Origin of the sequence: Snodgrassella sp. M0110, from assembly GCF_016101465.1 — a bacterium.
Taxonomy (GTDB): domain Bacteria; phylum Pseudomonadota; class Gammaproteobacteria; order Burkholderiales; family Neisseriaceae; genus Snodgrassella; species Snodgrassella alvi.
The window spans coordinates 1-46,976 of record NZ_JACFQM010000012.1 but is presented as its reverse complement, the minus strand read 5'-3'; the positions used below and the strand labels follow the sequence as shown (position 1 = coordinate 46,976).

Annotated in this window: 51 protein-coding genes and 1 pseudogene; 36 read left to right on the top strand and 16 right to left on the bottom strand. The window is 39.1% G+C overall.

What is annotated here, in order from left to right; genetic code table 11:
* From H3T84_RS11245 to H3T84_RS11220, 6 genes are all read left to right on the top strand, one after another.
* A partial coding sequence (locus H3T84_RS11245; RefSeq protein ID WP_198219158.1) for an RHS repeat-associated core domain-containing protein occupies nucleotides 1-385 on the top strand: 385 nt, incomplete at its 5' end.
* Nucleotides 386-518: 133 nt separating this feature from the next.
* Nucleotides 519-857 carry a hypothetical protein gene (locus H3T84_RS11240; RefSeq protein WP_143421275.1) on the top strand — a complete coding sequence of 113 codons (339 nt, stop codon included), beginning with the start codon at nucleotides 519-521 and terminating at the stop codon, nucleotides 855-857.
* Between the two features lie 73 nt (nucleotides 858-930).
* A complete protein-coding gene (locus tag H3T84_RS11235; RefSeq protein WP_198219156.1) occupies nucleotides 931-1,563 on the top strand; it encodes an RHS repeat-associated core domain-containing protein in 633 nt (210 codons plus the stop codon).
* Complete coding sequence (locus H3T84_RS11230) at nucleotides 1,563-2,066, top strand: hypothetical protein (protein ID WP_174833549.1); 504 nt, start codon at nucleotides 1,563-1,565, stop codon at nucleotides 2,064-2,066. The genes H3T84_RS11235 and H3T84_RS11230 overlap by 1 nt, the downstream gene beginning before the upstream one ends.
* A 44-nt stretch (nucleotides 2,067-2,110) precedes the next feature.
* Nucleotides 2,111-2,950: an RHS repeat-associated core domain-containing protein gene (locus H3T84_RS11225; protein ID WP_370524140.1), complete on the top strand. Its 840-nt coding sequence runs from the start codon at nucleotides 2,111-2,113 to the stop codon at nucleotides 2,948-2,950.
* 17 nt (nucleotides 2,951-2,967) lie between these two features.
* Nucleotides 2,968-3,282: a hypothetical protein gene (locus tag H3T84_RS11220; RefSeq protein ID WP_025315283.1), complete on the top strand. Its 315-nt coding sequence runs from the start codon at nucleotides 2,968-2,970 to the stop codon at nucleotides 3,280-3,282.
* Between the two features lie 65 nt (nucleotides 3,283-3,347).
* Here the strand turns inward: H3T84_RS11220 and H3T84_RS11215 are convergent, their stop codons facing one another.
* Nucleotides 3,348-3,533, bottom strand: a complete 186-nt coding sequence (locus H3T84_RS11215; protein ID WP_198219155.1) for a hypothetical protein — start codon at nucleotides 3,531-3,533, stop codon at nucleotides 3,348-3,350.
* Between the two features lie 123 nt (nucleotides 3,534-3,656).
* Between H3T84_RS11215 and H3T84_RS11210 the strand changes: the two genes are divergently transcribed.
* The 7 genes and pseudogenes from H3T84_RS11210 to H3T84_RS11180 all read left to right on the top strand — a co-directional run bounded on the left by H3T84_RS11210 (nucleotide 3,657) and on the right by H3T84_RS11180 (nucleotide 8,385).
* Nucleotides 3,657-4,427 carry an RHS repeat domain-containing protein gene (locus H3T84_RS11210; protein WP_198219154.1) on the top strand — a complete coding sequence of 257 codons (771 nt, stop codon included), beginning with the start codon at nucleotides 3,657-3,659 and terminating at the stop codon, nucleotides 4,425-4,427.
* Nucleotides 4,428-4,438: 11 nt separating this feature from the next.
* Nucleotides 4,439-4,819, top strand: coding sequence for a hypothetical protein (locus H3T84_RS11205; RefSeq protein ID WP_037473648.1), 381 nt, complete (start codon nucleotides 4,439-4,441; stop codon nucleotides 4,817-4,819).
* A gap of 173 nt (nucleotides 4,820-4,992) precedes the next feature.
* A pseudogene (locus tag H3T84_RS12550) lies at nucleotides 4,993-5,151 on the top strand (RHS repeat protein); the annotation flags it as partial.
* Nucleotides 5,152-5,193: 42 nt separating this feature from the next.
* Nucleotides 5,194-6,690, top strand: coding sequence for an RHS repeat-associated core domain-containing protein (locus tag H3T84_RS12545; protein ID WP_198219153.1), 1,497 nt, complete (start codon nucleotides 5,194-5,196; stop codon nucleotides 6,688-6,690).
* Between the two features lie 14 nt (nucleotides 6,691-6,704).
* Nucleotides 6,705-7,013, top strand: coding sequence for a hypothetical protein (locus H3T84_RS11190; protein WP_198219152.1), 309 nt, complete (start codon nucleotides 6,705-6,707; stop codon nucleotides 7,011-7,013).
* Between the two features lie 218 nt (nucleotides 7,014-7,231).
* Nucleotides 7,232-7,639, top strand: a complete 408-nt coding sequence (locus H3T84_RS11185) for an HNH endonuclease (RefSeq protein WP_198219151.1) — start codon at nucleotides 7,232-7,234, stop codon at nucleotides 7,637-7,639.
* Between the two features lie 17 nt (nucleotides 7,640-7,656).
* Nucleotides 7,657-8,385 (top strand): SMI1/KNR4 family protein, encoded by a 729-nt coding sequence (locus H3T84_RS11180; protein ID WP_198219150.1) that lies wholly within the window; start codon nucleotides 7,657-7,659, stop codon nucleotides 8,383-8,385.
* Nucleotides 8,386-8,400: 15 nt separating this feature from the next.
* On the opposite strand, the gene H3T84_RS11175 is transcribed toward H3T84_RS11180, so the two are convergent.
* Entirely contained in the window at nucleotides 8,401-8,676 is a 276-nt protein-coding gene (locus H3T84_RS11175; RefSeq protein ID WP_198219149.1) for a hypothetical protein, read from the bottom strand.
* 60 nt (nucleotides 8,677-8,736) lie between these two features.
* On the opposite strand from H3T84_RS11175, the gene H3T84_RS11170 reads away from it, so the two are divergent.
* From H3T84_RS11170 to H3T84_RS11145, 6 genes are all read left to right on the top strand, one after another.
* Nucleotides 8,737-9,096: an RHS repeat domain-containing protein gene (locus H3T84_RS11170; RefSeq protein WP_198219148.1), complete on the top strand. Its 360-nt coding sequence runs from the start codon at nucleotides 8,737-8,739 to the stop codon at nucleotides 9,094-9,096.
* Between the two features lie 420 nt (nucleotides 9,097-9,516).
* Nucleotides 9,517-9,873 carry a hypothetical protein gene (locus H3T84_RS11165; RefSeq protein WP_198219147.1) on the top strand — a complete coding sequence of 119 codons (357 nt, stop codon included), beginning with the start codon at nucleotides 9,517-9,519 and terminating at the stop codon, nucleotides 9,871-9,873.
* Between the two features lie 148 nt (nucleotides 9,874-10,021).
* Complete coding sequence (locus tag H3T84_RS12540; protein ID WP_370524139.1) at nucleotides 10,022-10,426, top strand: RHS repeat domain-containing protein; 405 nt, start codon at nucleotides 10,022-10,024, stop codon at nucleotides 10,424-10,426.
* 256 nt (nucleotides 10,427-10,682) lie between these two features.
* Nucleotides 10,683-11,084, top strand: a complete 402-nt coding sequence (locus H3T84_RS11155) for a hypothetical protein (protein ID WP_198219145.1) — start codon at nucleotides 10,683-10,685, stop codon at nucleotides 11,082-11,084.
* Nucleotides 11,085-11,762: 678 nt separating this feature from the next.
* Nucleotides 11,763-12,266, top strand: coding sequence for a hypothetical protein (locus H3T84_RS11150; RefSeq protein ID WP_198219144.1), 504 nt, complete (start codon nucleotides 11,763-11,765; stop codon nucleotides 12,264-12,266).
* 208 nt (nucleotides 12,267-12,474) lie between these two features.
* Nucleotides 12,475-12,732 (top strand): hypothetical protein, encoded by a 258-nt coding sequence (locus tag H3T84_RS11145; protein ID WP_198219143.1) that lies wholly within the window; start codon nucleotides 12,475-12,477, stop codon nucleotides 12,730-12,732.
* Nucleotides 12,733-12,876: 144 nt separating this feature from the next.
* Here H3T84_RS11145 and H3T84_RS11140 read toward each other — a convergent pair whose 3' ends face one another.
* The gene (locus H3T84_RS11140; protein ID WP_198219142.1) at nucleotides 12,877-13,089 is read right to left on the bottom strand and encodes a hypothetical protein; all 213 of its coding nucleotides are present in this window, start codon (nucleotides 13,087-13,089) and stop codon (nucleotides 12,877-12,879) included.
* 357 nt (nucleotides 13,090-13,446) lie between these two features.
* Here H3T84_RS11140 and H3T84_RS11135 point away from each other — a divergent pair, with 357 nt between their 5' ends.
* The 5 genes from H3T84_RS11135 to H3T84_RS11115 all read left to right on the top strand — a co-directional run bounded on the left by H3T84_RS11135 (nucleotide 13,447) and on the right by H3T84_RS11115 (nucleotide 19,892).
* Nucleotides 13,447-13,914 (top strand): hypothetical protein, encoded by a 468-nt coding sequence (locus H3T84_RS11135; RefSeq protein ID WP_198219141.1) that lies wholly within the window; start codon nucleotides 13,447-13,449, stop codon nucleotides 13,912-13,914.
* A gap of 692 nt (nucleotides 13,915-14,606) precedes the next feature.
* Nucleotides 14,607-15,086 carry a toxin-activating lysine-acyltransferase gene (locus H3T84_RS11130; RefSeq protein ID WP_198219140.1) on the top strand — a complete coding sequence of 160 codons (480 nt, stop codon included), beginning with the start codon at nucleotides 14,607-14,609 and terminating at the stop codon, nucleotides 15,084-15,086.
* 101 nt (nucleotides 15,087-15,187) lie between these two features.
* Nucleotides 15,188-18,412: an autotransporter outer membrane beta-barrel domain-containing protein gene (locus tag H3T84_RS11125; protein ID WP_198219160.1), complete on the top strand. Its 3,225-nt coding sequence runs from the start codon at nucleotides 15,188-15,190 to the stop codon at nucleotides 18,410-18,412.
* A 1,015-nt stretch (nucleotides 18,413-19,427) separates the two neighbouring features.
* On the top strand, nucleotides 19,428-19,568 hold the full coding sequence (locus H3T84_RS11120) for a hypothetical protein (RefSeq protein ID WP_198219139.1): 141 nt from the start codon (nucleotides 19,428-19,430) through the stop codon (nucleotides 19,566-19,568).
* 78 nt (nucleotides 19,569-19,646) lie between these two features.
* Nucleotides 19,647-19,892 (top strand): hypothetical protein, encoded by a 246-nt coding sequence (locus H3T84_RS11115; RefSeq protein ID WP_198219138.1) that lies wholly within the window; start codon nucleotides 19,647-19,649, stop codon nucleotides 19,890-19,892.
* A gap of 193 nt (nucleotides 19,893-20,085) precedes the next feature.
* Here H3T84_RS11115 and pgl read toward each other — a convergent pair whose 3' ends face one another.
* Nucleotides 20,086-20,784 (bottom strand): 6-phosphogluconolactonase, encoded by a 699-nt coding sequence (gene pgl / locus H3T84_RS11110; RefSeq protein ID WP_037473810.1) that lies wholly within the window; start codon nucleotides 20,782-20,784, stop codon nucleotides 20,086-20,088.
* Nucleotides 20,785-21,426: 642 nt separating this feature from the next.
* Here pgl and lysS point away from each other — a divergent pair.
* Nucleotides 21,427-22,950 carry a lysine--tRNA ligase gene (gene lysS / locus H3T84_RS11105; RefSeq protein WP_174832805.1) on the top strand — a complete coding sequence of 508 codons (1,524 nt, stop codon included), beginning with the start codon at nucleotides 21,427-21,429 and terminating at the stop codon, nucleotides 22,948-22,950.
* A gap of 64 nt (nucleotides 22,951-23,014) precedes the next feature.
* On the opposite strand, the gene H3T84_RS11100 is transcribed toward lysS, so the two are convergent.
* Nucleotides 23,015-23,473: an FxsA family protein gene (locus H3T84_RS11100; RefSeq protein WP_037475210.1), complete on the bottom strand. Its 459-nt coding sequence runs from the start codon at nucleotides 23,471-23,473 to the stop codon at nucleotides 23,015-23,017.
* Nucleotides 23,474-23,655: 182 nt separating this feature from the next.
* Here H3T84_RS11100 and H3T84_RS11095 point away from each other — a divergent pair, with 182 nt between their 5' ends.
* From H3T84_RS11095 to H3T84_RS11085, 3 genes are all read left to right on the top strand, one after another.
* Entirely contained in the window at nucleotides 23,656-24,402 is a 747-nt protein-coding gene (locus H3T84_RS11095) for a peptidoglycan DD-metalloendopeptidase family protein (protein WP_232346187.1), read from the top strand.
* 97 nt (nucleotides 24,403-24,499) lie between these two features.
* Nucleotides 24,500-25,285, top strand: a complete 786-nt coding sequence (rsmA, locus tag H3T84_RS11090) for a 16S rRNA (adenine(1518)-N(6)/adenine(1519)-N(6))-dimethyltransferase RsmA (protein WP_174832809.1) — start codon at nucleotides 24,500-24,502, stop codon at nucleotides 25,283-25,285.
* 37 nt (nucleotides 25,286-25,322) lie between these two features.
* Nucleotides 25,323-26,051 carry an amino acid ABC transporter ATP-binding protein gene (locus tag H3T84_RS11085; protein WP_100116523.1) on the top strand — a complete coding sequence of 243 codons (729 nt, stop codon included), beginning with the start codon at nucleotides 25,323-25,325 and terminating at the stop codon, nucleotides 26,049-26,051.
* Between the two features lie 145 nt (nucleotides 26,052-26,196).
* On the opposite strand, the gene metF is transcribed toward H3T84_RS11085, so the two are convergent.
* The 7 genes from metF to def all read right to left on the bottom strand — a co-directional run bounded on the left by metF (nucleotide 26,197) and on the right by def (nucleotide 33,881).
* A complete protein-coding gene (gene metF / locus H3T84_RS11080; RefSeq protein ID WP_037475201.1) occupies nucleotides 26,197-27,030 on the bottom strand; it encodes a methylenetetrahydrofolate reductase [NAD(P)H] in 834 nt (277 codons plus the stop codon).
* 150 nt (nucleotides 27,031-27,180) lie between these two features.
* Nucleotides 27,181-28,452, bottom strand: coding sequence for a sigma-54 dependent transcriptional regulator (locus H3T84_RS11075; RefSeq protein WP_037475198.1), 1,272 nt, complete (start codon nucleotides 28,450-28,452; stop codon nucleotides 27,181-27,183).
* The gene (locus H3T84_RS11070; protein WP_037475195.1) at nucleotides 28,439-30,541 is read right to left on the bottom strand and encodes an ATP-binding protein; all 2,103 of its coding nucleotides are present in this window, start codon (nucleotides 30,539-30,541) and stop codon (nucleotides 28,439-28,441) included. The genes H3T84_RS11075 and H3T84_RS11070 overlap by 14 nt, the downstream gene beginning before the upstream one ends.
* 5 nt (nucleotides 30,542-30,546) lie before the next feature.
* Nucleotides 30,547-31,143: a DUF4390 domain-containing protein gene (locus H3T84_RS11065; protein WP_037475193.1), complete on the bottom strand. Its 597-nt coding sequence runs from the start codon at nucleotides 31,141-31,143 to the stop codon at nucleotides 30,547-30,549.
* Complete coding sequence (gene rsmB / locus H3T84_RS11060) at nucleotides 31,109-32,362, bottom strand: 16S rRNA (cytosine(967)-C(5))-methyltransferase RsmB (RefSeq protein ID WP_198219137.1); 1,254 nt, start codon at nucleotides 32,360-32,362, stop codon at nucleotides 31,109-31,111. Before rsmB ends, H3T84_RS11065 begins: the two co-directional genes overlap by 35 nt.
* Entirely contained in the window at nucleotides 32,359-33,300 is a 942-nt protein-coding gene (gene fmt / locus H3T84_RS11055) for a methionyl-tRNA formyltransferase (protein WP_037475190.1), read from the bottom strand. The genes rsmB and fmt overlap by 4 nt, the downstream gene beginning before the upstream one ends.
* A gap of 77 nt (nucleotides 33,301-33,377) precedes the next feature.
* Entirely contained in the window at nucleotides 33,378-33,881 is a 504-nt protein-coding gene (def, locus tag H3T84_RS11050) for a peptide deformylase (protein ID WP_037475188.1), read from the bottom strand.
* Between the two features lie 160 nt (nucleotides 33,882-34,041).
* Here def and H3T84_RS11045 point away from each other — a divergent pair, with 160 nt between their 5' ends.
* The 6 genes from H3T84_RS11045 (at nucleotide 34,042) to H3T84_RS11020 (ending at nucleotide 39,697) form a co-directional block, all read left to right on the top strand.
* A complete protein-coding gene (locus tag H3T84_RS11045; protein ID WP_174832815.1) occupies nucleotides 34,042-35,259 on the top strand; it encodes a LysM peptidoglycan-binding domain-containing protein in 1,218 nt (405 codons plus the stop codon).
* A gap of 826 nt (nucleotides 35,260-36,085) precedes the next feature.
* Nucleotides 36,086-36,832, top strand: a complete 747-nt coding sequence (locus H3T84_RS11040) for an MtnX-like HAD-IB family phosphatase (RefSeq protein WP_037475182.1) — start codon at nucleotides 36,086-36,088, stop codon at nucleotides 36,830-36,832.
* Between the two features lie 24 nt (nucleotides 36,833-36,856).
* Entirely contained in the window at nucleotides 36,857-37,678 is an 822-nt protein-coding gene (locus H3T84_RS11035; protein ID WP_198219136.1) for a carboxylesterase, read from the top strand.
* A gap of 34 nt (nucleotides 37,679-37,712) precedes the next feature.
* Nucleotides 37,713-38,069, top strand: a complete 357-nt coding sequence (locus H3T84_RS11030; protein ID WP_037475176.1) for an EamA family transporter — start codon at nucleotides 37,713-37,715, stop codon at nucleotides 38,067-38,069.
* Nucleotides 38,069-38,479: a multidrug efflux SMR transporter gene (locus H3T84_RS11025; protein ID WP_025329809.1), complete on the top strand. Its 411-nt coding sequence runs from the start codon at nucleotides 38,069-38,071 to the stop codon at nucleotides 38,477-38,479. Before H3T84_RS11030 ends, H3T84_RS11025 begins: the two co-directional genes overlap by 1 nt.
* A gap of 30 nt (nucleotides 38,480-38,509) precedes the next feature.
* Nucleotides 38,510-39,697, top strand: coding sequence for a DegT/DnrJ/EryC1/StrS family aminotransferase (locus tag H3T84_RS11020; protein ID WP_198219135.1), 1,188 nt, complete (start codon nucleotides 38,510-38,512; stop codon nucleotides 39,695-39,697).
* Here the strand turns inward: H3T84_RS11020 and H3T84_RS11015 are convergent.
* Genes H3T84_RS11015 through H3T84_RS11005 form a run of 3 tightly spaced genes read right to left on the bottom strand, consistent with a single transcriptional unit; the run spans nucleotide 39,679 to nucleotide 43,119 of the window.
* Complete coding sequence (locus tag H3T84_RS11015) at nucleotides 39,679-40,569, bottom strand: arginase family protein (protein WP_025329811.1); 891 nt, start codon at nucleotides 40,567-40,569, stop codon at nucleotides 39,679-39,681. The genes H3T84_RS11020 and H3T84_RS11015 overlap by 19 nt on opposite strands.
* On the bottom strand, nucleotides 40,562-41,650 hold the full coding sequence (locus tag H3T84_RS11010) for a GNAT family N-acetyltransferase (RefSeq protein WP_198219134.1): 1,089 nt from the start codon (nucleotides 41,648-41,650) through the stop codon (nucleotides 40,562-40,564). Before H3T84_RS11010 ends, H3T84_RS11015 begins: the two co-directional genes overlap by 8 nt.
* Before the next feature lie 53 nt (nucleotides 41,651-41,703).
* Complete coding sequence (locus tag H3T84_RS11005; RefSeq protein WP_025329813.1) at nucleotides 41,704-43,119, bottom strand: aspartate aminotransferase family protein; 1,416 nt, start codon at nucleotides 43,117-43,119, stop codon at nucleotides 41,704-41,706.
* 393 nt (nucleotides 43,120-43,512) lie between these two features.
* On the opposite strand from H3T84_RS11005, the gene H3T84_RS11000 reads away from it, so the two are divergent.
* Nucleotides 43,513-44,706, top strand: a complete 1,194-nt coding sequence (locus H3T84_RS11000) for an MFS transporter (RefSeq protein ID WP_025329814.1) — start codon at nucleotides 43,513-43,515, stop codon at nucleotides 44,704-44,706.
* A 139-nt stretch (nucleotides 44,707-44,845) separates the two neighbouring features.
* Nucleotides 44,846-45,739 (top strand): polyphosphate kinase 2, encoded by an 894-nt coding sequence (ppk2, locus tag H3T84_RS10995; RefSeq protein WP_198219133.1) that lies wholly within the window; start codon nucleotides 44,846-44,848, stop codon nucleotides 45,737-45,739.
* A gap of 65 nt (nucleotides 45,740-45,804) precedes the next feature.
* Here ppk2 and H3T84_RS10990 read toward each other — a convergent pair whose 3' ends face one another.
* Nucleotides 45,805-46,530: a 16S rRNA (uracil(1498)-N(3))-methyltransferase gene (locus H3T84_RS10990; protein WP_025329816.1), complete on the bottom strand. Its 726-nt coding sequence runs from the start codon at nucleotides 46,528-46,530 to the stop codon at nucleotides 45,805-45,807.
* Nucleotides 46,531-46,976: the final 446 nt, after the last annotated feature.

Genomic DNA, 46,976 nt, shown 5'->3' with positions numbered 1-46,976 from the left:
CAGGTATTATGATCCGGATATAGGTAGATTTACCCAGCCAGACCCGATTGGGCTGCTGGGTGGCTTGAATCTGTATCAGTATGCGCCTAATGGGTTGACTTGGGTCGATCCGTGGGGATTGACTGACACCCTTCTAGAAAAGGGCTTACCACTTTCTGATGCTACTAAAATTTATAGGATTAGTACTAATGGTCATTATGGATTTGATTTCAATCCTCGAGAAATAGAAGCTATTAATAAAGGAAAATTAGCTCCACCAGGTGTTTCTGTTATTAGGGCTAATAGTGTCGATGAAGCCACTAAAATATGGAATGGAGCTTTTCCTAATAGGCCTACGACAAGTGTGGGTGAAGCAAAAGTCGTAGATCTTAGAAAATTGGATTAGATGTTATTCATGATCCATCTAAAGGTAAGTTGGGAGTAAACCATGCAAGATTAATTCACTCAGAAGGTATTAATGGTTTTAATACTAATAAAAGTAAACTATTTGGCATTTTCAAAGGATGTAAAGGGTAATGATGAAAGACTATATTGTTTCATTTAGAGATAAACAGAGATATGCTCTTATAGAATATAAAAAAATTGAAAAGTTTGATCATTATTATGAAGGAGTGATTATTGAATCTAATTTTCCGAAAGAAGTAATTTTTTTTATTAATGAATGTAATTCGATTATTAATGATATGGCGATATCTCTTTTGGATGAGATTGAAGAAAAATTATATTCTTATGATATTGGTTTGGAAAAAAATTGTTCTAGAATTTTTGATATTGAATTTATTGATAAAAATAAAATTTCTTTTTTTACAAAATACCCATCAAGTCAAGGTTATTTAGATAAATATCCGAATAGTTAATTAATATAAAAATCGTAATATTTATGAGTCACTGGCGCGGATAGATAAACGAGGTAATGAGCCCGAAAGGGTAATGTACTTCCACACTGACCTGAATGGTTGCCCGGAAGAGCTTACCGATACAAACGGCGAATTACTCTGGGAATGCAGCTTTCAGTTATGGGGGAAACGGATTCATGAAATCGAACATGAATCAGTAGAGCAAAACCTCAGATATCAGGGACAATATTTAGACAGAGAAACTGGCTTACATTACAATACGTTCAGGTATTATGATCCGGATATAGGTAGATTTACCCAGCCAGACCCGATTGGGCTGCTGGGTGGGTTTAATCTGTATCAGTATGCGCCTAATGGGTTGACTTGGATTGCCCCGTTTGGTTTGATGTGTAGTAATACAAGTTTCAAAGCAGCCTTTAGAGAAGCAAAACGGAGATTAAGAATTCCTCGTAATACAAATACTCCAAAACCAGTAAAGGTTTATGATAATAAGTATGAAAACAGAACGGTTTGGGAGTATAAAGTTGATGGAAATAAGAAATACATTATTTTACACGAGGAAGATAAATTTGGTCGCGGCCCTCATTTTCATACTGCTGATGATTTGCACGGTGATCCTCTCCAACCAAAAGTAAGATATAATCAACATGGTGGACATATTCCTGAAAATATGACAGGAATTACAAACGCTAAAGGCAGAAAATAATGTCATTATCTTTAAAAGAAAAATTGAAATTATCAGTTATTAAAAAAGAAAAAAAAGCAATTCTTCAAAATATCTCAAATAAATTACGGATTGATAATAACAGCAACTCGATAACGTTTGAGTCGCATGATTATAATGTCTTTTTGTCAAAATTTATTGATAATATTGAATATCAGCCAGTAGATTTATCAGTAAATGAAAATTTATTATTTAACCGATTTTGTGATTTTTTGAGTAGTATTGATAATAATGATTTAGTAGTTTTCCAAATTATCACTTGTAATACATATTATTATTTAAAATTGCATATTAATAACATTAAGCAAAATCCAATATTATTTTGGAATATTAAAGTAAAGAATAGTAACAAGACGCTAGAGTGTTTGCTAGTTGCCATAAGTAACTCTTTTGGGTTTTCAATTTTACCAACAGAGAATTTTTATGAATTAAGAATATGGAATAGTAATAATTACGCTATAGAAAATCGTAAATATCTAAAGTAATAATGGAAATTATAAAGCTTAAGTAGTAGGTACTATATGGCTTAATTAATTTCTTTATCCTCACCGCCACAGATAGCAATCAACCACGGTTTCGCATAGAAGCAAGCGGCAACCAAGAACAACATATCCGCTACTTCCACACCGACCTGAATGGCTGTCCGGAAGAACTTACCGATGCAAACGGTAAAATACTGTGGGAATGTAGCTTTCAGTTATGGGGAAAGCGGATTCATGAAATCGAACACGAACCCATAGAGCAAAACCTCAGATATCAGGGACAATATTTAGACAGAGAAACCGGCTTACATTACAATACTTTCAGGTATTATGATCCGGATATAGGTAGATTTACTCAGCCAGACCCGATTGGGTTGCTGGGTGGCTTGAATCTGTATCAGTATGCGCCTAATGGGTTTACTTGGATTGATCCACTTGGTTTGAGCTGTAGTTTTGATAGTAAGTCGAATCGTTGGCGTAATAATGAAACAGGACGTTTTAACAAACGTCCGACTGATCCGTCAGAATTAGTTCATAATGGTCAGATTAAATATAATGACGTTACTAAATGGGCTAACCAAGGTGGTATTTCTAATCAGTGGATGTCTTCATCACAATTCCCATCAGGAGGTTTTAAATATCAAACAAACTCCAATGGAATTACATATTCAGTACATGGACATGGTACAAACCCTAATGCTGTAGCTAGATATCCGAGTTCAAATGCTGCAAAAGGCCCCACAGCTTCAATTACGACACGTCCTACTGGTGGGGCTCATTCGGCACAAACCAATACATTATCTAATGGAACAAAAGTGAATAGTAGAGGAAGAGATGATGTGCAAATGAACCAGTCACATATTCCATTAATAAATTCTCCATTTTAATTTTTAGGTAAATAGTAATGATTCGAAAAATATTAAATGACATAAAAAATGGCCCAACCATTTTAACACTATCTCAAATAATAGATATAATAAAGTCTCTTCAATTACTTAAAGTTGAGGAAATATTAAAAAATGACAAAGATTTTTTGGAAATATTAGATTTATTAGTTGAGTCTTATTCTGATTCTGCAATATTTGAAGTTAATAATAATAATAAATTTTTTTTAGAAAAATTTAGTGATTGGCTACTTAAATTAGGAAAAAAATATCCAATTGGTAGAAATAAAGATGATTTAAGCTCATATTCAGATATTTTTTTAAAAGAAATGTAAAATAAAAGCAGAAGTGATACTAAAAATCTTCTTGATATTTTTAAATTTATTTTTTTACATATTTTCTAGACCGAAGAGGGACAGAAGAATACAACTACAACCTGATTCGCTGTAACCAGCTCCTGCATTTCAGGGGACACCATTACCGCTACGACGAGCACGGCAGAACTGCCAGCAAACAGACCATCGGCACAACCCAGCACTACCACTACGATGCTGAACACCGCCTGAGCGAAGTACGCATCGAACAAACAGGCCGCAGTCAGCGTTACGGCTACGTCTACGACGCCCTTGGCCGGCGTATCGAAAAACATCAGATAGACCGCGAAGGCCAACCCTACAACCGTACCCGCTTCCTGTGGGACGGCTTAAGAATGATTCAGGAAACCGGCTCGAATCACCCCACCAGCCTATATATCTATACAGATCAGAACAGCTACGAACCACTGGCGCGGATAGACACAGACGGCAACCAAGAACAACATATCCGCTACTTCCACACCGACCTGAATGGCTGCCCGGAAGAGTTAACTGATGCAAACGGCGAATTACTGTGGGAATGTAGCTATCAACTTTGGGGAAAGCGGATTCATGAAATCGAACACGAACCCATAGAGCAAAACCTCAGATATCAGGGACAATATTTAGACAGAGAAACCGGCTTACATTACAATACTTTCAGGTACTATGATCCGGATATAGGACGCTTTACCCAGCCAGACCCGATTGGGCTGCTGGGTGGGTTTAATCTGTATCAGTATGCGCCTAATGGGTTGACTTGGATTGATCCGTGGGGGTGGAGTTGTGGAAATTTTAAATGGGGCAACCCAAAAAGTAAACCAACCTATGGTCATACTTTTTCAGATCATGGACAAAAGGTAAAATCTAATCAATTAAAAGATCGTGCAAGAAGTAAAGGGCATCAAATAGGTCAATATGATGACGATAAATTAGCCGCTGAATTTATTGCTAATGTCGCTAAAAAAGGATCTGGTGTACATGATGTACCGTTACCCCAAAATATAAAGGGTCGGGGTTATTTACCAGATGGGACAGAAATATTTCCTGATATGGCAAGGGTAGTTGTAAAACCCGATGGTTCGGTACGAACATCATTTCCATTTAATTCATCGTATCCAAATTAATAGGGATGAATATGCAAAAAAATAAAAGACTATGTGATGATCTTGGTTTACCACTTGGTGATCGATTTACTCAGGATTGGGCTTATGAATTACCCGATGAATATCGAACGAAAGAATGGCTAAATAAATATATTTCTGCTTATTTACAAAATAAATATTCATCGGAAGAAAAAAAAGAATTAATGATTTTATCTCTTGATGTCATTAACGATTTATTGTCTTTTGGATTAAGTCCAAGTGATGAAATTATTACCAAGGCATTAAATATTCTTTTCGATAATTATAAAGAATATATAGATTTGATAAGCTACTGGTCATTAGATGGAGAACCAATAGAGGATTGTTTTGCATTGACACCTGAAATTAGGAAGTTGAAAAAAAGAATAGAATAGTTCAAATGTATATATATTTTTCCATTTGATAATTGTAAATATCCCATACTTAGTACAAAAATCATATAGAAAATTATGCTATATATTCCATATTATTTAACAGTTCCGGCCAGCTACTGACCTATACCGACCCTGCCGGCCACAGCACCCACTACTAGCGCGACCCGCGCGGACTGGTACACACCCGCATCGATGCTGCCGGCCGTCAGCTCGGCTTCAGCTACGATGCTTACGGACGCCTTACCGCTCTGACCAACGAAAACGGCGAACAGTACCGGTTTCAGTATGATGCCGGCGACCGCCTGACCGAACAGACCGATCTGGACGGGCGCAGACAGCAGCTGAGCTACGACCTGCTCGACAACGTCAGCAGCGTGCGTTTTGCAGCCGGCAGCCCGCATCAGATCGAACACCGCTTCAAACGCGATGCCGTCGGGCGCACCATCAACAAACTGTATTATGGTTCCGGCCATCTACACCAGATTAACCTAGACGGACAGATTATCAGCGACATCGAGCGCGACCACCTGTATCGCGAAATATTACGCACTCAGGGATGCCTGAACACCCAGTTCAAATACGACCGCAACAGCCGGCTGCAACGCAAACAGATACAGCGCAATCAGAATCCCATCCTGCCTGATATCCTCATCGAACGCAGCTACCAGTACGATAACCTCGACCGATTGGTAAGCAAAAAACACAGCAAACACGGGCAGACCGATTACCGCTATGATCACACTGGCAGAATCGAAGGCTGCCGTAACCAGAGATACTGGGAAACCCTGCAATATGATGCCGCTGCCAACCTGCTGGACAGCAAATACAGAGAAGACTACAGCAACTACAACCTGATTCGCTGTAACCAGCTCCTGCATTTCAGAGGGCACCACTACAGCTACGACGAGCACGGCAGAACTCAGACCAAACAGACCATCGGCGCAACCCAGCACTATCATTACGATGCCGAACACCGTCTGAGCGAAGTACGCATCGAACAACTTAACAAAACCGAACGATACCGCTACCTCTATGACGCCCTTGGCCGGCGTATTGAAAAACATCAGATAGACCGCGAAGGCCAACCCTACAACCGTACCCGCTTCCTGTGGGACGGCTTAAGAATGATTCAGGAAACCGGCTCGAATCACCCCACCAGCCTATATATCTATACAGATCAGAACAGCTACGAACCACTGGCGCGGATAGACACAGACGGCAACCAAGAACAACATATCCGCTACTTCCACACCGACCTGAATGGCTGTCCGGAAGAACTTACCGATGCAAACGGTAAAATACTGTGGGAATGTAGCTATCAACTTTGGGGAAAGCGGATTCATGAAATCGAACACGAACCCATAGAGCAAAACCTCAGATATCAGGGACAATATTTAGACAGAGAAACCGGCTTACATTACAATACTTTCAGGTACTATGATCCGGATATAGGTAGATTTACTCAGCCAGACCCGATTGGGTTGCTGGGTGGCTTGAATCTGTATCAGTATGCGCCTAATGGGTTTACTTGGATTGATCCACTTGGTTTAATGCTCTTATATAGAGGTATGAATCTTGCAGAATACGATGAATTAATGAAAACTGGAAAGTGGACATCACCTCCAAGCACCTTAGAAGGAAAATGGTTTGCTGAGTCCTATAAAGATGCTGTTACATGGGGTGAAAAAATGGGACATGGTGGTGATTTCCGTGTCGTTCAGGTTAGCGTTCCTGATAATATAGCAGATGCAGCCTATAAAAATCCTCGATTAGATGGTATAGGAAAAGCTAGATTTATTGATAATGTAGCCCTTAATAAGGCTAAAATAAAGCCTAAATGGAGTAAATATATACATCAACCAAAATGTTAACGAGGAGAAACAAAATGGAAAATTGCAGAGTTAATGTCAAAATTTATTGGACCCCTATACAACAAGATGGAAAAAAAACTCTTCCCCTAAATATAAAATACTATGTTATTACTAAACCAATGGAAGGTAAAAATGGCGATATTTCATCTTGGTCATTAGTATTAAATGTTAAAAGTTACGAGCTAGTAGAATACACTCAAAGAATAGGTTTAGGAGAAGCCTATTTTTTAATGGAAGATGCACCAAGCTTTTTACTTAAGAAAGGATTTATGATGAATATTTATGAAGGACCTAAACTAGTTGGTACAGTTGAAGTTCTATGACTATTTATACTTATGTGTACTAGCTCAAACTTAATCTGACAAATACTACCTACTCATCGGCATTCGTTCTAACACAATGACTGTCTGATGAGTAAAATAAATTCTCTAGCTGCTTTTCTTTAGCCAGTCCTTTTGTCTCTACCCAAGTTTGCCAAGGTGTCTTACCATAACAGTATTTCCCTGGACTCAATCTGTATCAGTATGCGCCCAATGCGTTTATGTGGATCGATCCGTGGGGATGGGCTAAACGTGGTACTGCCAGAAAAAAACGAATGCCTTCCTCAAAGAACAAGCATTTAGATCATTCCAGAACAACATATCATCCGGATGGATCTATTACTTTCTACGACCATAAAGGTCGGGCGGTAACGTATGATAAATATGGTAATCCGGATTTCAGCCCGTATGCGGAAAAAGAAGTAACCTCAACAAGGTTTAATGGTGATAGGAAACACGATAACAAAATAGCAAGCGAAAAGATTGGATACAAAGGATATGATATATATAAGGCTCCGCCAGGAAAAGTGTGGCATCATGTTGATAAAGAGACATTGATACTTCTTGATGCTGAATTACATTACAACTTTCCTCATACAGGTAGTGCATCAGAACTTATTCATGGATAAACCTTAAAGGAAATAAAATGTTTCAATCAAAATATAAAGTACCCGAAGATATTGATAAACTGATTTCGAAATTAAAATTGAAAAAAAAATCACACAGTTCTTATATTAATTTTTTAAAACAATATAATGTGATTGATTTTTATAACATGGAATTTTGTTATGGTATTGACTGTGAAGGGGAAGAATTACCGCTCGAAGTTATTTTAGGCTTCTCAAAAAAAGAAGATGAAGATTTAATTGCTACAAACTATGCGTATCTGAATAGAATACCTGAAAAGCATATTGCTATAGCAACTGTGAATTATGGAGATTTACTTTGTTTACATCCGAATGGCAAAATTTATCATTGGGATCATGAAGTCAATGATTTGTATTTTGATATGAAGGTAATAAACGGATACCTGGAGCAAAATACCAATTTAAGATTTGTAGCAGATTCCTTTGATCAATTTTTATCAATGATTACCAAAACAGAAGAAGATGATTATGATCCAAGTGAAAATGTATTTAATAATCCGAATATTCCTTTTCCAGATGCATCTTTAGACTTATGGTTTAAAAATCCTGAATACATTTTGTTGTCGCCAAAACGAACCATACCAATATATTTAAAAAAATTTAAGCTTTCTGAAAAAGGGTGTGAATTATTAGAAAAATTCAAAAAATTAGAACTTACTGAAAAAAATCGTGAAAGAATAGCAACATTAAAAAAAGAAGGATTTTTGGAAGAAGGAATTTTTGAATAAAAAATTAAATTGTAATTACAATAATAAAAATGTGAACGTTGGCAACATCAGAAAAACAATGCTGAAATAATAAATTTTAGCTTTAAAATCAGGTGGTAAACTGTTTATTACCACCTTCAAACTAAACTGATACCGCATAGGCATGTCCGCAGCAAACAAACCGCCAGCGGTACCCAGTATTATCATTACCATGCCGAACACCGCCTGGCCGAAGTGCGTATCGAATAGCTGAACCATACTGAACGCTACGGCTACGTCTACGATGTACTTGGCCGGCGGATTGAAAAACACCGGCTGGACCGAGACGGCAAGCCATGCAACCGCACCACCTTCCTGTGGGACAGGATGCAGATGATTCAGGAAAGCAGCGCAGACAAACGGCAGAGCTTGTATCTGTATACCGGTGAAGGCAGCTATGAACCACTGGCGCGGATAGACAGAAACGGTAATCAGGAAGAGCACATCTACTACTTCCATACCGACCTGAACGGCATGCCGGAGGAGCTGACGGATGAAGCCGGTGAAATCGTCTGGGAATGTTCATATCAGTTATGGGGCAAACCGATACAGGAGATTGCTCATAGAGAGATACAACAGAACCTGCGGTATCAGAAACAGTATTTAGACAGAGAAACCGGACTGCACTACAATACTTTCAGATACTATAATCCTGATATAATTCGCTTTACTCAGCCGAAGAGGCGGACATAATCTTTATCGGTATGCACCTATGGATCGATCCGTTTGGATTAGCTTCTGTTAGCCTTAAATCTATTTTATTCTCCTAAAATATTGTTAATCCTGCGTTTAGTAATCAAACTAAGATTAATGATTTAATACATAAGCTTAAAAATGACTAAATCATATATAAACAAGGTTAAACTAATCAGAAAAATCAGTATGAAAGATTTACCTGCAAATATTCAAGAACGCTTGCTATTTAAGATGCATATAAGGACGCATATTTACTATGGATAATAGTTGTCTGTATGCTAGTTAAAGACGCTGGTGTATCCAAAATTTCATCAGAATGAGCAACTGCAGAAGAGTATTCTGAAATTGACCTTATGAGAAGATTTTCAACTAAAAATACTGGTAAATTATTAATGATAAGAAAAGATTGTAAATAAAATGAATGTAAAACCAATTGAAACAAAATATGGCTTGATTATCGGGCGGGATGCTTTAATTATATCAGAGACTGAACTCAGCTTATATCCTTTAAATTTTGTCATTAGAACATCGTTATCTTTGTCTTGCTGTGAACCAGCTCTTATAGGTGTTTTAGATGTTAATGTTGATTTTTTATTTAGTAACATAAAAAAACTGACTATATATAGTTTAGATGATTATCCGTATGAAAAAAATTCTAAATCATGCTTTGATTTGATAAAGGATACGAATGAAGATGAAGTCCAGCATATAATTCTTAGCACTTATGACCATATTTTCGATATAGTTGGAAACTATGAAATTAAATATTCATAAATAAATTACATTGAATAAACTGGGGAAAAATTATTATTTTCCAGTTTATTTAATTATTAATTTCTATTCAATTTACTAAAGCAAGCTATCTTTAATCTTTTTTGGCCTCATTCATTTACACTACTGGTGCGGTTAAACCAAACAGGCAATCAGGAAGAGTACAATCTACTACCTTCATACCGACCTGAACGGTATGCCGGAGGGGTTGACGGATGAAGCCGGTGAAATTGTCTGGGAATACTCATATCAGCTGTTGGGTAAATTGATACAGGAAACAGAATATATCTCAGTACAACAAAAGCTGCAGTATCAGGGGCTGTATTTAGACAGAGAACCGGACTGCATTACAATACTTTCAGGTACTACGATCAGTATACAGATTACTTTACTACCTGAGTCGATAGGCCTGGAAGACAGATTAAACCTGTATAAGTACGTCGAGAATCCTCTGATATATATTAATCTACTGGGACTAACTGGCTGCAATAGAAAACTCGGCAAAAATTTTAAAGATGACTTATTCAACACAAAGGTCTCCTTGAAGATTATTTAAGCAAAAATATCCAAAATGGAAAGTTGACAAAAGGGACTGAATTTTTAAAGAATATTGAAATGTTGCGGGATAGTGCGAAGTTAGTCTATGTTGGTCAGGGACAATAAAAAAATCAGCCACTAATGAAAACGTATAGAGGAAAAGAAATGATTTATATATCCAAAAAACACCTGATGGCACAGAGGAATTTGTAACGATTATTGAGTCTGGGATGGGTATGGATATTGGAATTATTTTTTCTCAATAGAGAATGACTATGAAAAAATTATTTAACCGCATGATACAAGGTACTATAAGTGACGTTATGATTTCTGGCTATACAGATGCTGAGACCCTGCCAGTTTTCCACCCAATGTATGAGAGGATATATTTCATCGTAAATGAAAATATCTTCGAATTATATATTGATGATGGAATTATTCGCCATAATCAGTTGAAAAATATAAATGAATGGTTTGATATTGAAGAAGATGACCAATTTTCTTTGATGTCTATATATTCACAACTATTTAAGACTGAACAGGAAATAAAAGTAACTCGAATTGACTACAAGGCAATCCCGTTTTCTACTATTGAGATTAATTACACAGATGGGGAAAATGAAAGGCAGTTATTTTTAGATCCAAATAATTTTTTTGGTTTCACTTACTATAATTAATAAAAACCGGGTAAGCAAATCAAATTTTTTGGCTTTTTTATTTATCTTTTGTTCAATCCACTAAACAAGTACATCCTCAATCCCATTAACTAATTGTTTAGTCTGACAGGGTTGTGCGTACAATTCTTTGTTATATCTACCATTATTATATAAATAGATTAAAATTTTAATGGAAATAAAATGAAGAGATTTTATTGAGTTATAAAATGATGAAAAGTATGAATAATCAGCTTTTTCATACCGATGTAAGCAGCATGCCGGAAGAGCAGGCGGATGGAACCGGCGAAATCGTCTGGAAATGATCATAACAGCTGTGATGCAAACCGATACAGGAGGCAGCACATATCCCGATACAATAGAATCTGCGATATCAGGGGCAGTATTTAGACAGAGAAACCGTACTGTACCTCAATACTTTCAAGTATTATGTATCCGGATACAGATCGTTTTACTTAGCCGGATCCGATTGTGCCGAATGGAGAAATCAATCTTTGCTGTTACGTGCCTAATCCACTGATATGGATCGTCTGCTGGAGTTTATTTCATATTTTAAAAAGAGAAATTTTTTCGAAAAGAGCATCAAGGAATCATTGTCACAGTTAAGTCAAAAAGGGAGCATATAAATATTGATGGAGGCTTTTCCGGATGATAAAAAAGTAAGAGGGATTGGTTCACAGGATGCTGCTGGTATTAGAAAAAAATAAACTCAAGGAATTTAAGAAAAAAGATGGTATAGTCCGTTATAGAAAAGATTGCCCTATTGACTCTAATACTGGTCGTGTATATGGTCATAATGATCATGAAGGTACAGGGCATGGTTCTTTGCCTCATATAAATATTAAACGTTCTGATAGGATAACGATGAGGATTGATTTATATATGGTTGATTTGTATATAAAAAAATTAATTACTGCCATAGAGAATGGTAAGGTTAGAGGTTTTGATGAGATAAAGAATATAAATGGTGAAAATTATTTATTTGAATATGCTATTAAAAAAGAGGATGAACAATACAATACTTATCTTTTCCACATACCGGAAAATAAAATGGAAATGTACGAAGATTATGCAACTGAAGAATTTACTGAGTTTTCCAATATAGAAGATGCTTTTAATTACTTTAAATTACAAGATGTTGATATTAGAAAATTTGCTCCTATTAAAAGGACATTACCTTTTTAAATGATAAAGAAAGCTGGGTAAAAAAATCAAATCTTCTCTTTCCAGCTTTTTTTATTTAACTCTCGTTCCATCCACTAATTCCTAAAGAAAATAGAGAAGCGAAGAATGACTGTCAATAATAATTGTAAAAAAATATATAAAAGGATTAAATAGTAGAATATTTGCAGATTTTGATAATGAGAGGGGTGTAGATTCAGGTATTGTTGGTTTGGCTCAGACAGATGAAATAAAAAACTATATGGGGGAAACTATCTTCTTAAAAGAAGGTGATTACGTTTATTTGTATATGCCAGTTGATGAAATTTTGCCAGAGTATATTTTCTCTGAAGGGTTTGTTATTCATAATCCATATGAATTTAAACCATACAAATGGTGTTGTAAATTAACAAGAGAACTTGAATATATTGAAGATTATGAATCTAGATATAGTAACGATGAAAAAACGCTGGTAGCTAAAAGTTATTAGTAAGGAATAAATGTAAAAACGGAAATAATCTATGGATTATATTCTTCCGATTTTTTATTACTATCTTCGTGCAATCACGGCTAAGCTAGTGCATGGAACTAATGAAGAGTACTTTAATTTCAAGTATCGAGAAACCCTGCGCAGTCAGGGCAGAATGCACACCAGTTTTAAATACGACCGCACCAGCCGCCTTACGGCAAACAGACTAAACGTCCCGGAGCTGGCATTTTGCCGGATATCATACTGGATCGCAGCTACAGCTACGATAATCTGGACAGGCTGGCAGGTAAAAAACACAACCGTCAGGGGCAGAGCGATTACCCCTACGACGTGACTGGCCACATTGAAAGTTGCCACAACGAAGAATACAGGTAAACCTTACAGTTTGTTTCCGGATCAGAAGCTATTAAACAGATAAAACTGATCACCAAAAAAACAAGCTGGGCATATTCAGGGTACGCCTCAATATAATAATAGAATAAAGCAAGGTAAACCAACATCAGTATTTGATAGTAAAGCTAATACTGATAAATTAGTACGTGATACCATAACTCAGGAAAGTCCTGTACCAAATCAACCGGATAAATTTGATATGAAAATTGGTAATAGGGTTGGAACTGGTCTCAATGACGGAGTATAAACAAAAGTCAGAGTTCATGTCGATTCCAAAGGTGAAGCACACGGACACTCAGCAGGAAAGGAATATTGATAATAATGTGCGCAAAAAACAATCAAATTTTTCACGATATTCTTAATGCATATGAAGATTTAGAAAAACCAAATTTTCATTTTGTAATGAAGTCATATAACTCATTAAAATATCAAAGTATATTACATGATATTTATTCTTTATTTAAAATAACAGATAATACTGATTTAAATGATGATTTTTGTATATCTATTCAATTTGAACATTATAATAAACCCTCATTTTTATATTTATCTTTGGTGTCAACATATGCTTTTTTATATTATGAAAATAAAGTAATCAATAGTATTGATACAATGTATCATGAATTTTCTGATCTAATAAATATATTATTTTCTTATGGTTTTATTTTACTAAATAAAAATGAGCTTTTGTATGAGTTTGATATAGATACCTCATCATTTAATGTTGAAAATCAAAAAGCATCAGTTTTAGCATTATTATTTTCATTTGGACTATCAATCAATGAATAAATATTTAATTAGAAAATCAAATAATTTTAATCTGGTATAAATTTATCCTTTGTTTGTTTTTATCTGTTATTTTACTGATACCGACAGAAGCATACCTGCGTTAGTTTTGACGTTATAGTTCATATACAGTTATGTTGGCTAATTGGCTGCGTAATAAGTATTATTTCTATAGACATTGATGCTTGAAATTCAGACCGGAAATAAAATGAATTTAGTAATTTATATTATTTATTTAAATAGTTATTTGATATAATTTTATTTGCAATTGTAAGATTTAAAATTAATCGGGGCAACAGTTTATTAATATAAAACAGAGTGGTTTTGCTATTAACCGTAATGGCAGTAAGGAAAATGATCATGAGGATCATAGAGCATTTAATGCTAGGTATTTATAAGGTAAAATCATATATTAAATAATTGTCTATATAGATTTTATATAACTCAATTAATATTATTGATTTAAACTATTTATTATTTATATTAAATAAATAAATTTAATTAAAATAAATTGATAATTAATTAATGCAATATATTATATATAAAATATAAATTATTAATATTATCTAATTTATGTTTTTAAATGGTAAAATATGGATATATATTGTCAATTATATTTGTTTTAGTTAATAAATTTAACATGTTATTGTTGTTTTTCCTTGTTGTTTTGATCTAATTGAATGAAGAAGAATGAAATGTCAGCCTTTCAGAATGAATCAATTCGAGTAATAGCTCCAAGTATTTTTCCAAATTCAACCTGGAATGATGCGGAAGTTCTAGGTGCTATGATTTGGTTGTGGAGTAAAAATACTGACTATCAAAGGGCTGCATTAGACAGTGCTTTAGGGATTTTATTACCGATTATTAAATCAAAAAACTTTGCTTTAGTTATTAGAGATAACAAGCCAGTAGGGTATATGAATTGGGCGTATTTTAATAATGAGGAGGAAAATTTATATTTGAATCAGGCATTAGATTATGTGAATTTTATTGAATGTAATCATGAGAATGATCAAGTTAAGAAATTATGGATCTTAACTTTTTTTTGTCCGTTCGGATTGGAAAATGTTTTATTAACAAAATCTATATATAAAATGGTTTTAAAAAATCAATTGTGTTATTACGGTTATCATAAATCAAAAGCCAAAACTATAGTAAAAACAATTCAATGTTAATTTTATATTAAATATTTTGATTTTCTAAATAAATCAAAATGAAATTATTTAAAGTCAGCAAATAAAATTATGTTAATTTATTGCTGTTAAGAGGGATAATCATGAATAAAATTTATCAAACTAAATTTAATAAATTAACAGGCACTACTGTTGCTTGTTCTGAGCTTGTAAAACGAGCTTGTAAAGTTACTGCAACTGTTTCATTTCTGGCCGCTTCAACTACAGCTTTTGCTGATGATTGTACCAGTGACACCAATGGATCATATTTGGTCGGTGATAAAAATGGGGTAAATAGCAGTTGTAATAATATTGCTGCAAATGATAATCCCGTTGAGCAATCTGGTAATGCGGAGTTTTATATTCTTACCAGAAGCAAATTACATGGGACACTTAAAGTAGGCGATAATGTATTAAATGCTAATGTCAATGGTAGTTATACGGGATTGGGCAATCAATATTCTTATGGTTATAACGGCGCTAAAATTGAAGCGGGTAATCTGGATTTTACAATTAACGGTAATGGTAATATTCAGGGGATATCTTCACATTCTGGTGTTGATATAACTGCTGGAAATGTGACTTTAAATATCACCGATAATTATACTGGTAATAACTCAAGTGATGGTGTTGCCTCTTATGGCATACTTGCTGGTTCAACAGTTAATTCTAGTGAAACTAATTCAACTAGCGGTAAATATACTACTATAGAAGTTAATAAGTTAACAATTAATCAAACTACTAAAGGCAATGGTGGTAAAGCTACGCCTATATTGAATAATGGTATTCGAGTGATTCAGGGTGCTGCTAATGGTCATCAAGGAGATGGTTCAGCAGGCAGGGTTATTGTAAATGGTGATTTAGACATGACTTTAACCGGGAATCGCGCAATTGGTATTTATGTATCAGGGAATAAAAATAATCATGGTGATGCTGAAAGTGAAGGTCCTAATGGTGAACTGACACCAATTGTGGTACTGAATGGCGAAAATAACTACATTACTATTAAAAAAGGCGATGAGCTTAACAATAAGAATCAGCAATGGGACAGCTCTGCTGTTAAATTGGGGAAAGTACGTAACACGGGTTCCGGTGCTGGTATTCTGGAATCTCATCACAATTTATATATTGATACAACCGATGCATTGCATGGCAGCGGTATTAAAATGTTACGCAATTCTGTTTTGAAAGCAGATTATGCTGACAGTAGCACTACCATCAAAACCAATGGATATGCGCTGGAAATTGGGACTCATGATGATAAGAACAGTAGCGGGAAACTAGAACAGGCAGCTTCAAAAAATGTAATGGCCAGTTTCAAAAATGCTGTATTTACTACTACCGGTACAAGTATGGATCCCAATGTCAGCGGATCAGTCGGCCGAAAAGATTTAATTTTTGTTGATCAGGGGCAGGTAAATACCGTTTTGAATTTTTCCGGTGATAAGACTGATCTTACTGCCAATGATAACGGATATATTCTTAATGTAAGTGGTAATTATACTGCAGACGGTTATGAATTTTTTTCTAATACTTATGATGAAGCAGGTAATGAAAAAGGACATGAAGACTATCAGGCTTCTTCTGTGACATTTAATGCATATGGTAAAGGAAGTATGACTGGATTAGTGTCAAAAGGTGCAGTTAAAACTGAAGAAAATCAAAAATCGGATAATAGCGCTGGTGAACCAACTCTTAATCTGAATCTGTCTGACGGATTTACCTGGAATTTAAAGAAAAACGGGTCAGAAAATACAGCAAAATTTAACAAGCTTACCTTAAGTAACGGTGCAGTTCTTAATGCAGCATGGGACGACGGTGGCGGAAATAATTTTATTTTGGAGGGAGATGTTGAAAACAAAGGCGGCATCATCAGTCTGGATAATAAAAACCATGCTAAGTATGATGATCATTTAACGATAACCGGCGATTACACTAGCAGTGATGACGGTTCATCTGTGGTAAAAATAAATACCCTTTGGAATGCTCCGGGGGGTGAGGATGGTGAGAATTCGGATTCAGATAAGCTAACTATCTTAGGTGCTGCTTTCGGTGTGACGCAGGTTGTGGCTGTAGATAAAGATGGAAACGAAAATATAATTGATGGTAATGTTAAACAAGTCGAGCATATTCTTAACACTATTCCTGTAATTAATGTTGGTGTTCATGATGATCATATGGCTTTCCAAGGTACTGCAAAAACCTCGGGAGCTACTGAAGTTCAGTTGGCTAAGCGACAAAACGGTAATGGTGATGACTATTATTGGACCATGGAGGCTAAAAGAAAAGATACCGAAGAACCGGGAAAAGTCATTTATGCAGATGCAGTAGCTGGTTATGTGGCTATGCCCCGTGTGAATCAGGAACAGGTTTTTGCGAGTGTCGGTACTCTGCATGAACGTCGTGGGGCATATCTGAATGCTGATGCAGAAAATTGTTCTAACTGTGAAAATCAGTCTGATAAATTTATTCATGGACAGACTTGGAGCAGAATTTACGGTAAACATCTGAAGCAAGACGGTAAAGATCGGCTGAACTTAGATACGGACATTGCCGGTATTCAAATAGGGCATGATTTTCTGAATAAATTCAATGATAATGGCAGCCATAATCATACTGGAGTCTATATTGCTTACAGTAGAGGCAATACAGATTTTTCAGATGAATATCATTCAGAGAATGGCTTAATTTCCGCGGACAAATATACCGGTAAAGGTAAATCCGATGCTGTTAGTGTTGGCGTTACGAATACTTTCTATATGCCGAATAATAGTTATGTGGATTTGGTGGGACAAGTATCTTATTTACACAACAAATATATAGCACGTGACGGGAATAATCCGGATAGCCAGAATGGATGGGGTGTTGCACTTTCAGCAGAGGCCGGACGGGCATTTGAATTAGGTAAATCAGCTTCTGTCACCGGAAGCTGGAAGATTGAGCCACAGGTTCAACTGGTTTATCAGTATATCGATCTGGATAGTTTTAACGATAAATATCGTCAAGTTGATCAGAATGGTCAGGATGCATTACGTGGCAGAGTCGGCGTTCGGCTGGGGTATGATGGGGTTAATGCAAATGCCAGACCAGTCACTTTTTATGCTATAGGTAATATTTGGCATGACTTTATTAATCCGGGCAGTGTTGATATAGGTAAGGACAGTTTACGTGAAAAATATGCAAAAACCTGGGGTGAAGTAGGTCTTGGGCTTAAAATCGCTCTGGCAAAAAATAGCTTTATTAATAGTGATATACGCTATGAGCACGATTTTGGTAGCACTAAACGAGAAGGTTATCGCGGTAACTTGTCTGTTGAGCATAGATGGTAATATTGGATTAATTAGTATGGCTATGTTTAAGCTAAAATAAATTTTTAATCTTTGGTGATAAATACGTGTTCAGCATTTTTTGGCTAAACACGTATTTTTTATGTTTTAGTCGGAATTAAGTATATTCTGCTTGATATTTAAATAAAAATAGCTATTTAGTTTCTGCTAAATTTTTCTGATCAAGAAAATATTTTATTAATTAATTTATAAAATTATGTTCTTAATTATATCTTAAATTTAATAGGTAGATTTTCACCATTATTATTAGTTACTTTATAGATTTAATCATTATTCTGTAATAAATGTCGAAAGAATAATTAGATAATATTTTCTGAACAGGATCAGTTTATTTGATTAAAAATATTATCTATATTAGTAGTTTAAAATAAAGTACACATTTCTTATTCGGGCATATTTAAATTTATGATTTTAAGGTTTTTAATATAATGTTAATGTATAAATTATATTATTTAGTATTTTACCAATATAATAAAATTTTTGTCGTTATTGTATATACGATTGATAAAGGTGCAAAACTTTAAATAAAGATACATGCAGAATAAAAAATAATTATTTTTTCAATCATATTTATTAAATAATAAATAATTTTTTATATACATGAAATAGTAGTGAGGAAAATCAAATGGTAGATACTAAAAACCAATTAAACCAAATTCAGTATAAAATATCCAATTGTACTTGTGCATTGTTTTTTTGGATTTGATCGCATGCTTGATTATCCATATTTTTTAAAATTGCTGATTATTTAAGAAAATTGGGTTGCGAAGTATATACTCCTGCTGTTTCTGCTACGAATACACCTAAAGAACGTGATGAGCAGCTACTTGCTGAAGTTAGAAAAATTCTAAGAAAAAGCGGTGCTGAAAAAGTTAATTTGATCGGACATTGTTAGGATTCACCTACCCGTCGTTATGTTGCAGTTCTGCATTCGGCATTGGTAGGTTTTGTAACTTCTGTAATTGTAAACAGTACTAATTTGATTGTTGAATTATTTATGAAACTGATCAGTTTATTAAGCACTAAATCACTGTTACCTCAGGATTTTAAAGGTTCACTAAAAAATCTGTCTACCGAAGGTACAAACGAATTTAATAAAAAATATCCGCAAGGTCTGCAAGCAACATGGGGTGGATAGGGTAAAGAGCTGGAAACTAATGGTGTTTACTATTATTTATGGAGTGGTATCATCAAATTGAATGCCGTCAATGAGGGTTTGAATATTCTAGATCATACGCATGCTATTTTGGTAGCATTGGGTGCATTCTTCAAAAAAGAACGTAAACAGAATAATGGATTAGTTGGCCGTTATGCTACTCACCTGGGTAGGGTTATTGGTTCTGACTATCAAATGGACCATCCGGACGTAATCAATCAGCTTGCTGGTGCGCACCCAACGAAACCTGATCCGTTAAAACTGTATTTAGATCACGCTGCGCGTTTGCATTTTAAAGGGCTGTAATCAGTCAAAATACAATTATTATAAAAATATATGCTATTTAAATAATTTTCTTGCACAATCTTGATGGAATTTATCGGGATGTATATAGGTACTGAATCCTGTTGCTTTTACAGGATTCAGTTTTTTTATATTTGTTTATCTATATTTTAATTGCTGCTTTCTTAATCATCCGGCCGGTTTATGGAGTATGTTTTTACTGAGCCAGGTAAATTTGTAACGGACATTTTTGCTGGTGCAGAACAGCTCTGATCGGCATGTCATTACTGTTGGTACCAGCCAATGCCTGTTGCAGGACATGCTGTTGTTTTTTCCCGGAAAGTTGTAAATATAAATGCTTACTGTTCAATATTACTGGCAAAGTCAGGGAAATACGATCATGCGGTGCTGTTAGCGGTTTCATGTCTATTACCATTCTGTCCGAATGCATATCCAGACCTTTGGTCAGGTTTTCGGCATGAGGGAAAAGCGATGCAGTATGTCCGTCATCTCCCATACCCAATACCAGTACATCTATAGGCAAGGGTAAGAATTGTTGTAAACGGGCTTGTATCTCGTCTACTCCGTCATAAGGATTCTCAGCTACTGTTTTGAGACTGATAAAGTGTGCTGTCCGGGCTTTATTCTGGAGTAGATGAGTATGAATGAGCCGTTCATTGCTGTCTTCGTGGTGTTTATCTACCCAGCGCTCATCTACAAGGGTGATATACACTTTATCCCACGCCAGTTGTGTTTTGCTCAGTATCTGAAACAGTTCGACTGGTGCCGGACCGCCAGAAACTGCCAGTGAAGCACAATTACGCAGATTAATTGCATTTTGTAGGTTGGCGGTGATGGCTGTAGCCAGAGCTGTATTCATCGCGGTGGGAGTATCATATAAGTGCAGCTGATACATGCTCGTCTCCTGAGAAGGAATGTTTGGTTTGATTGGTGGTACTGCGATAAAGTTAATGTATTTGCTGTTAAATTTATTATTCGCCACCGGTAGGTTAATGAGTTGTATTTCATGTAATTATTATTAAATCAAAAAATTGTCTGCTGATATTTCGTACAGTTACCTGTATACACTACAGGATAAGGTTTAAATATCTGAATGGAGATAATTGTATATTTTAATTAAATGTCATTTAAATTATAAATATCTCACCACGTTTTATCTTGACTATTGTTTGCTAATTTAAGATTTATGCAGGCTTATTTTGCTGTTTTAGTTGCTAAGCAATATTGCCGTTGTCAATTTGTCTGAGCGGGCTATTATGCTGTGGTTATTGATGAGTAATGATTTATCTGTTTAGGATAATATTTGCAGTTTTTGTTACTTGATGGTGTTAAGTTGTTGTAATTGTCCGCCGGAACTTCTTCGGGCAATGTTGGATTGTTGTAACTGGGGCAGGTGTTTTAGATGTCAAACTGGCTGTTTTGACTTAGAATAGACGGTTATTTCTAATTTATTATTGCCTGAATTTTATACTATGCTCAATGGTGTCAGGCGGGCAGTTGCTTGTTGATAACAACTGCATATAGTATGAGGATACATATGAGTGAACAGCAGAATGCGCCGGTAGCTGCCGCGCAAGAAGAACAACTGGATGAAAATCAGATTATGGCACACCGCCGTGAGAAGCTAACGGCAATTCGTGCCGAAGGGGTTGCTTTTCCGAATGATTTCAAGCGGGATGCTTTTGCCGGAGATTTGCATCAGCTTTATGATGAGTTTGATAAAGATATACTGGCAGAAAAGGCAATTCCGGTAAAAGTGGCCGGACGTATCATGCTAAAACGTCACATGGGAAAGGCCAGTTTTGCCACCATTCAGGATATGACCGGACGTATTCAGCTGTATATTAATAATCAGGGGATTGGTGAACAGGCTCATAATGCTTTCAAGCACTGGGATCTGGGTGATATTGTCGGTGCTGAAGGTGAACTGATGAAAACCAATCACGGTGAGCTGACAGTGCGAGTATCCGGTCTGCGACTGCTGACTAAGTCTTTGCGGCCATTACCGGACAAGTTTCACGGTTTGGCTGATCAGGAGCAGAAATATCGGCAGCGGTATGTGGATTTGATTACCAATGAGCAGACGCGTGCCACTTTTGTGAAACGGAGCCGGATTATTCAGGCAGTACGAAATGTGATGGTAAGTGAACGTTATCTGGAAGTAGAAACGCCAATGATGCATCCGATTCCGGGCGGTGCTACGGCAAAGCCGTTTGTTACGCATCATAATGCTCTGGATATGGATTTATTTTTACGTGTAGCACCTGAGCTTTATCTGAAACGGCTGGTTGTGGGTGGTCTGGAGCGTGTGTTTGAAATTAACCGTAATTTCCGCAATGAAGGGATGAGTACGCGTCATAATCCGGAATTCACTATGATGGAGTTTTATGAGGCTTATGGTGATTACCGGCGCATGATGGATATGACGGAAAAGGTAATTCGTGCCGCGGCTATTGAAGCAACAGGCAGTGCGGTAGTGAGTTATAACGGTAAAGAGGTAGATTTAAGCCAGCCGTTTGCTCGTATGACTATTGTAGAAGCAATTAAACATTTTAATCCGCAGTATACAGATGAGCAGCTGGCAGATGAGGCATGGCTGAAAGCTGAAATAAAGAAATTGGGCGGGGCTTTGCCTGTTGCTCAGGGCGTCGGTAGTTTGCAGCTGGCATTGTTTGAGGAATGCGCGGAAGCACAATTATGGCAGCCGACATTTATTGTGGATTATCCTGTAGAAGTTTCACCGCTGGCGCGTGCATCAGATACCAAACCGGGCTTAACTGAGCGTTTTGAACTATTTGTGGTCGGACGTGAGCTGGCTAACGGTTATTCAGAATTAAATGATCCTGAAGATCAGGCTGCGCGTTTCAAAGCTCAGGTAGCACAGCTGGACGCCGGTGATGATGAAGCAATGCATTACGATGCGGATTATATTCGGGCTATGGAATATGGTTTACCACCAACCGGTGGCTGTGGTATTGGTATGGATCGTCTGATAATGTTGCTCACAGATGCTCAAACGATACGTGATGTTATTCTGTTTCCGCAAATGCGTTTAGAGTAATCAGCATTATTGTTACGTAATGAAAAAGCCGCTGGATAAATTCCGTGCGGCTTTTGATTTATGGTTATTCGGGCGGAAGGTGTTGTTGTGTGCCGGAATGACGGGTTTGTTCGTTATCGGTTTCAACTGTGAATTCACCTTCGATAATGTCTTCTTGTCCGGCTTGTGATGAACCGGAGAAGGAATGGTTTGGTCCAGTCTGAGATTTGCCGCTAATGGGTAATAATAACAGGGCTGCAAATATATCGGAAACAAATCCGGGGCTAATAAGCAAAATGGCGGCAAGTATGTATCGAACAGGCCATAATAGCTGGTAAAGCGATACATTGTTGCCGGTACGAATGGTGGCCATGGCAAGAAATAAGCCGGATAGGCCTATATTGCGCAGCATAAAAATACCGCAGAAAATCGACAGTAAAATGATAAACAGTGTCCAACCACCACCAATCAGATTGCTAACCAGAATAATGGAAATAACTTCCAGTGCCGCCAGTATCGGTAATGCCCAGCCTATGTAACGCATGTAAGTTTCCCTTTTTAGCTATAACAATTTTTACAGATGGTTGCAGGAGCGGGGAATTCAATATGGCAATCACAAAATGGATATATTTGCCGACAACTTAGAAGGTAAAAGCTATGTTAATATCAACTGCAAAGTAATTTAAAATTATGCTTTATGCATTTTTCGGAGTTTGGATAAATTAAATGATGCAGGTATGGAAACTGAACGGAATATTATGGCGGTCTGGTTTATCTTTGCTGCTGGGCGGCAGTTTGTTGCTGGGCGGATGTACCAGTAACAGTAATCCGGCTAAGGCACCGGTAATGAATGGTAGTGCGCAAAATGGTTATTACCGGGTTCAGCGCGGAGATACGTTATATCGCATTGGTTTACGTTTTAATCAGGATGTGAATACTTTAGTTCGCTGGAATAATCTGGCCAATCCTCATGCTATTGAAGTAGGGCAGTTGATTCGCGTACGTAAACCAACTACTGCCTCAGGCTCAGGTAATTCTTCCAGCGTTAAACGGCAGCCTGGTCGTGTTGCACCTAAACCGGATACCGGAACGACTACAACAGCTGCTCCTGATATTCGTTTGCGATGGCCGGTGCAGGGCAAAGTAATCAGTACATTTAATGGTCAGACGCAAAAGGGTATTGATATTGCCGGTAGCCGTGGTACGCCGGTTAAAGCAGCTGCAGCGGGTACAGTACAGTATGCCGGAGAGGAGTTGCGCGGATATGGCAAGCTGGTGCTGATCAAGCATAGTAACAGTACGATGACAGCCTATGCATATAATGATTCCTTGAAAGTTGTTAATGGGCAGAAAGTTCAGGCCGGACAGACAATCGCAACAATGGGAGATAGCGGAACTACTGGTGTAAAACTGCATTTTGAGGTTCGAGTGAATAGTAAGGCGGTTAATCCTTTACATTATCTGGCAAATTAAACACATGCAGTTGCTGGTGGTTTAATCAAAGGGAATTGTGCCGGTTAATCTGGCTGCCGGTTTTATCTTATAATTGGGCAAAATTGAAGGAATTGATATGAAAGAACATCGTGCCCGCAAACGTTTTGGCCAGAATTTCCTGCAGGATAAAAGTATCATTCAGGATATTGTGCGTGCAGTTCGTCCACAGCCTGAGGATACGGTCATTGAAATTGGTCCCGGTCTGGCAGCAATTACAGAACCTCTTGCTATGACCGTAAATAAACTGCATGTGATTGAGATTGATCGTGATATTGTAGCTCGATTACGTACGCTGCCATTTGCATCAAAGCTATTAATTCATGAGGGTGATGTCCTGCAATTCGATTTTAATACTGTACCCGGTAAAAAAAAGATTGTTGGTAACTTGCCGTATAATATTTCTACGCCGTTATTGTTTCGTTTTGGTCAGTATGCTGATGATATTATAGATATGCACTTTATGCTGCAAAAAGAAGTGGTTGAACGTATGGTGGCAGTGGCAGGCAGTAATGATTACGGGCGTTTAAGTGTCATGCTGCAGTATTTTTTTGAGATGGAAAATTTACTTAATGTGCCGCCTCGGGCCTTTATACCTGCACCAAAGGTAGATTCAGCTGTGGTACGAATGATTCCGCAGCGTGGTCGCATTGGTATTGCTGAGGATTTTAATCATTTTGCAGCATTAGTCAAACAAGCTTTTCAACAGAGACGTAAAACTATTCATAATAATCTGAAAGAATCAGTAGACGATGCAGCATTGATGGCTGTAGGTATTGATCCCGGCAGCCGGCCAGAAAGGATTACGCCAGAGCTTTATGTGGCATTAAGTAATCATTTGTTGCACAATGGCGCTTCTGTCTGAATGATTAATGCAGACAGTTACAGGATGTGGGGAATACATGATTGAATTTAAGAATGTTCATAAATGGTTTAAAGATTTGCATGTTATTAATGGTGTGAATCTGACTGTTAGCCAGGGGGAAGTCGTAGTTGTATGCGGTCCTTCTGGCAGCGGTAAATCTACGCTGATTCGTACGGTAAATCAGCTTGAAAAAATCCAGCAGGGTGAAATCTGGGTTGACGGAATTAATGTTGCTGATCCGAAAGCTGATTTAAATCGGGTACGAACTGAGGTTGGTTTTGTATTTCAGCATTTTAATTTATATCCGCATCTTACAGTTCTGGAAAATATTATTTTGTCGCCGATGAAGGTGAAAAAACAAAGTCGCGTGCAGGCTGAAGCCAAAGCTAAGGAACTGCTGGCTAAAGTAGGGCTGGAACATAAATGCGATGCTTTTCCGCAGCAGTTGTCAGGCGGGCAGCAGCAGCGGGTTGCCATTGCCCGAGGACTGGCTATGGAACCAAGAGTAATGCTGTTTGATGAGCCGACTTCTGCTCTGGATCCGGAAATGATAGGTGAAGTGCTGAAGGTAATGAAGGATCTGGCACTTAGTGGGATGACGATGATGGTGGTCACACATGAAATGGGCTTTGCCCGAGAGGTGGCCGATCGGGTAGTATTTATTGATCATGGTGAAATTGTTGAAGAGGCTACACCGGAAGAGTTTTTCCTGCGTCCGCAACATGAACGCGCTCAACAGTTTCTGAACCAGTTATTAACACATTAGTATTATTGACTGTGTCGTGATTGTTTTAATTCAGATATCAATTTTTTATATTAGTTAATTAACGGCATGCATATAGCCCTGATCGTTGGTGTGACCAGGGCTTTTGTAATTTGGGCAGTAATTAGACATTTAAGTTTTATCTGATCTAATAGCCTAAGCGCTGACAGATGGTAGAAACGAGCCCTGCCTGATTCAGGGTATAAAAATGTAAACTGGGCGCTCCCTGTTGTAACAGGTGGTCACACATTTCAGTTACTACATCAAGTCCAAGTGCTTTGATTGATGCCGTATCATCAGCATAAGACTGGAGTTTCAGACGCAACCAGCGGGGAATTTCTGCGCCACAGGTTTCTGAAAAGCGGGCCAGTTTAGAAAAGCTGGCAATTGGCATGATGCCGGGAATAATTGGAATATCTATTCCTTTGCTCTGTACTTCGTCTACAAACCAGAAATAGCTGTCAGCATTGAAAAAATATTGGGTAATAGCTGAGTCAGCACCAGCCTGACATTTACGTACAAAATGATTGATATCATCTTCCGCACTGCGAGATTGAGGGTGGAACTCGGGGTAAGCGGCAATTTCAATATGAAACCAGTCATCAAATTCCTGACGGATAAGAGTAACCAGTTCATTTGCATAACGCAAACCCTGATGTCCGAAGCCCACGCCGGAAGGAACATCTCCGCGTAACGCCACAATATGGCGGATACCCATGTTTTTATAGGTTTGAAGTAGGCTAATCATTTCTTCACGACTGGCTCCGATACAGGCCAGATGAGGCGCAGCAGCCACTCCATCATTCATAATATCGGTAATTGTTTGCAGTGTACCGGATCTGGTAGTACCACCTGCTCCATAAGTACATGAAAAATATTCAGGTTGATATTGGCTTAACTGTTTGCGGGTGACAGCCAGTTTTCGCCGCCCCTCTTCGGTACGCGGTGGGAAAAATTCAAAGCTCAGCTTTGTAAAGCTCATGATTAAACAGCCTCTCCGTCAGTTATGGTTAGATATCTAACCATAACGTTTCAGACATGCTCAATCAATGTTTTATTGCAAATTTTCTTTGAAAAATCCGCTGAATAATATGAATAAAATTCATAATTAGATTCTAAACAGATTTTAGATTTATTTTTCTGCCTGACGGCGAGAAAACTGAATACCAAGCTGTTTGAGTTTACGATAAAGATGAGTTCGCTCCAGACCTACTTTCTGAGCTACTTTGCTCATATTATGGCCTTCCTGAGCAATATGGTATTCGAAATAGCGCCGCTCCAGGTCTTCACGGAGTTCGCGCAAAGGCAGATCAAAATTAAAGCCATTCATGATTTCATGAGGCTGATTATGTTTGAACTGATTCAGAATAGTACTGACGGCATTCACATCAATTTCATTATTTTCTGCAGTGAGCATCAGGCTTTTAACGACACCACGCAGTTGTTCCAGATTACCCGGCCAATTATACTGACGCATTTCATTCAAAGCTGCGGTTGTGAATTTTACGGGTGGAATTTTCTGGCTTTCTGCCAGCTCAGTGGTGATTTGTTCTACCAGAAATACCATGTCATCCAGTTGCAAACGTAATGGAGGAATAGCAACAATTAATGATGAGAGGGTATTAAGTAGTTTGGTATCCTGTAGCGGATCAGTAATCATTTCTTTGATTGACCTGCTGCAAACACAGATAATACGTGCATTGTAGCGATCTGCTTTGGTCAGGATAAAACTAATGCTTTGCTGAGTACTTTTACCGTATTGAGCTATATCACCCAGATAGAGTATACCACCGGTAGCTTTTTGCAATAATTCTATTGGAGCGTCAACAATTTGTTCTACTTTGGATGGTTCTACCCAAGGCGTTGCATTTTTATGAAAGGAACGTGCGACCAGCTCAAAAGGGGAGCCCAGCTCACCGGTCAGTAATACCGGGGTACTGAATTTTGCGATGCGTTCAAGTTGCTGATTCAGCTCTTTAATTGCAGGGCTGTGACCGAGTTTATCCAGTGTCAGGTTAGAAGCTGCCTGCATCTGCCCGTATTTTAAAGCACGGTCTACAGTACTCAGCAGTTTTTGCAAAGAAATGGGTTTTTCCAGAAAATCCAGTGCGCCAATTTTCGTAGCTTCTATAGCAGTATCAATGCTGGCATGACCGCTCATCATCACTACCGGCATAGTTAATTGCCCGGATTTTGCCCACTCTTTCAATAGGGTAATTCCATCGCAGTCTGGCATCCAGATGTCCAGCAATACCATAGCAGGACGGGTTTGCTGGCGTAGTTGGCGGGCAGTATCGGCATTTTCGGCTGTGGTGACGGTATAACCTTCATCTTGCAGGATTTCCGATAATAAATCACGGATACCTACTTCATCGTCAACAATTAAAATATCACTGCTTCGCATTTCTATTCACCTGTAATGGTAAGGTTATTTTGACACAAGCCAGTCCGTTTTTCTGATTACTGATTTGGATCCGCCCACCGTGTTCTTCAATAATTTTTTTTACTACTGGCAATCCCAGTCCGGTCCCACCGGGTTTATCTGTTACATATGGATCAAATGCATGTAGTAACATCTCCTGACTAAATGTTTTACCGTTATTACTTACGTAGAAAAGAATATGTTCGCCATTTAACTCGGTCAGTATGCTTACTTCAGGTGAGGCAGATGCTGCAGCTGCTTCTACTGCATTTTTAAGCAGATTATGAATAACCTGACGTAATGCTCCGCTGTCAGCGTTAACATTCATTACTATCTTACTCAAATTAACCGTAAATGTACAATTACTACCTTCATAAAGTACCAAAACTTCGCGTATTAATTCATTTAAATCAAGATTTGTGAATTTTAATGCTGGTGCCCGGGCATAGTTACGAAATGCCTCAACCATATCTTTCATTGCTGCTACCTGCCGGATAATGGTATTAGTGGCACGGCTTAGGATCTGTGCATCTGCTTCATTTAATTTATCCTGAAGTTTCCATGCCAGTCTTTCTGCCGATAATTGAATTGGTGTAAGCGGATTACGGATTTCGTGTGCTAGTCGCTGAGCAACCTCACCCCAGGCAGCTTCTTTCTGTGCACTGACCAGAGCCGTAACATCATCAAACACCAGTACAGTACCACCTCCACTGTCTTTAGGCAGAGGTGTGGCTTTCCCGAGTAATATTAAGGTTTCATCCTTATGATTATAGGTAATTTGTGCTGGTTTATTCTGATATTCTGTAGCCAGTATTTGCTGAAATACATCTGCCAGCATTGCAGTTTGCAGATTTTGTTCTGTAAGTTGGCTAATATTCTGCCCGAGTGCCGGAGACAGATTCTGGCCGAGGATGTTTTCTGCCATATGATTGAAAGTAATCACACATCTTTCTGGATTCAGAGTAACCACACCAGTAGTCAGGCTATTAAGAATATGTTCCAGATAATGTCTGGCCGCTTCCTGTTGCTCACGTGAATGGCGCAGCTGAATAGTCATATGGTTAAACAGGTCAGTTAATTTTCCCAGTTCATCGTTACGATAGATAGTTTGTTGTACGTCCAGATCACCTTTTGCAACAGCCCGGGCGCCATCTGCCAGTGACAGAATCGGTGCAACAAACTGGCGGGCAAAATACAATGCCACCAGCAGCGCCAGAATAATCGCCAGCAAAGTAGCCATTAGCAGAGTGGCCAGAAAAAAAGTCTGCAAACTTTCTTTTGTGAAGCTAAGTTCACCATATTTTGCTCGTGCTGCTTCAATTAGGGTTGCATCTTGTGCTACTTTGGCGGGAATTGGCTGGCGGAAAAACAGAACGTTATCGCTGTTATGTCCGGGTAAAATTAGCCAGCCCTGTGCATACAGAATATTATTAATACTTTCAATCTCACGTACAGAACCTGAGGTATGTAAGCGCTGAAGCAGATTTTGATTCAGATCAGGTGCAGACAGATGATGAGGATTGTATTCAGCTACAAGCTGGTTATTGTTTAAATTATGGATATTTAACTGACTGAACTGTTTGCTTTTGCCAGTTTGTTCAAGAACAGGTAACAGAGGCTGTTCCAGACCACTGGCAGCAATCAGGGCGATCTGAATATTGGCCGCCCGGCGAACAGTGTTGTCCAGCTCATAATCCAGAGCTGATTTACTCAGGCTGATACTGCGGTTTAGTGCTTCTTCAGTATCATTACCAAACCAGGAATGAATGCTGTGTGAAATAAACTGTGCAGATACTCCGAACAGAAATAAACCAGGTAATACAGCTACCAGGGTGAACATGGAAGCCAGACGCAATGCAATTTTGGAACCGAACTCCTGCCTGTGCCGGCTTTGCAGCAATTTCCACCAGTAAGAACCGGCCATCAGTGTCAGTGCCAGTACCAGTAGTGAGGCAAAGCCAAAAGCGAACCAGAAATATTGTGATAAAACACCAGCATTGCCGGTGGCAACCGCCAAAACATACAAGGTGACTACACAGAGTACTGCCATGACCAGAATCAGCCGTCTCATTGTATTCAGTCCGCGTTAATTGTGAGACGATGCCAGCCGGAATCCAGTTGCCAGCTATGAGATGTGAGCGCATTGATCTGGAATGGCTTAGGTAGCTGACTGATGCTCAGACTCAGGCGAACATCAGCACGAACCTCTCCTGCTGAGACGCCACTGAGTGTGCCGGTGTTCAGTACACGCCAGTTGGCTGCAGCGCCAATGGCTCTCAGTGCAGTGTCAAGACTATTGTATTCTGTAGAGAAAGTGGAACCCATGCTGACACGGTAGCGGTTAGTAAGCGGATGATAGGCCAGCTTATACTGGATAAGACTATCACCGCCAATCAGGTTATTAATCCGATTACGGTAAGAAGCAAGTGTCGGGGCTGTTAACTGGTAATTCAGATTGAAATTTAATGGCACACCCTGAGTCAGAGCCTGCTTGAGCTGATCTGGCAGCTGTGTATTAAAACGTGTATTGATAGAAAGCTGACCATTGCTGGCAATACTAGCCTGAGCACGTATGGTACTGATGCCTTCTGCCAATGCTACAGCGATGCTCAGGCAAAGGAGACAGGCAAAAAGTAGACTAGATTTTATCGATAAGCGCGTAAAAAAAGCCATCTTGTCTGCTATTCGGTAACAAAATACGGGATTGATGCTCGCGGGCATCCGCATGTCGGTTTAAAAAATGAGTTAACTGTTGCTGGTTTTCTTCCATAAAAATTGAACAGGTGGCCAGAAGCAGGCGCCCGCCTGATTTTAATGTCAGCCACAGATTATCCAGTAAAATTTCCTGTTGTAATGCCGTTTTCTGTCCGTCCTGTGGCTGACGCAACCATTTGATATCTGGGTGACGTTTTACTACACCTGAAGCCGTACAGGGAACATCAGCAAGAATGGCATCAAAGGTGTTGCCATCATACCATGAGTGCAGATCTTTTGCGTCGGCACAATGCAAATGTGCCTGCTGCTGCAGGCGTTGCAGATTATCCTGTACGCGCTCAAGACGCTGCGAATCTATATCCAGTGCTGTTACATCGCAGTCTGCCCATTCAAGTATATGTCCGGTTTTACCACCCGGTGCAGCACATGCATCCAGAATGCGTTCACCGGATTGCGGATTCAGTAAAGGAATGGCTTGCTGAGCACCAAAATCCTGTACAGACACATGTCCTGCAGCAAAATCCGGCAGCTTTGATACGGCTACTGCCTGTTGCAGCATAATGCTGTGTGTATCAAGAATTCTGGCTGATATACCGGCTGCGGCCAGTTTGGTTTGATATTGCTCAGCATCAGTATAGCGACGATTGACTCGCAATGTCATAGGTGGATGCTGAGCCATTGCTGTAACCATATTATGCCAATGCTGAGGATAATGTTTTTTAAGATAGTTTAACCACCATGCTGGTAGATTGAAACGGGCTGTATCCTGTTTAAGTGCATTTGCTAATAAGTCCTCATGCTCGCGTAAAAAGCGCCGTAACAGAGCATTAACCAGTTTCTGGTAACGACCACCGTGCAATCGGCGTGCATGATTTACAGCTTCATTCACGACGGCATGATGTGCATTGCGAGTAAAATGTAATTGGTATAAAGAAATGATAAGAAGATGGCGAATATCTGCTGGTGGTGAAGCTGTGGTCATTTGCTGTACAAGTTGTTGCAACAGACCTAAATAACGCAGGCTACCATGAGTAAGATCTTGCAATGCAGCTCTGTCAGAGGCTGATAGTTCAGGATGTTGCTGTATTACCGTAATCAGAATTTCATTGAGATTACATCCGTTTAGGACTTCGCCGATGATATTTGCTGCTAATTGCTGGGCGCGAGCCATACTCATGCATCAGTCTCCGCTGAAGCGAGTAATGTACCCTGTTGCAAGATATTACCGGCTTGGAATGCGGTTACAGACATAGCTTTGCTACCCGCTTTCTGAATTTCTTCAATACTGATGGAGTCTTTGCCACAGGCTACAATCAGCTCATGTTCATTACTGTGTAAAACCATTCCCGGTATGCCTGTGTATGAAATTACCTTAGCACGCCGGATTTTAAGCGGTTTATCCTGCCAGACAGTCCATGCTCCGGGTACCGGATTAAAAGCACGAATTTTTCGTACAATTTCTGCAGCAGGCTGGGTCCAGTCAATTTGCGCTTCAGCTTTGCTTAATTTATGAGCATAAGTAACGCCTATTTCACTTTGTGGAATTGGCTGTAGCTGGTCTATTTGTTGTAAATCAGCAACAATTGCATCTGCACCCAGCTGCATTAATGCATCATGTACTTCACTAGCTGTATCGTCTGTTTTAATAGTATATTTATGACGACTGATTACTGAACCGGTATCTAGACCGGCGTCCATTTGCATGATACACACCCCGGTTTCCTGATCGCCGGCTTCAATTGCACGCTGAATCGGCGCGGCACCACGCCAGCGTGGCAACAGGGATGCATGAATATTGAGACAGCCATATCTGGGAATGTTAAGCACAGCCTGTGGCAGCAGTAGCCCGTAAGCAGCTACAACCATGACATCAGCCTGCTGATTTTCCAATATTGCCTGAATTTCGGCCGTTTTTAATGTGGTTGGCTGCATTACGGTGAGACCGTGTGTCAGTGCTACTTTTTTAACTGCACTGGGTTGTAACTTTAACCCGCGCCCGCTAGGGCGGTCTGGCTGGGTTAGTACCAGAGGCACGTTAAAACCGGCTGTAACAATAGCATTGAGTGCAGCGGCAGCAAAATCAGGGGTTCCGGCGAAAATAACAGAAGGCTTCATGTAATAGATCCACAACAGGCATAATAGCTATTGTTTTCAAATAGCTATATAAATAAAAAGTCTGATAATAAATTTCGTTACATTTTTTCGCGTGCGCGTTTTTTCAGTTTGGTTTTGATACGGTTCTGTTTCAGTGGCGACAGATATTCGACAAATACCTTGCCGGCAAGGTGATCGAGCTCATGCTGAACACAGATGGCCAGTAAGCCGTCTGCTTCCAGTGTGAATTTTTCACCATGTTCGTCATAAGCTTCAACGGTAATACGTTCAGAGCGGTGTACCATCTCATAAATACCGGGAACGGATAAACAGCCTTCTTCGTACTCGGTATCACCTTCTCTGGCAGTAATGACCGGATTAATAAATACACGCAGCTGATTACGTTCTTCGGAGAGATCCATTACTACTACGCGTTCATGAACATTAACCTGAGTTGCTGCCAGTCCGATACCTCGTGCCTGGTACATGGTTTCAGCCATATCCTGTACCAATGTACGAATTCTATCGTCAAATTCGGCAACAGACTGTGCAACAGTATGTAAACGCTCATCAGGATATTGTAAAATGTTTAAGAGGGCCATTGTGTGTTTAATTCCTTGTTCAACTATCTGACCTGATTACATGATGGCAATATGGATTTTTTAAAGATTGTTGATATGGATTCAGGTAAACTGTTATTAATATCCATACCATGTCATATAACAATCATTTAAAATAGCAATCTCCCTAAGGATACTTTACATGCATAAACACATTATAACTCTGCTGTGTACGCTAGGTATGGCAATATCTGCACCAGTAATGGCTAAAGTAAAATTACGTCCGGATGCACCAGCACAATATGTAGTGAAAAGTGGTGATACTCTGTGGAGCATATCCGGTAAGTATCTTTACAGTCCCTGGCAATGGCCTCAACTTTGGGGCTCTAACCGGGCTCAGATTCAAAATCCGCAAAAAATCTACCCGGGCCAGGTTTTAACTCTGCGTTATGTTAACGGACAGCCACGTCTGGGCTTTGACCAAAACAGTGGTATCCCGACTATTAAAGTACGTCCGCAAGTACGTGATTTATCTTCTGGTTATGGTATCAGTACTTTAAATATTGATTTTTACCGCATCTTTACACAACATCCGCAGGTAATTGACAAAGAGCAGACCGCTAAAGCACCTCGTCTGATTGCCGGAAATGAAAATCGGGTTATGTTCAGTACAGGCGATCGTGTGTATGCAGATCAAACACTTGAACCGGGCCGTTATCTGATTTACCGCATAGAACAGAATATTAAAGATCCTGATACACATAAATATCTGGGTCAGCTGGTACGCTTTAGTGGCGAAGCTGCAACGCTTGCCGGACGCAATAGTGCACTAGCTGAGCGTAGTTCAAATGAAGCTGCCAATTTACCTGAGGATGAGTATTATTCACGTAAAAATTTAGTGTTTAAAGTTCCGACAAGGACTGCACAGCCGATGTATATCACCAATACGACATCAGAAATTAATGAGGGTGATTATTTATTAAAAATTACTGATGAACATGATCCGTTTCAGATGATGCCACATGCTCCGGCTACTGAGATCAAAGGTAAAATTGTATATATTATGGATGGCGTCGGAGAAGCAGGGCCCTATCAGACAATTACACTTAATGTAGGCAGTAAGGATGGTGTAGATAAAGGAACGGTTGTCAGCTTATATAAGAAAAGTCGTCATTTCAATTCTATATTAACAACAGATCCCAAGAATTCCCGCAACAGAGGGAAGTATTTGAGTATTCCTGCTGAAGAAGTTGGGTTGGCGCTGATTTATCGTGTAAGTGATAATTTATCTTCGGCTATTATTATGAATGCATCAACAGCATTAAAAATTGGTGATATGGTGATGAATCCCGGCCATGATCTGGATGATGTTACTCAGGATCCAAAACAAGATTCTAATGCGATTCAGACTAATTACTGATAAATTTATCGTACAGTAAATTTATAATTAAGTGGTTATATATTTTTGATAAAAAAGTGCGAATTAATTCGCACTTTTTATTTATGGCTATTTTGCTATAAAAGACTCAATTTGAAAGAAAAGAGATAATGAGATTATTGCTGATTGTTATTATGAAAATATATTGATATGTTATTTAAAAAATAATATTTATATCATATGGTTATTAAAATAAAATTTATTTAAAAATTAAAAACTATTGGGAATAAATTTGAAGATGCTATAATTTGATTAGGATATAAAATTAAGTTTAATTAACAATCGGACTATTTTTTAATTACTGTAAAGATTACAGTAAACACTATTTTATACATCTATAGCGCTTTACAGAAACTATTATTCTAATTAGTTTAATTTCTGACCGAAATGCATTAGAATATATACTTTAATTAGCTAAATTTTTTATTCATATCAGCTATCTGTATAAAATACAGTATTTGGTATAAATAGAATTTGTAATATAGGTAGCAAACAAGCAATTTAAGTTTCAAACGGATATACTGATAAATTTGATAGTGTGTACTTATTGTTTATCTTAGATATATTAGTCTGAAATTTACAGCCCAAAGTGAATGGATATTAATCAATATATATTGATAATACCATACTCTCCAATCGGTAAATTATAAATTTAAACTTAATTTTCATGCAGGCAGGACTTTGCCTGCATGAAAAATCGTATGGTTGAGGTTTACCGAACTTATGATATTTCAATCGTTTTGAATAATCTTTCATTTTCCTTGTTACAATACTAGATTGTTTTTTATAATTTTTTATATGGAACACTATGAGTTGTTTCTTCCCCATTGCTGATTACCGGAAATATCATCAACCACTTTTTTATGCTAACAATTTAAATCAGTATACAGTGTTATGTGATTTTGACGGAACTATCAGTGAAAAAGATGTTACGGATACATTACTGAATCATTTTGGTAATGCGAAATGTGCCTTATTGGAGCGGCAATGGCAGGAGGGTATCATTGGTTCGCAGGAATGCATGCGCCAGCAGATTGCTAATATGCAGGCGAGTCAGCCAGAATTAGACCGTGTGCTGGCACAGATTAGAATTGATCCTGCTTTCAGTGAATTTATCGGTTTTGCACAAAGCAGAAATTTAAACGTGCATATTGTCAGTGACGGGCTGGATTATGCAATCCAGTCCATCCTTAAGCGGTATAATCTGGATTTCTTACCGATTTTTGCCAATCGCTTATTGCATAATCAACAGCGCAGCTGGAAACTGGATTTTCCTTATGCCAATGATCATTGTCTTAAAGCCAGTGGTAATTGTAAATGTCAGCACCGCCGGAAACTGACCGGTTTTCAAAAGATTTTCTATGTTGGTGATGGTACATCGGATTTTTGTGTGGCAGATAAAGTAGATATGGTATTTGCCAAAGATAAATTAATTGATTTTTGTCAGCAACAACGGATTGCGTATTATCCGATCAAGAATTTTGGCGATGTTACTGACATTTTGCCTGAGTTGCTTAAAGCTCCGGCTGAGAATAGCTGCCTGACTCCGGTCTAGGGCATTAATACCCGATTTATAATTATGATTCAAGATTCTTCTTATTTTTTACCAGGCAATCGCAATGGTGTTTTGCTGATACATGGTCTTACCGGTACCCCCAATGAAATGCGTATTCTGGCCAAAGGGCTGCATCAGGCAGGTTTTACTGTCTATGCCATGCAGTTGGCCGGCCATTGCGGTGATGAAGCTGATTTATGTCAGACTACCTGGCATGATTGGTATGCCAGTGTGCAGGAGGCTGCGCAATTTCTAAAACAAAAAGTCGATTGTCTGTTTGTAGCAGGATTATCGATGGGTGCGCTGTTGGCATTGAAACTGGCGGCCGATCAGCCTGAGCTTGTAAAGGGTGTGGGTGTCTATGGTGTAACATTCAGCTATGATGGCTGGTCTATTCCATTCTGGGCAAAACAATCTTTTGTGCTATTACCGTTTTTTAAAAAATTTCATTTATTTCAGAAAACCTCATTTATAGAGAAACCACCGTATGGGCTGAAAGATGAACGTATTCGTGCAACTGTTGCTGCCAGCATGTTCAGTGGCGATAGTGCCAGTGCCGGTCTGGCCGGTAATCCGTTTCCGGCGCTGGCAGAAATGCAGGCACTGGCCAAAATAGTGCGGCGACAATTGCCACAGATTACAGCTCCCTGTCTGATTATGCATTCTGGTCATGATGATATTGCCAATATCAAAACTAATGCGCGTCTGGTAGAAAAGTATGTCAGCGGGGTAACAAAATTTATTGTTCTGGATGACAGCTATCACCTGATTACCATTGATCGCCAGCGGCGCGAAGTAATCAATGAATCAGTTGCCTTTTTCGAGCATATAGCGCAAACAGCGTAAGTGAATATCTATCTCGCAGCAAAGGAAATATTATATGACGATGCTTGTATTCATTTTATGGTTTGCCAATATCTGTTTTGATACGCTCGGGCAAATAGCATTTAAATATGCAGCCATTGCGCCAGATAACCGCAATGGCTGGTATTACTGGATTGATCTGTTCAGTAATTACTGGTTGTGGATTGGGATTGGTTCCTATGTCGCTGAATTTTTGCTTTGGCTGGCATTTTTAAGTCAGGTACCATTGTCACAGGGTATTTTGCTTGGTTCAATTAACATTATCGTCCTGATGCTGGTAGGACGGGTTTTGTTTCAGGAAAAGCTTACCCGTTTCCGGTTAGCTGGTATGTTTTGTATTACCATCGGAGTAATACTGGTAGGAGCGTCCTAATGCGTAAATTTTATATAGTTGGTTTTGCGCTCTTATTATTGTTTGATACATTGGGGCAGAGCAGTTTTAAATTAACTGCTATTCATGCGCAGCCACTTGCTGCGGATTGGGACTGGATTTCCCGTGTATTTACTCAGCCGTGGGTATATATTGCCATTGCTGGCTATATTGGTGCTTTTTTTACCTGGATGATGCTGTTGAAAAAAGCACCGGTTGGTCCGGCATTTGCTGCATCGCATCTGGAAGTAGTTACGGTAATGCTGGTTTCAGCTTTTCTGTTTCATGAGCACATCACAAACATTCGTATCCTCGGCGCGATATTTATTGTGGCTGGTATTATCTTTTTAGCACTGGCTGAAAAAGAAATCATAGAAACGGAGGAGCATAGTAAAGATGATGAGCCGTGTTAACTTTTCCGGTTCAGAAGACTAGTATTATATATGTTATACTACTATGAGAACCCGCCTACTGCCGGATTACCGCTAAAGTGGTCTGACTGGTGGCCGGCAGCTCAGTCACTTACGAGCAGAGTCAGCGAACAATTGCATCTGCCGCCTTTACAACTTACCTGTTCAGGTACAGCAGCACTGATTATTGCGTTAACAACACTGGCGCAGCAACAGCCACAGCGTAAAACCGTAATTGTACCGGCATATACCTGTCCGCTGGTTGCGCTGGCCGTTCATCATTGTGGTTTACAGTTACAGTTATGTGACTTAAAACCCGGTAGTATCGATATGGATATCGCTCAGTTAAGTGCTCTGTTAAATGAGCAGGTATTGGCAGTGATACCTACACACTTGGGCGGCCGGGTGACAGATGTCAGTACCGTTAAACAACTGGCTCAGTCCTATCAGATTAGTGTGATAGAGGATGCAGCGCAGGCATTGGGTGCAGAAGTAGGGCAGCATGGTGATATTGTGCTGTTCAGTCTGGCAGCCGGTAAAGGGCTAACTATGTATGAAGGCGGTTTGTTAACCGCCAGTGATATGCAATTACGCAGTAATTTACAAGCTATGTCCGAAAAATTATTGCCACGCCGGTGCAAATGGGAGTTGCTGAGAACCCTGGAATTATTTGGATACACTGCTTTGTATAATCCTGCCGGTTTACATTTTGTTTATGGGCAAGGCAGGAGAAAGGCATTGCGCCGGCAGCAATGGATTGCAGCCGTTGGAGATGATTTTGATTTTGATATTCCAATGCATCGGGTTAGTCGCTGGCGTCAGCATGTAGCTGCTAATGCTTTCCTGCGTTTACCGGCATTTCTAGATATGTTGCAAAAGCAGGCCTACCAGCGTATTGAACAATTGCAGAGTATTTCCGGAATAGAGGTGATCGTCGATCAGCATGGTCGGGGTGTATGGCCTTTTCTAATGGTGTTATTGCCTGCATGCCAACATCGCGATGCTGTATTAAAACAGCTATGGACTAGTCCGCTGGGGGTAACGCGGTTATTTATTCACCCATTGTCTCAATACGATTATTTACAGCCGATTGTACCTGCTTCATCCATGCCGAATGCTGAAGACTTTGCTGCACGTATGTTCACTATTACCAACAGCCTGTGGCTTACTGATGCTCAATTTTCCCGGATATGTGAAGTTATTCAGGATGCTGTGCGCTGATTCTGAGCCAGAGCGGCAAGCAATTGCTGATTAACCGCATGATGTTTTTCTTGCCATGCAGTCAGTGTAGTAGCCGGAATGGGTTCCTGTTTGTCCATTGCACTCAGTAAGCGTTTTAGCGGGCTGGAATATTCCCACTGAGATACTTCACCAGTAATATCGCTGCCAATAATCCGCTGATTCATAGCGTTAATCACAGTTAATAAATGTTCCAGTTGCATGCGCCCCTGATCCCAGTTGGTTTGTACTACGTCCTTACCCAGAACATCTTTGTCTATCGAGATATATACGGGTTCATTAGTATGTTGCTGTGTCTGGATAAAAGTGCTTACCAGTTCTTCTGGTGAGGAGAATGCCCGAAAAGCCTGTTTCAGACCAATTGTTCTTGCCCAGCCAACCCGTACATCCATACACCAGTAAGTTAATTTACCCTGAAATAATGGCGCCAGCCGGTTTTCCCAGCTGTGTGCCACCCCTATATCATTTGAAGTAATACCTAATACATGTACATGGCTGACAAAAGGCAATTGCGCCACATAGCTGACCCACGAACCACAGTGAATTCCGAACAGATAACGCATATTATCCGGATGATTATCAAAAATAATGACTTGTATCGGATTGGAGGCACTGAAAAATTGCTGTAAACGCTTAATCAACAATAGTGAAATATGATGATAGTCGCCACTGCCGGTTAATACCGTACCATAATGTTCGGGTAATTGCTGATTCAGTTCAGCCTGTAATTTCTTAAAACTGGTCTGAGAGCAACCAAAACGAATAACTTCCTGCCATTGACCAAGTTCAATTCTTACTGCATCTGGTATAGATCCTGTACTGTGGTCAAAATCCAGAATTACCGTTTTATTCATGTTTTTTACTATCCTGAGTAGGCTGATTGCTATTTTCCTGCCAGATTTTATCCTGTTCGAAACGAGTACTGATTTTTGCCAGTAGCTTTCTTAAAACAGGATTGCGGACATACACCATATGTTTGGTAAAAGTAAATTGTGCACCTAAAGATGCTTTAACTTGCGGATCCGTCCAGCCGGCGACATAAACTTTAAGTCCATGCTCTTTGGCATAATTCAGATTGTAAAACCAGCTCAGATAATACAAATTCAGTTCCCGTGCCTGAGGATAAACAAAACCGATATACTTATCTACCAGCATACCGTTCAGAACAAAACAGATATTGTAACCAATTAGTTCTTGCTGATAATGGTAGGTAAAAATCCTGGCCTGATTGCTGCTGTCCTGTAACAGGCGCACAAAAAAATCTTTGGTTAATAAATCAAAATGGATTTCACTTTGATTATAAACATTCAAATATAACTGATAGTACTCATCTAAAACGGCCTTATTCTGAAAATAGGCATCACCACTGTGTATACAACCGATTTCTACCAGCGATTGCGTTTTTAATTTGCGCCGGAAGTTTTTACGCCGCTGATAAGACAGACGGCCTAGATATTCATCAATATCATTAAAATCTATCGGTACCCAGGCTAATGCCTGACCTTCTACTGCAATAAATCCTTCTTGTTGCAATACCTGTATCAGTGATGCAGCATATTCATTTGCCTGATGATTCAGTAATGGTGATTGCTGAGGAATATCTTTCACAATCAGCAGCGGATATTTTTTGCCATAATGCTGTTTAATTTCCCCCGCTAACTGCTGCACAGATTGTTGTTGAGTAAACAGCGCATATTCCGATACAGTAGTACCAATAAAACAAGTTTCAGGTTTCAGAAACTGCTGCCACCAGTTAAATAACGGCCAATGGCGAATTTTTTGCTGAAAATCAGATTCTGCGGTAGTCAGTAAATCAAACCGTGCAGCAAATGCCGGTACCCCGCTAGTTAATTGCCATGCTGTAAAATCCTGAGGCGGACTGGTCAGAAAAGTGTCGACCAGTTCATTCGGTTCCAGTTGAGTCAGATAATTCATAATTTACTAATACGGCAGCCAGCCTGAATATCAGCCGGCTGCCATTACCAGCCCTAAGCTGTTAACTCTTTTTTAGCACGTGTAATCAATTGATCCAGCAATTCAATACCCTGATCAATTTCCTGTTTAGTAATATGTAATGAAGGCGCAAAAGTAATGACATTTTTGTAATAACCGCCAATATCCAGTACCAGCCCCATTTTCTGACCCTGCCAGTCCAGATCGCCGGACATACCAATATCCACCATTTTGTCTACCAGAGCTTTATTCGGAGTAAAGCCGTCTTCTGTGCAGATTTCGGCACGTAAAGCCAGCCCCAGACCGTCTACTTCACCTATTTCCTTATGGCGCTGTTCCAGTGTTTTTAAGCCCTCAAGGAAATACGCTCCGCTTTCCATAACCATTTTTTCATAATCAGTTTCGGCCATCATCTTAAATACTTCCAGACCTACTGCTGTTCCTAATGGATTTGAGGCAAAAGTAGAATGAGTAGAACCAGCCGGAAATACCTGAGGATTAATCAGTTCTTCCCGCGCCCACAGACCACCAAGCGGATTCATACCATTCGTCAGTGCCTTAGCAAATACCAGCATATCTGGTTTTACATCAAAGTGTTCAATTGACCATAATTTACCGGTGCGATAAAAACCCATCTGAATTTCATCAACAACCAGCAAAATACCATATTGATCCAGAACCTTTTTCAGTCCTTTAAAGTAGTTGCGTGGCGGTACAATATATCCGCCTGTTCCTTGCAGTGGTTCCACATAGAAGGCTGCATATTCAGCTTGTCCCGCTTTCGGATCCCACACACCATGGTATTCTGTTTCAAACAGGCGGGCAAAATCTGCCACCAAATGTTCGCCATACTCTTCTGCCGTCATTCCTTTAGGGCGGCGGAACGGATAAGGAAACGGAATAAACATAGCGCGATCACCAAAATGGCCATAACGCCGGCGATAACGGAAGCTGGAGGTAATGGAAGATGCACCTAAAGTACGTCCATGGTAGCCACCTTCAAACGCAAACATTAATGAACGGCCTTCAGATGCATTACGGATAATTTTCAATGAATCTTCAATACACTGAGAACCACCGACATTGAAATGCACACGACCATCATGACCAAATTTACGTTTCATATCCAGAGCAATGGTTTTAGCCAGCTCAATTTTAGTAGGATGCAAATACTGGCTGGCACATTGCGGTAATGTATCAACCTGTTGCTTCAGCACAGCATTCAGCCGTTCATTTGCATAGCCAAAATTACAGGCCGAATACCACATCTGTAAGTCCAGATAAGGCGTACCATTTTTATCGTACATATAGCTGCCTTCGCAGCCATCAAAGATTTTTGGCGGATTCACATAATGTACCGTATCACCAAACGAACAGTACTTTGCTTCATCTGCCAGTAACTGTGCATCATCAGGACGATTTACAAGTATTTGAGCACTAGGCTTACTCATCATTTATTCCATTCATTTAAAATAAAACATCTTAATAAAAAGTACATAATTAATACTATTATATCCTGCTAAAGCATCAAAACCGTAACAAACAAAACCTAATAACCTGATAAAAACATTATCTGCTCAATATTCAATTATCTTTGCACTTAATTTAAAAAAAGAAAATGTGTAAAACATATTGGCTTAGCAATTCACTGACAATATATAGATGCACCCTAACCAAATAAAATCTTATTTTTCAAAAAAATAAACAATATTTAATTATCCGCAATACACTTATGCAAAAAAAACTAAAATCTATTTTTATTAATATTTTTCAATTAGTTATAATTAAATCACAATAAACACACAATATTACTGGCTACTATTGATCAGCCTAATCACACAACTATGAACACAGAACCTAATCGCATTCCTCATCCCCGCTGGCTTTTATTTGCTCTTGCTGTTGGCGGTTTTGCAATCGGCACTACAGAATTTGCCACCATGAGTGTTTTGCCCTATATCGCCAGTGGTTTAAATATAAGCGAACCTATAGCAGGGCATCTAATCAGCATTTATGCACTGGGTGTTGTCCTAGGCGCTCCGGTTATTGCCATATTTGGTGCACGCTTTAGCAGGCGCAGCCTGTTACTGGTGCTTATGGCATTTTTCTCTCTGACACATCTCGGCACGATGCTGGCTCCAGATTACCGCAGTATGATGTTATTTCGCTTTTTAAGTGGCTTGCCGCATGGTGCCTATTTTGGTGTTGGTGCACTGGTTGCTGCAGCTATGGTGCCTCCAGATAAGAGAACTCAGGCTGTAGGATTAATGATGATCGGTTTAACCATTGCTACCACCATCGGCGTACCTTTGAGTAGCTGGTTGGCTCAAGCAGTAGGCTGGCGGGTTGTTTTTCTTATCGTTGCCATACTGGCTGCTTTAACAGTGATACTGGTAGCTCTTTTTTTACCGGCAAATTGTATGCAAGGAGGCGGTAGCAATGCGCTGCGTGAACTTAGTGCACTGACCAACCGGCAAATATGGTTGACACTGGCTATAGGAGCCATTGGTTTTGGCGGCATGTTTGGCATATATGCTTACATGGCTTCAACACTTGAAGATATTACCGGTATGTCACCTAAAAACGTACCACTGGTGATGTGTCTTTACGGTGTAGGCATGACTCTTGGCAATATTATCGTGCCACGCCTGGCCGGTCGCCATGTGATGGGTGGATTAGCATGCTTACTGGCCTGGTCTGCTGCTATGCTGGCCTTATATCCTTTTGCAGTGCATCATCCTTACTGGATATGTATTCAGGTTGTACTAATCGGTATGAGCGGTGCTGTAGGTACATTATTACAAATCCGTTTAATGGATGTAGCTAAAGAAGCTCAGACACTGGCTGCAGCACTCAACCATAGTGCTTTTAATGCTGCCAATGCCTTAGGACCCTATTTAGGCGGTTTAACCATTGCCGCCGGTTGGGGATGGACAAGTACAGCATGGGTTGGCGTTGCTCTTGCTATCATCGGTTTAATCGTATGGTGGTTTACAGTAAAAGATGAACAGCGCACTGCTGCCGCAAATCTGCAATAACTAAGTTTATTCATGTATACAGAACAGTAAATAATATTGTAAAAACATGTAACTGATGTTGCAAATAACTGTTAACGTTAATAATCTGTTAATATTAAATTTACTTTAATTATTAATAACAACAGATAGGGGAAGTATTATGACTGCAAACCAGCAGCAATCTGAAACCAAAATACCTGATACTGAGCAGGGAGAAAGCCAGAATAACACTTGTCCGAATAAAAGTGCCAAACATAATCAAGATAAAAATACCAAACATAAAAAACTATCCCAAAAGAAATACTACAAAGAGCTGGAAAAACTTCAGGGTGAAATGGTTGCCCTGCAAGAATGGGTAAAAGCCTCCGGACAAAAAGTATGTATTATTTTTGAAGGTCGCGACGGAGCAGGTAAGGGTGGTGCAATTAAAGCTGTTACTGAAAGAGTCAGCCCTCGTATTTTTCAAACTATTGCCTTGCCGGCACCAAGTGAACGCCAAAAGTCACAAATGTACATGCAGCGCTATATTCCTCATTTACCTGCGGCTGGAGAAGTCGTTATTTTCGACCGTAGCTGGTATAACCGTGCAGGTGTAGAACGCGTGATGGGATTCTGTACCGAAGAAGAAAGTAAGGAATTTCTCGAAGTTATTCCATTTATGGAAAAAGCTATAGTTAATTCCGGTATCATCCTGCTTAAATACTGGCTTGAAGTGAGTATGGAAGAACAGCATAGACGTATGCTTGGTCGAATTAACGACCCGCGTAAAATCTGGAAGCTTTCTCCCATGGATATCAAGTCCTACAGTCGCTGGTATGATTACTCCCGGGCTCGTGATGAAATGATCATGGCAACTGATACCTCATGGGCACCGTGGTACGTGGTTGATTCTAATGATAAAAAGAAAGCGCGTCTGAATATCATTAAACATATATTGAGTGAAATTCCGTATAAAAAGACACCACGGAAAAAGGTCGAATTACCAAAACGTCAGGATAAGGGTGATTATCAGGAACCTAATTATCCTTATCGTTATATACCAGAAGAATATTAATACAGAGCCAGCCAGATAGCAGACTAAACTGGCTGGTTTTATTATCAGTTCTGGATTTTTCTAATTTACCCGCGAAAGTCTCCCCATAGCAACTGCATTGCCGCAATAGCTGCCAAAGATGCTGTTTCTGTCCGTAATACTCTGGGTCCTGTGCTGATTGCATTAAAGCCATGATTAATTGCCAGCTCTTCTTCAGCCTGGCTTAATCCGCCTTCAGGACCAACCAGCAATACTACTGCCTGTGGCTGTGTAAACTGATTTAATGCTCGGGGCTGGTTTAAACTCATCAGCAGTTTTAAATCATCCACACCCAGAGCACACAATGCATCTGACAATCCCGTTATCGGTTGAATTTGAGGTACTACCGTTCTGCCGCATTGTTCACAGGCACCAATAGCAATATCCAGCCAGCGCTCAAGTTTTTTCATTGCCCGTTCGCCACTTAAGCGCTGGCTACTGCGTTCCGTCAGTACTGGCTGAATCATAGTTACGCCCAGCTCCACAGCTTTTTGAATAGTTAAATCCATACGATCACTACTTGATATGGATTGCATCAACGTAATATTTAATGGTGACTCTAAATTAATATCTGTACTTTCACGAATCAGTACATCCACATTTTTCTTACCCATTGACGTAATTTCAGCCTGATAGACCTTTCCAAGCCCATCAAAAAGCTCAATTACCTCACCTGGCTGGTAGCGTAACACCTGTACATGGCGAGCAGCCGTATCAGGTAAAGAGAATGCATCTGAAACTAAAACACTGGGCGGTAAATAAAAACGGGGCATAATAGTAGTAAAAAAATCAATCAATAATCCAGCGAATAAAAATAGCCGGATTAACATTTAAACAATTAAATGACTATTCTAATTGTTTATAGAAATACAAAAACGAGTATAAAAATACCTAATCTATAAGTCATACATTTAAATAAATCTGCAAATACCCATTCTTATATCAGCAATACAAATTATAAACAATGATACCTTTTCACAATCTAAAGAGTATTAATCTTTAGAACTAACGAATATGAATACACAACTCATTTAATAAACACACAGACAAAGCAAGTCATGAAAGTTTGAAAAATAATCAAACTGAGTCAAAGGAGTCAAAAATAAACTCAGGAAAAACAGTTGAGTGAAGAGAAAGTCAAAAATAAATGCAAGCAGGAGTTGACAGGGGATTAGTGGAGGCGTATAGTTCGCCTTCTTCGCTGATGACGCGACACGAA

What these genes read in the sequence shown, in the direction of transcription:
- H3T84_RS11155 (WP_198219145.1), top strand. Translation starts at nt 10,683, where the DNA reads ATGAAAAAATTATTTAACCGCATGATACAAGGTACTATAAGTGACGTT.
- H3T84_RS11070 (WP_037475195.1), bottom strand. Translation starts at nt 30,541, where the DNA reads ATGAGACGGCTGATTCTGGTCATGGCAGTACTCTGTGTAGTCACCTTG.
- ppk2 (WP_198219133.1), top strand. Translation starts at nt 44,846, where the DNA reads ATGACTGCAAACCAGCAGCAATCTGAAACCAAAATACCTGATACTGAG.
- H3T84_RS11190 (WP_198219152.1), top strand. Translation starts at nt 6,705, where the DNA reads ATGGAAAATTGCAGAGTTAATGTCAAAATTTATTGGACCCCTATACAA.
- H3T84_RS11240 (WP_143421275.1), top strand. Translation starts at nt 519, where the DNA reads ATGAAAGACTATATTGTTTCATTTAGAGATAAACAGAGATATGCTCTT.
- rsmB (WP_198219137.1), bottom strand. Translation starts at nt 32,362, where the DNA reads ATGAGTATGGCTCGCGCCCAGCAATTAGCAGCAAATATCATCGGCGAA.
- H3T84_RS11210 (WP_198219154.1), top strand. Translation starts at nt 3,657, where the DNA reads ATGATTCAGGAAACCGGCTCGAATCACCCCACCAGCCTATATATCTAT.
- H3T84_RS11030 (WP_037475176.1), top strand. Translation starts at nt 37,713, where the DNA reads ATGACGATGCTTGTATTCATTTTATGGTTTGCCAATATCTGTTTTGAT.
- H3T84_RS11205 (WP_037473648.1), top strand. Translation starts at nt 4,439, where the DNA reads ATGCAAAAAAATAAAAGACTATGTGATGATCTTGGTTTACCACTTGGT.
- H3T84_RS11230 (WP_174833549.1), top strand. Translation starts at nt 1,563, where the DNA reads ATGTCATTATCTTTAAAAGAAAAATTGAAATTATCAGTTATTAAAAAA.
- H3T84_RS11100 (WP_037475210.1), bottom strand. Translation starts at nt 23,473, where the DNA reads ATGCGTTACATAGGCTGGGCATTACCGATACTGGCGGCACTGGAAGTT.
- H3T84_RS11085 (WP_100116523.1), top strand. Translation starts at nt 25,323, where the DNA reads ATGATTGAATTTAAGAATGTTCATAAATGGTTTAAAGATTTGCATGTT.
- H3T84_RS11185 (WP_198219151.1), top strand. Translation starts at nt 7,232, where the DNA reads ATGTGGATCGATCCGTGGGGATGGGCTAAACGTGGTACTGCCAGAAAA.
- H3T84_RS11170 (WP_198219148.1), top strand. Translation starts at nt 8,737, where the DNA reads ATGATTCAGGAAAGCAGCGCAGACAAACGGCAGAGCTTGTATCTGTAT.
- H3T84_RS11045 (WP_174832815.1), top strand. Translation starts at nt 34,042, where the DNA reads ATGCATAAACACATTATAACTCTGCTGTGTACGCTAGGTATGGCAATA.
- H3T84_RS11135 (WP_198219141.1), top strand. Translation starts at nt 13,447, where the DNA reads ATGTGCGCAAAAAACAATCAAATTTTTCACGATATTCTTAATGCATAT.
- H3T84_RS11005 (WP_025329813.1), bottom strand. Translation starts at nt 43,119, where the DNA reads ATGAGTAAGCCTAGTGCTCAAATACTTGTAAATCGTCCTGATGATGCA.
- H3T84_RS11165 (WP_198219147.1), top strand. Translation starts at nt 9,517, where the DNA reads ATGAATGTAAAACCAATTGAAACAAAATATGGCTTGATTATCGGGCGG.
- H3T84_RS11095 (WP_232346187.1), top strand. Translation starts at nt 23,656, where the DNA reads ATGATGCAGGTATGGAAACTGAACGGAATATTATGGCGGTCTGGTTTA.
- metF (WP_037475201.1), bottom strand. Translation starts at nt 27,030, where the DNA reads ATGAGCTTTACAAAGCTGAGCTTTGAATTTTTCCCACCGCGTACCGAA.
- H3T84_RS11235 (WP_198219156.1), top strand. Translation starts at nt 931, where the DNA reads ATGTACTTCCACACTGACCTGAATGGTTGCCCGGAAGAGCTTACCGAT.
- H3T84_RS10990 (WP_025329816.1), bottom strand. Translation starts at nt 46,530, where the DNA reads ATGCCCCGTTTTTATTTACCGCCCAGTGTTTTAGTTTCAGATGCATTC.
- H3T84_RS11010 (WP_198219134.1), bottom strand. Translation starts at nt 41,650, where the DNA reads ATGAATTATCTGACTCAACTGGAACCGAATGAACTGGTCGACACTTTT.
- H3T84_RS11035 (WP_198219136.1), top strand. Translation starts at nt 36,857, where the DNA reads ATGATTCAAGATTCTTCTTATTTTTTACCAGGCAATCGCAATGGTGTT.
- def (WP_037475188.1), bottom strand. Translation starts at nt 33,881, where the DNA reads ATGGCCCTCTTAAACATTTTACAATATCCTGATGAGCGTTTACATACT.
- H3T84_RS11120 (WP_198219139.1), top strand. Translation starts at nt 19,428, where the DNA reads ATGAAACTGATCAGTTTATTAAGCACTAAATCACTGTTACCTCAGGAT.
- H3T84_RS11125 (WP_198219160.1), top strand. Translation starts at nt 15,188, where the DNA reads ATGAATAAAATTTATCAAACTAAATTTAATAAATTAACAGGCACTACT.
- H3T84_RS11000 (WP_025329814.1), top strand. Translation starts at nt 43,513, where the DNA reads ATGAACACAGAACCTAATCGCATTCCTCATCCCCGCTGGCTTTTATTT.
- H3T84_RS11220 (WP_025315283.1), top strand. Translation starts at nt 2,968, where the DNA reads ATGATTCGAAAAATATTAAATGACATAAAAAATGGCCCAACCATTTTA.
- H3T84_RS11020 (WP_198219135.1), top strand. Translation starts at nt 38,510, where the DNA reads ATGTTATACTACTATGAGAACCCGCCTACTGCCGGATTACCGCTAAAG.
- H3T84_RS11075 (WP_037475198.1), bottom strand. Translation starts at nt 28,452, where the DNA reads ATGCGAAGCAGTGATATTTTAATTGTTGACGATGAAGTAGGTATCCGT.
- H3T84_RS11065 (WP_037475193.1), bottom strand. Translation starts at nt 31,143, where the DNA reads ATGGCTTTTTTTACGCGCTTATCGATAAAATCTAGTCTACTTTTTGCC.
- fmt (WP_037475190.1), bottom strand. Translation starts at nt 33,300, where the DNA reads ATGAAGCCTTCTGTTATTTTCGCCGGAACCCCTGATTTTGCTGCCGCT.
- pgl (WP_037473810.1), bottom strand. Translation starts at nt 20,784, where the DNA reads ATGTATCAGCTGCACTTATATGATACTCCCACCGCGATGAATACAGCT.
- H3T84_RS11130 (WP_198219140.1), top strand. Translation starts at nt 14,607, where the DNA reads ATGTCAGCCTTTCAGAATGAATCAATTCGAGTAATAGCTCCAAGTATT.
- lysS (WP_174832805.1), top strand. Translation starts at nt 21,427, where the DNA reads ATGAGTGAACAGCAGAATGCGCCGGTAGCTGCCGCGCAAGAAGAACAA.
- H3T84_RS11015 (WP_025329811.1), bottom strand. Translation starts at nt 40,569, where the DNA reads ATGAATAAAACGGTAATTCTGGATTTTGACCACAGTACAGGATCTATA.
- H3T84_RS11025 (WP_025329809.1), top strand. Translation starts at nt 38,069, where the DNA reads ATGCGTAAATTTTATATAGTTGGTTTTGCGCTCTTATTATTGTTTGAT.
- H3T84_RS11040 (WP_037475182.1), top strand. Translation starts at nt 36,086, where the DNA reads ATGAGTTGTTTCTTCCCCATTGCTGATTACCGGAAATATCATCAACCA.
- rsmA (WP_174832809.1), top strand. Translation starts at nt 24,500, where the DNA reads ATGAAAGAACATCGTGCCCGCAAACGTTTTGGCCAGAATTTCCTGCAG.
- H3T84_RS11180 (WP_198219150.1), top strand. Translation starts at nt 7,657, where the DNA reads ATGTTTCAATCAAAATATAAAGTACCCGAAGATATTGATAAACTGATT.
- H3T84_RS11150 (WP_198219144.1), top strand. Translation starts at nt 11,763, where the DNA reads ATGCTGCTGGTATTAGAAAAAAATAAACTCAAGGAATTTAAGAAAAAA.